This is a genomic window from Streptomyces hyaluromycini (genome assembly GCF_002217755.1).
In the GTDB taxonomy this organism is placed as follows: Bacteria; Actinomycetota; Actinomycetes; order Streptomycetales; family Streptomycetaceae; genus Streptomyces; species Streptomyces hyaluromycini.
The window spans coordinates 168431-222960 of sequence record NZ_BCFL01000029.1; the positions used below are offsets into that span (position 1 = coordinate 168431).

At 71.2% G+C, this 54530-nt stretch carries 57 protein-coding genes, 6 pseudogenes and 1 riboswitch (2 of these 64 running past the window's edge); of the genes and pseudogenes, 35 read left to right on the forward strand and 28 right to left on the reverse strand.

Features of this window, described 5'->3' with window-relative positions; all coding sequences use genetic code 11:
• Positions 1-587: the 3' end of a right-handed parallel beta-helix repeat-containing protein gene (locus tag SSP29_RS39765; RefSeq protein ID WP_150135798.1), read on the forward strand. The gene continues 1852 nt to the left of window position 1, outside the view; only the last 587 of its 2439 coding nucleotides appear in the window; the start codon falls outside the window, past its left edge; it ends in the stop codon at positions 585-587.
• Here the strand turns inward: SSP29_RS39765 and SSP29_RS39770 are convergent, their stop codons facing one another.
• Positions 588-2996, reverse strand: coding sequence for a hypothetical protein (locus SSP29_RS39770; protein ID WP_150135799.1), 2409 nt, complete (start codon positions 2994-2996; stop codon positions 588-590). It abuts the gene before it with no gap.
• Between the two features lie 293 nt (positions 2997-3289).
• On the opposite strand from SSP29_RS39770, the gene SSP29_RS39775 reads away from it, so the two are divergent.
• Together SSP29_RS39775 and SSP29_RS39780 are read left to right on the forward strand one after the other, a co-directional pair.
• Entirely contained in the window at positions 3290-4108 is an 819-nt protein-coding gene (locus tag SSP29_RS39775; RefSeq protein WP_089105806.1) for a DeoR/GlpR family DNA-binding transcription regulator, read from the forward strand.
• Between the two features lie 88 nt (positions 4109-4196).
• Positions 4197-4667, forward strand: a complete 471-nt coding sequence (locus SSP29_RS39780; protein WP_089105807.1) for an SRPBCC family protein — start codon at positions 4197-4199, stop codon at positions 4665-4667.
• Between the two features lie 4 nt (positions 4668-4671).
• Here the strand turns inward: SSP29_RS39780 and SSP29_RS39785 are convergent, their stop codons facing one another.
• Positions 4672-5796 (reverse strand): PLP-dependent cysteine synthase family protein, encoded by a 1125-nt coding sequence (locus SSP29_RS39785; protein ID WP_089105808.1) that lies wholly within the window; start codon positions 5794-5796, stop codon positions 4672-4674.
• Positions 5797-6165: 369 nt separating this feature from the next.
• Between SSP29_RS39785 and SSP29_RS39790 the strand changes: the two genes are divergently transcribed.
• Together SSP29_RS39790 and SSP29_RS39795 are read left to right on the forward strand one after the other, a co-directional pair.
• Complete coding sequence (locus SSP29_RS39790; RefSeq protein ID WP_089105914.1) at positions 6166-6489, forward strand: hypothetical protein; 324 nt, start codon at positions 6166-6168, stop codon at positions 6487-6489.
• Positions 6490-6703: 214 nt separating this feature from the next.
• A complete protein-coding gene (locus SSP29_RS39795; RefSeq protein WP_089105915.1) occupies positions 6704-7300 on the forward strand; it encodes an ATP-binding protein in 597 nt (198 codons plus the stop codon).
• Between the two features lie 49 nt (positions 7301-7349).
• On the opposite strand, the gene SSP29_RS39800 is transcribed toward SSP29_RS39795, so the two are convergent.
• Entirely contained in the window at positions 7350-7640 is a 291-nt protein-coding gene (locus tag SSP29_RS39800; protein ID WP_089105809.1) for an SHOCT domain-containing protein, read from the reverse strand.
• Between the two features lie 160 nt (positions 7641-7800).
• On the opposite strand from SSP29_RS39800, the gene SSP29_RS39805 reads away from it, so the two are divergent.
• The 4 genes from SSP29_RS39805 to SSP29_RS39820 are packed head-to-tail and all read left to right on the forward strand — an operon-like array spanning position 7801 to position 10270.
• Entirely contained in the window at positions 7801-8370 is a 570-nt protein-coding gene (locus SSP29_RS39805) for a TetR/AcrR family transcriptional regulator (protein ID WP_150135801.1), read from the forward strand.
• A 5-nt stretch (positions 8371-8375) separates the two neighbouring features.
• Positions 8376-8765, forward strand: a complete 390-nt coding sequence (locus SSP29_RS39810) for a (R)-mandelonitrile lyase (protein ID WP_089105811.1) — start codon at positions 8376-8378, stop codon at positions 8763-8765.
• A gap of 15 nt (positions 8766-8780) precedes the next feature.
• A complete protein-coding gene (locus SSP29_RS39815) occupies positions 8781-9365 on the forward strand; it encodes a DUF4865 family protein (RefSeq protein ID WP_089105812.1) in 585 nt (194 codons plus the stop codon).
• Positions 9362-10270, forward strand: a complete 909-nt coding sequence (locus SSP29_RS39820) for a phosphotriesterase family protein (RefSeq protein WP_089105916.1) — start codon at positions 9362-9364, stop codon at positions 10268-10270. The genes SSP29_RS39815 and SSP29_RS39820 overlap by 4 nt, the downstream gene beginning before the upstream one ends.
• A 5-nt stretch (positions 10271-10275) precedes the next feature.
• Here SSP29_RS39820 and SSP29_RS39825 read toward each other — a convergent pair whose 3' ends face one another.
• Positions 10276-11748 carry a ketol-acid reductoisomerase gene (locus SSP29_RS39825; RefSeq protein ID WP_089105813.1) on the reverse strand — a complete coding sequence of 491 codons (1473 nt, stop codon included), beginning with the start codon at positions 11746-11748 and terminating at the stop codon, positions 10276-10278.
• Positions 11749-11836: 88 nt separating this feature from the next.
• On the opposite strand from SSP29_RS39825, the gene ilvY reads away from it, so the two are divergent.
• Complete coding sequence (gene ilvY / locus SSP29_RS39830; RefSeq protein ID WP_089105814.1) at positions 11837-12691, forward strand: HTH-type transcriptional activator IlvY; 855 nt, start codon at positions 11837-11839, stop codon at positions 12689-12691.
• Positions 12692-12724: 33 nt separating this feature from the next.
• Here ilvY and SSP29_RS39835 read toward each other — a convergent pair whose 3' ends face one another.
• Entirely contained in the window at positions 12725-13960 is a 1236-nt protein-coding gene (locus SSP29_RS39835) for an ROK family protein (RefSeq protein WP_089105815.1), read from the reverse strand.
• A 110-nt stretch (positions 13961-14070) separates the two neighbouring features.
• The gene (locus tag SSP29_RS39840) at positions 14071-14748 is read right to left on the reverse strand and encodes an alpha-ketoglutarate-dependent dioxygenase AlkB family protein (protein ID WP_089105816.1); all 678 of its coding nucleotides are present in this window, start codon (positions 14746-14748) and stop codon (positions 14071-14073) included.
• A 67-nt stretch (positions 14749-14815) separates the two neighbouring features.
• Here SSP29_RS39840 and SSP29_RS39845 point away from each other — a divergent pair, with 67 nt between their 5' ends.
• Positions 14816-15946: a methyltransferase gene (locus SSP29_RS39845; RefSeq protein ID WP_089105817.1), complete on the forward strand. Its 1131-nt coding sequence runs from the start codon at positions 14816-14818 to the stop codon at positions 15944-15946.
• Here SSP29_RS39845 and SSP29_RS39850 read toward each other — a convergent pair.
• Together SSP29_RS39850 and SSP29_RS39855 are read right to left on the reverse strand one after the other, a co-directional pair.
• Positions 15933-16799, reverse strand: coding sequence for a class II fructose-bisphosphate aldolase (locus SSP29_RS39850; protein WP_089105818.1), 867 nt, complete (start codon positions 16797-16799; stop codon positions 15933-15935). The two genes, SSP29_RS39845 and SSP29_RS39850, sit on opposite strands and share 14 nt — an antisense overlap.
• Positions 16800-16801: 2 nt before the next feature.
• Positions 16802-17695: an SIS domain-containing protein gene (locus SSP29_RS39855; protein WP_089105819.1), complete on the reverse strand. Its 894-nt coding sequence runs from the start codon at positions 17693-17695 to the stop codon at positions 16802-16804.
• Positions 17696-17827: 132 nt separating this feature from the next.
• Here SSP29_RS39855 and SSP29_RS39860 point away from each other — a divergent pair, with 132 nt between their 5' ends.
• Entirely contained in the window at positions 17828-18607 is a 780-nt protein-coding gene (locus tag SSP29_RS39860; protein ID WP_089105820.1) for a DeoR/GlpR family DNA-binding transcription regulator, read from the forward strand.
• A gap of 30 nt (positions 18608-18637) precedes the next feature.
• Here the strand turns inward: SSP29_RS39860 and SSP29_RS39865 are convergent, their stop codons facing one another.
• The 3 genes from SSP29_RS39865 to SSP29_RS39875 form a co-directional block, all read right to left on the reverse strand.
• The gene (locus SSP29_RS39865) at positions 18638-19033 is read right to left on the reverse strand and encodes a luciferase domain-containing protein (protein ID WP_150135808.1); all 396 of its coding nucleotides are present in this window, start codon (positions 19031-19033) and stop codon (positions 18638-18640) included.
• A 204-nt stretch (positions 19034-19237) separates the two neighbouring features.
• Positions 19238-20167: a carbohydrate kinase family protein gene (locus SSP29_RS39870; RefSeq protein WP_089105821.1), complete on the reverse strand. Its 930-nt coding sequence runs from the start codon at positions 20165-20167 to the stop codon at positions 19238-19240.
• Positions 20164-20841 (reverse strand): class II aldolase/adducin family protein, encoded by a 678-nt coding sequence (locus SSP29_RS39875; protein WP_089105822.1) that lies wholly within the window; start codon positions 20839-20841, stop codon positions 20164-20166. Before SSP29_RS39875 ends, SSP29_RS39870 begins: the two co-directional genes overlap by 4 nt.
• A gap of 57 nt (positions 20842-20898) precedes the next feature.
• On the opposite strand from SSP29_RS39875, the gene SSP29_RS39880 reads away from it, so the two are divergent.
• Positions 20899-21648, forward strand: coding sequence for a TetR/AcrR family transcriptional regulator (locus SSP29_RS39880; RefSeq protein WP_089105823.1), 750 nt, complete (start codon positions 20899-20901; stop codon positions 21646-21648).
• Positions 21649-21764: 116 nt separating this feature from the next.
• Here the strand turns inward: SSP29_RS39880 and SSP29_RS57205 are convergent, their stop codons facing one another.
• Both SSP29_RS57205 and SSP29_RS57210 read right to left on the reverse strand, forming a co-directional pair.
• The gene (locus SSP29_RS57205; RefSeq protein WP_245883480.1) at positions 21765-22139 is read right to left on the reverse strand and encodes a phosphoenolpyruvate hydrolase family protein; all 375 of its coding nucleotides are present in this window, start codon (positions 22137-22139) and stop codon (positions 21765-21767) included.
• A 16-nt stretch (positions 22140-22155) separates the two neighbouring features.
• Positions 22156-22929, reverse strand: a complete 774-nt coding sequence (locus SSP29_RS57210; RefSeq protein ID WP_245883481.1) for a hypothetical protein — start codon at positions 22927-22929, stop codon at positions 22156-22158.
• Between the two features lie 87 nt (positions 22930-23016).
• Between SSP29_RS57210 and SSP29_RS60440 the strand changes: the two are divergent.
• The 4 genes and pseudogenes from SSP29_RS60440 to SSP29_RS39900 all read left to right on the forward strand — a co-directional run.
• Positions 23017-23193 (forward strand): annotated as a pseudogene (locus SSP29_RS60440) (IS5/IS1182 family transposase); the annotation flags it as partial.
• 110 nt (positions 23194-23303) lie between these two features.
• Positions 23304-23396: pseudogene (locus SSP29_RS60445) on the forward strand (IS5/IS1182 family transposase); the annotation flags it as partial.
• A 183-nt stretch (positions 23397-23579) separates the two neighbouring features.
• Entirely contained in the window at positions 23580-24185 is a 606-nt protein-coding gene (locus SSP29_RS39895; protein ID WP_089105825.1) for a DUF6232 family protein, read from the forward strand.
• The gene (locus tag SSP29_RS39900) at positions 24182-24547 is read left to right on the forward strand and encodes a hypothetical protein (protein WP_150135812.1); all 366 of its coding nucleotides are present in this window, start codon (positions 24182-24184) and stop codon (positions 24545-24547) included. The genes SSP29_RS39895 and SSP29_RS39900 overlap by 4 nt, the downstream gene beginning before the upstream one ends.
• A 647-nt stretch (positions 24548-25194) precedes the next feature.
• On the opposite strand, the gene SSP29_RS39905 is transcribed toward SSP29_RS39900, so the two are convergent.
• From SSP29_RS39905 to SSP29_RS58835, 3 genes and pseudogenes are all read right to left on the reverse strand, one after another.
• Positions 25195-25611 carry a nuclear transport factor 2 family protein gene (locus SSP29_RS39905; protein ID WP_089105827.1) on the reverse strand — a complete coding sequence of 139 codons (417 nt, stop codon included), beginning with the start codon at positions 25609-25611 and terminating at the stop codon, positions 25195-25197.
• Positions 25612-25693: 82 nt separating this feature from the next.
• Positions 25694-26109: pseudogene (locus SSP29_RS39910) on the reverse strand (Rrf2 family transcriptional regulator).
• A gap of 63 nt (positions 26110-26172) precedes the next feature.
• Complete coding sequence (locus SSP29_RS58835; RefSeq protein WP_167450108.1) at positions 26173-26310, reverse strand: hypothetical protein; 138 nt, start codon at positions 26308-26310, stop codon at positions 26173-26175.
• 61 nt (positions 26311-26371) lie between these two features.
• Here SSP29_RS58835 and SSP29_RS58840 point away from each other — a divergent pair, with 61 nt between their 5' ends.
• The 5 genes from SSP29_RS58840 to SSP29_RS39935 all read left to right on the forward strand — a co-directional run bounded on the left by SSP29_RS58840 (position 26372) and on the right by SSP29_RS39935 (position 29441).
• On the forward strand, positions 26372-26647 hold the full coding sequence (locus SSP29_RS58840; protein ID WP_150135814.1) for an MFS transporter: 276 nt from the start codon (positions 26372-26374) through the stop codon (positions 26645-26647).
• Positions 26648-27216: 569 nt separating this feature from the next.
• The gene (locus SSP29_RS39925) at positions 27217-27444 is read left to right on the forward strand and encodes a DUF1684 domain-containing protein (protein WP_438363834.1); all 228 of its coding nucleotides are present in this window, start codon (positions 27217-27219) and stop codon (positions 27442-27444) included.
• A 217-nt stretch (positions 27445-27661) separates the two neighbouring features.
• Entirely contained in the window at positions 27662-27904 is a 243-nt protein-coding gene (locus SSP29_RS39930; RefSeq protein WP_089105831.1) for a hypothetical protein, read from the forward strand.
• A 177-nt stretch (positions 27905-28081) separates the two neighbouring features.
• A complete protein-coding gene (locus tag SSP29_RS58845) occupies positions 28082-28243 on the forward strand; it encodes a hypothetical protein (RefSeq protein ID WP_167450109.1) in 162 nt (53 codons plus the stop codon).
• A gap of 139 nt (positions 28244-28382) precedes the next feature.
• Positions 28383-29441 carry a glycoside hydrolase family 19 protein gene (locus SSP29_RS39935; RefSeq protein ID WP_089105832.1) on the forward strand — a complete coding sequence of 353 codons (1059 nt, stop codon included), beginning with the start codon at positions 28383-28385 and terminating at the stop codon, positions 29439-29441.
• 181 nt (positions 29442-29622) lie between these two features.
• Here SSP29_RS39935 and SSP29_RS39940 read toward each other — a convergent pair.
• Together SSP29_RS39940 and SSP29_RS39950 are read right to left on the reverse strand one after the other, a co-directional pair.
• Positions 29623-29925 (reverse strand): annotated as a pseudogene (locus SSP29_RS39940) (helix-turn-helix domain-containing protein); the annotation flags it as partial.
• A 507-nt stretch (positions 29926-30432) separates the two neighbouring features.
• On the reverse strand, positions 30433-31386 hold the full coding sequence (locus SSP29_RS39950) for an alkylmercury lyase family protein (RefSeq protein ID WP_089105834.1): 954 nt from the start codon (positions 31384-31386) through the stop codon (positions 30433-30435).
• A 75-nt stretch (positions 31387-31461) separates the two neighbouring features.
• On the opposite strand from SSP29_RS39950, the gene SSP29_RS61390 reads away from it, so the two are divergent.
• The 3 genes from SSP29_RS61390 (at position 31462) to SSP29_RS39965 (ending at position 35133) form a co-directional block, all read left to right on the forward strand.
• Complete coding sequence (locus tag SSP29_RS61390; RefSeq protein WP_089105835.1) at positions 31462-31938, forward strand: MerR family DNA-binding transcriptional regulator; 477 nt, start codon at positions 31462-31464, stop codon at positions 31936-31938.
• Positions 31939-31979: 41 nt separating this feature from the next.
• Positions 31980-32150: riboswitch (M-box (ykoK) riboswitch) on the forward strand.
• Positions 32151-32494: 344 nt separating this feature from the next.
• A complete protein-coding gene (locus tag SSP29_RS39960) occupies positions 32495-33841 on the forward strand; it encodes a magnesium transporter MgtE N-terminal domain-containing protein (protein WP_245883482.1) in 1347 nt (448 codons plus the stop codon).
• Positions 33838-35133: an NRAMP family divalent metal transporter gene (locus SSP29_RS39965; protein WP_150135818.1), complete on the forward strand. Its 1296-nt coding sequence runs from the start codon at positions 33838-33840 to the stop codon at positions 35131-35133. Before SSP29_RS39960 ends, SSP29_RS39965 begins: the two co-directional genes overlap by 4 nt.
• Positions 35134-35603: 470 nt before the next feature.
• Here SSP29_RS39965 and SSP29_RS39970 read toward each other — a convergent pair whose 3' ends face one another.
• The 5 genes and pseudogenes from SSP29_RS39970 to SSP29_RS52650 form a co-directional block, all read right to left on the reverse strand.
• A complete protein-coding gene (locus SSP29_RS39970) occupies positions 35604-37574 on the reverse strand; it encodes a potassium transporter Kup (RefSeq protein WP_089105836.1) in 1971 nt (656 codons plus the stop codon).
• Between the two features lie 157 nt (positions 37575-37731).
• Positions 37732-38253, reverse strand: a complete 522-nt coding sequence (locus SSP29_RS39975) for a hypothetical protein (protein ID WP_245883483.1) — start codon at positions 38251-38253, stop codon at positions 37732-37734.
• A 117-nt stretch (positions 38254-38370) separates the two neighbouring features.
• Positions 38371-38652: pseudogene (locus SSP29_RS57235) on the reverse strand (FHA domain-containing protein); the annotation flags it as partial.
• Positions 38653-38929: 277 nt separating this feature from the next.
• Positions 38930-39259 (reverse strand): annotated as a pseudogene (locus SSP29_RS39985) (hypothetical protein); the annotation flags it as partial.
• Positions 39147-39635, reverse strand: a complete 489-nt coding sequence (locus SSP29_RS52650; RefSeq protein WP_145969007.1) for a GlnX family signal transduction membrane protein — start codon at positions 39633-39635, stop codon at positions 39147-39149. The pseudogene SSP29_RS39985 and the gene SSP29_RS52650, both read right to left, overlap by 113 nt.
• Before the next feature lie 893 nt (positions 39636-40528).
• Between SSP29_RS52650 and SSP29_RS57240 the strand changes: the two genes are divergently transcribed.
• The 4 genes from SSP29_RS57240 (at position 40529) to SSP29_RS40005 (ending at position 44174) form a co-directional block, all read left to right on the forward strand.
• Positions 40529-41170 (forward strand): ABC transporter ATP-binding protein, encoded by a 642-nt coding sequence (locus tag SSP29_RS57240; RefSeq protein WP_438363836.1) that lies wholly within the window; start codon positions 40529-40531, stop codon positions 41168-41170.
• Between the two features lie 29 nt (positions 41171-41199).
• Entirely contained in the window at positions 41200-42033 is an 834-nt protein-coding gene (locus SSP29_RS59300) for an ABC transporter permease (RefSeq protein WP_150135824.1), read from the forward strand.
• Between the two features lie 156 nt (positions 42034-42189).
• Positions 42190-42771 carry a phosphatase PAP2 family protein gene (locus SSP29_RS40000; RefSeq protein ID WP_150135825.1) on the forward strand — a complete coding sequence of 194 codons (582 nt, stop codon included), beginning with the start codon at positions 42190-42192 and terminating at the stop codon, positions 42769-42771.
• Positions 42772-42776: 5 nt separating this feature from the next.
• Positions 42777-44174 carry a wax ester/triacylglycerol synthase domain-containing protein gene (locus SSP29_RS40005; RefSeq protein WP_167450110.1) on the forward strand — a complete coding sequence of 466 codons (1398 nt, stop codon included), beginning with the start codon at positions 42777-42779 and terminating at the stop codon, positions 44172-44174.
• Here SSP29_RS40005 and SSP29_RS40010 read toward each other — a convergent pair.
• Both SSP29_RS40010 and SSP29_RS40015 read right to left on the reverse strand, forming a co-directional pair.
• Positions 44125-45195 (reverse strand): polyprenyl synthetase family protein, encoded by a 1071-nt coding sequence (locus SSP29_RS40010; RefSeq protein ID WP_089105840.1) that lies wholly within the window; start codon positions 45193-45195, stop codon positions 44125-44127. The two genes, SSP29_RS40005 and SSP29_RS40010, sit on opposite strands and share 50 nt — an antisense overlap.
• A gap of 84 nt (positions 45196-45279) precedes the next feature.
• Positions 45280-46356, reverse strand: a complete 1077-nt coding sequence (locus tag SSP29_RS40015; protein ID WP_150135826.1) for a polyprenyl synthetase family protein — start codon at positions 46354-46356, stop codon at positions 45280-45282.
• A gap of 561 nt (positions 46357-46917) precedes the next feature.
• Between SSP29_RS40015 and SSP29_RS40020 the strand changes: the two genes are divergently transcribed.
• Complete coding sequence (locus SSP29_RS40020) at positions 46918-48120, forward strand: MFS transporter (protein ID WP_150135827.1); 1203 nt, start codon at positions 46918-46920, stop codon at positions 48118-48120.
• A 31-nt stretch (positions 48121-48151) separates the two neighbouring features.
• Here the strand turns inward: SSP29_RS40020 and SSP29_RS40025 are convergent, their stop codons facing one another.
• Positions 48152-49897, reverse strand: a complete 1746-nt coding sequence (locus SSP29_RS40025; RefSeq protein ID WP_218036961.1) for an alpha/beta hydrolase — start codon at positions 49895-49897, stop codon at positions 48152-48154.
• 121 nt (positions 49898-50018) lie between these two features.
• Here SSP29_RS40025 and SSP29_RS58850 point away from each other — a divergent pair, with 121 nt between their 5' ends.
• From SSP29_RS58850 to SSP29_RS40040, 3 genes are read left to right on the forward strand one after another with little or no spacing between them, the layout of a single operon-like run.
• Positions 50019-50312, forward strand: a complete 294-nt coding sequence (locus SSP29_RS58850) for an arginine deiminase family protein (protein WP_167450107.1) — start codon at positions 50019-50021, stop codon at positions 50310-50312.
• Between the two features lie 13 nt (positions 50313-50325).
• Entirely contained in the window at positions 50326-51030 is a 705-nt protein-coding gene (locus SSP29_RS40035) for a CPBP family intramembrane glutamic endopeptidase (RefSeq protein WP_150135829.1), read from the forward strand.
• Positions 51031-51066: 36 nt separating this feature from the next.
• Positions 51067-51831: a maleylpyruvate isomerase family mycothiol-dependent enzyme gene (locus SSP29_RS40040; protein WP_089105843.1), complete on the forward strand. Its 765-nt coding sequence runs from the start codon at positions 51067-51069 to the stop codon at positions 51829-51831.
• Between the two features lie 47 nt (positions 51832-51878).
• Here SSP29_RS40040 and SSP29_RS40045 read toward each other — a convergent pair whose 3' ends face one another.
• Positions 51879-52280, reverse strand: a complete 402-nt coding sequence (locus SSP29_RS40045; protein WP_089105844.1) for a MarR family winged helix-turn-helix transcriptional regulator — start codon at positions 52278-52280, stop codon at positions 51879-51881.
• An 86-nt stretch (positions 52281-52366) separates the two neighbouring features.
• Here SSP29_RS40045 and SSP29_RS40050 point away from each other — a divergent pair, with 86 nt between their 5' ends.
• Both SSP29_RS40050 and SSP29_RS40055 read left to right on the forward strand, forming a co-directional pair.
• A complete protein-coding gene (locus tag SSP29_RS40050) occupies positions 52367-53842 on the forward strand; it encodes an MFS transporter (RefSeq protein ID WP_089105845.1) in 1476 nt (491 codons plus the stop codon).
• 73 nt (positions 53843-53915) lie between these two features.
• Positions 53916-54200 carry a DUF6332 family protein gene (locus SSP29_RS40055; protein WP_089105846.1) on the forward strand — a complete coding sequence of 95 codons (285 nt, stop codon included), beginning with the start codon at positions 53916-53918 and terminating at the stop codon, positions 54198-54200.
• On the opposite strand, the gene SSP29_RS40060 is transcribed toward SSP29_RS40055, so the two are convergent.
• On the reverse strand, positions 54161-54530 hold the 3' portion of the coding sequence (locus tag SSP29_RS40060) for a response regulator transcription factor (RefSeq protein ID WP_089105847.1). 296 nt of this gene lie beyond the right edge of the window; only the last 370 of its 666 coding nucleotides appear in the window; the start codon falls outside the window, past its right edge — the gene reads right to left on this strand; it ends in the stop codon at positions 54161-54163. The genes SSP29_RS40055 and SSP29_RS40060 overlap by 40 nt on opposite strands.

Consider the following 54530-nt stretch of genomic DNA (forward strand, 5'->3'; position numbering starts at 1 on the left):
GGGTGCTGGAGAAGGGCCATCTGGTCGAGGTGTCCCGGGTCGACCTGGTCGGCGAGCACATCGGTTCCACGGCGATCCGCACCCAGGAGGCCTTCCAGCGGGCCCACGGCGGGGTGCTGTTCATCGACGAGGCGTACGCGCTGTCGCCGGAGGACGCCGGGCGGGACTTCGGCAAGGAGGCCATCGACACGCTGGTGAAGCTGATGGAGGACCAGCGGGACGCCGTGGTGGTGATCGTCGCGGGCTACACGGAGGAGATGGAGCGCTTCCTTTCGGTCAACCCTGGTGTGGCGTCGCGTTTCTCGCGGACCATCACCTTCAGCGACTACGGCCCGGAGGAGCTGCTGCGGATCGTGGAGCAGCAGGCCGACGAGCACGAGTACCGGCTGGCGCCGGGCGCGTCCGAGGCGCTGCTGACGTACTTCACGGTGCTCCCGAAAGGCCCGGCGTTCGGCAACGGCCGTACCGCCCGCCAGACTTTCGAGGCGATGGTGGAGCGGCACGCGAGCCGGGTCGCCCAGCTCGCCGACCCGACCACCGACGACCTCACCCTGCTGTACGCGCAGGACCTCCCCGAAGTCGCCTGATCATTCGGCCTGTTGCGGCCGCTGTCCGGGCAGCTCCGGGCGCAGCCGGGCCAGCAGCCGCTTCCGTTCCTCGGCGAAGACCGGGTCCGCCTGGTAGTCGGAGTGGCCCAGGATGGGTGCGGGGAGCGGGTGGCCCGGGGTGCGCCCGTAGGCGAGCGGGTCCTTCAGCGGCGTGTGGTCGACCGGCGGGCCGGCGCCGTCGGGGATCCGCACGGGGCCGCCGATGGGGTCGGTGAGGCGGTAGAGGTTGCGCCAGCAGGCGACCTCGCGGTGCAGGGAGCCGAGTTCGGCGGGCCCGAAGTGGGCCGGGAACCAACGGCCGTACAGCCGCTCCAGCGGGGAGCCGTACGTCAGCAGGGCGACCCGTTTGCGGACCGCCGGGGTCAGCTGCCAGGCGGCCGCGGCCGCGAGGACGCTGCCCTGGGAGTGGCCGGAGATGACCAGCCGGCCGCCGGTGCGGCGGGTCCAGGTGTCCATCCGCCAGGTCAGGTCGGGGACCGCGCGCTCGGCGTAGCAGGGCGGGGCGAAGGGGTGGGCGGCGCGCGGCCAGAAGGTGCCGACGTCCCAGAGGATGCCGATGGTGCGGCGCGCGGACGCGTCCTTGTAGGCGCGCCGGCCCCAGGTGACAAAGAGTATGAAGCCGAGCCCGACCAGCCAGGAGCCGAGCCCTTGGGAGGCCTCGGCCGCACCGTGCACCAGGGTGTGGGTCCGGCCGGCCGCCGCGTCCGGGGTCTCGCCGGTGGCCAGCGCGCCCACCAGCGCTCCGGCGCCCAGCACCAGCGTGGCGGCGCACAGCACGGTGACGACCAGCGGCGTCCGGTCGGTTAGGACGGCCATGGCCCGGACCCGGGCGATACGGCGGCTGCGGGCCGTGTCCTCCGGCTCCCCGGGGTGGCCGAGGCCGACGGCGGTGCGTTCCAGGCGGCTGAGCCGCGAGGTGCGCCAGGACAGCCAGGCGACCGCGGCGAGCAGCACGACGAGAACCGGCGGGATCGCCGACGCCTGCCAGGTCAGCAGTACCGGAGGTCCGGCGATGGAGGTGCCGGTGCCGTCCAGCCAGTCGGAGACCCGCTGGGCGACCCCGCCCGAGATCACCCCGCCCAGCGCGCAGGCGAGCAGCGCGACCGCGGGCCCGCCGAGGCCGCGGATCGCGGCGCGCGGATCGGGCAGCCGGCGGTGCAGGTCGTGGGCGACGACCGCGAGGACGATCACCAGCACGCCCTGGGCCAGCTCCAGACCGCCGAAGGTGGTGTCCCCGGCGAGCCGGCCCACGGAGTGCCACCCCGGGCGGGACCAGCCGGCGTACACCGCCACGAGCAGCAGCAGGGCCAGCGCGCCGAGCGGCAGGCGTCGTACGAGACGCCGGTCGAGTGCCTGGTCGAGGCGGTTCTCGCTGCGGCCCCGGCGGCAGACCACCCACACCGCGGCGAGGGCCCCGGCGGTCAGCGCACCGGTCAGCAGCCACCCGATCGTGTCCAGTACGGCGGCTCCGCCCCGCCTGCGGTCGAAGGAGGCCGCCGGTGCGAGGAGCGCGGCGGCGACGGTGAGCAGGCCCGCCGCGGTGTGGGCGGCGCGCAGCCGGGCGACCAGCCGGCGCCCGTACCAGAAGCCGGGGCTGCCGAGGGCGGTGTGGCCGGGCTCGGGGTCGTGGGCCGGCGGCCGGGTGGACTCGTAGGCACTCCAGGTGCGGTGCGAGAGATACCAGAGCAGGCCGGTCAGCGCGGTGGGCATCGGGGCGGCCAGCGCGAGCCGGCGTCCGGGTGCGCTCCACCAGCCGCCTGCGTCGCCTGCGGGTGACAGGAAGCCGAGCCAGGAGTGCCGGCCGGCGCAGGCGGAGACGCCCGCGCACTGCCAGGCGGCGAGGTCCAGGGCGACCTCGCAGGCGGCGGCGACCAGCAGCACCGTGAGGGTGAGTCCGGCGAGCCGCACCAGCAGGCCGTAGAAGCGCACGGTGCGCGGCCGGTCCTGGGCGGCGGGACGCATCCAGTGGGCGAGGTTGACCACCATGAACGGCAGGAGCAGCAGCCACAGCGCGCGGGAGGCGTTGCCGGAGGTGAGGTTGCACCAGACGTACGCCTCGGGCACCGGCCGGTCGCGGTAGTCGCCGGGCCGGGACTCGGCGTCGACGTCCTCGGCACGGCGGAAGACGGCCGCGGTGTCGTCGCCGGTGATCCGGACCGTGCGCGGATCGTCGAGCATCTTCGCCGGCGTGGTGCCGCCTACACCGTGGACCAGAAGCTCCAGGTCGATCTCCGGTGCGGCGGGCCGCTCGGCCGGGTCGGGCTTCGCGGTCGTGGTCCGGTCCGCGGGATCGGACTGCGCGGTCCCGGTCCGGTCGGCGGGCGCGGTCTCCGTCGCCGTCGGCCGCTCGGCGGGGCCGCCGGCGGTGCGTTCCTGCGCGCGTTCCACTCTTCTCGCACTTCCCCCGTGACGCGCCGATGGTCTGTGTCCGTGCGGGTTTCAGGATCGCCGATTCCGGTGTGACGCACACCACTCGGCACCGAATCTCCCCGTTGTGTGTGAAACCCAGTGCAACACGTGGTGACCAAATGACGTGTGTGCACCGACACAGGGAGTGGCGCAACCTGTGTGGTCCCGTGAAAGGATAGGGCGCCCGCGCACCGAAGCCGGATGGAATGTCCTGGTCGGGGCTGGTACGCAGGGCGTGTCGGACGGCTTGAGGCGAGAGGACCGGAGCGTACGTGAGCGAGAACCAGAACCTCCTCGCGGAGCAGCGCCGCGCCCTGATCCTGGACGAGGTCCGGCGCCGGGGCGGCGTGCGGGTCAACGAGCTGACCCGCAAGCTCGGTGTGTCGGACATGACCGTGCGCCGGGACCTGGACGCGCTGGCCCGGCAGGGTGTGCTGGAGAAGGTGCACGGCGGCGCGGTGCCGGTGGTCGAGGCGAGCACGCACGAGCCGGGGTTCGAGGCCAAGTCGGGGCTGGAGCTGACCGCCAAGGAGGACATCGCGCGGGCCGCCGCCGAACTTGTCGTACCGGGTACGGCGATAGCGCTGTCCGGCGGTACGACGACGTACGCGCTGGCCCATCATCTCCTGGAGGTCCCCGACCTGACCGTGGTGACGAACTCGGTGCGGGTCGCGGACGTCTTCCATGCCGCCCAGCGCGTCTCGGGGCAGCGCCAGGGCGCGGCGACAGTGGTGCTGACCGGCGGGGTGCGCACCCCGTCCGACTCCCTCGTGGGCCCGGTGGCCGACCAGGCGATCGCGGCGCTCCACTTCGACCTGCTCTTCCTCGGTGTGCACGGCATATCGGTCGAGGCCGGCCTGTCCACACCCAACCTCGCGGAGGCGGAGACCAACCGCCGCCTGGTGCAGTCGGCCCGGCGGGTCGTGGTGGTCGCCGACCACACCAAGTGGGGCACGGTGGGCCTGAGTTCGTTCGCCAAGCTGGAGCAGGTCGACACGCTGGTCACCGATGCGGGCCTGCCGTCCGCGGCGCGTGCGGAGATCTCGGAGCATCTGCGCCGGCTGGTGGTGGCGGGCGAGACGGAGGCCTGATCGCGACGGCGGTACAGACATCTGACAGGCCGCCAGTTATCGTGGCGAGGCCGGTCAACTGCCTTCTCGGCCAAGGGGGTTCTCGTCCATGCCGCGTCGTCTGCGCCCCGTCGGGCTCGACTTCGTCGAGACCGCACCCGTACGTCTGGTCTTCGCGCAGGAGATGTCCTCGCCACCCGAGCGGGTCTTCCACGCGCTCAACGACGACGTGCCCGGCTGGGCGGAGTGGTTCGCCGCGGTGACCCACGCCGAGTCCGTCGACGACGGTGCCGGGCGCGACATCCGGCTCAAGGGCGGCGGGCGTTTCCGCGAGACGATCATCGCGGCCAAGGAGTCCGAGGTGTACGCCTACCGGGTGGACCTGACCAACGCGCCCGGCGCGCACGCCATCGCCGAGGAGTGGCGGCTCGTGCCGTCCGGCAGCGGCACCCGGGTGCAGTGGACCTTCGCCGTGGACGGCACGGCGCCGTTCCGTCTGGCAGTGAGGGTGGCACGCGCGGGCCTTGGCCGGGCCTTCCGGGGCGCGGTCACCGAACTGGACCGGCGCCTTTCGCGGTAGCGGCTCAGCCGCGCCACACTCCCGTCTCCAGCAGCGCCTCGATCGCCGCCGTGTACGGCGCGATGTCCAGGCCCTGCTCGGCGAGCCAGGTGTCCGAGTAGTACTTGTCGAGGTAGCGGTCGCCCGGGTCGCACAGCAGTGTCACCACGCTCCCCTGCCGCCCCTCGGCCACCATCTCCGAGACGATCTTCAGGGCGCTCCACAGCCCGGTCCCGGTGGAACCCCCCGCCTTCCGGCCGATCGCCCCCTCCAGCGCCCGCACCGCGGCCACGCTGGCCGCGTCCGGCACCTTCATCATGCGGTCGACGGCCCCGGGCACGAAGCTCGGCTCCATCCGCGGCCGCCCGATGCCCTCGATCCGGGACCCGCAGTCGCACGTGACGTCCGGATCGCCGGTGGTCCAGCCCTCGAAGAAACAGGAGTTCTCGGGGTCGGCGACACAGATCCGGGTGTCGCGCTGGGTGTAGTGGACATAGCGCGCGAGCGTCGCGGACGTACCGCCGGTCCCCGCGGTGGCGACGATCCAGGCCGGCTCGGCGTACCGCTCCAACTCCAGCTGGCGGAAGATCGATTCGGCGATGTTGTTGTTGCCGCGCCAGTCCGTGGCCCGTTCGGCGTAGGTGAACTGGTCCATGTAGTGGCCGCCGGTCTCCACCGCGAGGCGCGCGGACTCCTCGTACATTTTCCGGGAGTCGTCCACGAAGTGGCACTGCCCGCCGTGGAATTCGATGAGCCGGCACTTCTCGGCGCTGGTGGTGCGCGGCATGACGGCGATGAACGGCACGCCGATCAGCTTGGCGAAGTACGCCTCGGAGACGGCCGTCGAGCCGCTGGACGCCTCGATCACCGGGCGGCCCGGCCGGATCCAGCCATTGCACAGGCCGTAGAGGAAGAGCGAGCGGGCCAGGCGGTGCTTGAGGCTGCCTGTCGGATGCGTCGACTCGTCCTTGAGGTACAGGTCGATGCCCCAGGCCTCGGGCAGCGGGAAGCGCAGCAGGTGCGTGTCCGCCGAACGGTTCGCGTCCGCCTGGACCTTGCGGACTGCTTCTTTGAGCCAGTCGCGACCGGCGGCGTCGCTGCGGTCGACGTCGAGGGTGGCGCCGGTCCGGATCTGCGGGGTGGTGCTCACGGCGGGACTCCTTACGCTTCGCGCCGACGGCGTCCGAACGCGGCCGACGCACCGATCATAAACACCTTCCGCACGCTTCTCACCTGCATAAACGCATCTTTGGGCGCCTCAAAGGCGTCCCTGGGGAACAGTGGCGGACAGTGGCGTGAACCCTTCGGGGGGCGCATTGCCGCGAGTGCTCCGAGCGCCCCCCGACCGGCGGTCCGTGCGTACTGGTGCTCCGCGCCGAGGGCGGGCAGACTGCCACCGGACGGGACGAACGTCTCGAACGGGGGCGCACACTGGATCACAACACGAGCCGGAGCGCGCCGGCCGGGGCCACAAGCTTCCGGACCGGTGCCCGAGGTACTCGAAAAGGGGCGGGGCGGGATGGCGGAGCCGGAGTTCACGGCGACGGGCGTGCGGATCGACAAGCGGCTGCGTTCGCTCACCCGGGCCGGGCAGGTCCGGATAAGGGACGGCAGGCTGCAGCTGCTGACGAGCTACGGCAGCGAGATCGACAGCGCACCCGTGCAGGCGGTACGGGCCTCGAAGCCGTGGTTCGCATCGGAGGACCGGGCCCTGGCCGACCTCAACGGCCAGCGCTACTCACTCACTCTGGGTGACCACGATCCGGCGCCGGGCGAGCCCGGTCCGCCGGCGGCGCGTCGCTTCATCGAGGCGGTACGGCGGGCCGCCGAGCGGGACCACTGAGCCGCACGGGCCTGCGGGGCGCGACCGCCGGGCCACGGCGAGTTGCGGGACCGTACGCACTGGGCCACGCTTGTCTCACGTCACTCTGGGTTTACCGGCGATAACGCTGCGAACCAGCCCGCCGGCCACGACAGCAGGCGGCCCCGTGAACGGCGGCGCCCTGCTGGATCCGTTCTCCGTGTTCTTCCGGACCTCACGTCGGGGAGTCGCAGCCGTGATCAAACACCCAAGCAGACACTGCTCGGTGGAGCTCCAAGCATTGCCCTCGCGGATAGGCCAGGTCCGCAGAATCGTATCTGCGCAGTTGCGCTACTGGCATCTCGACCCGTTGATCGACCGGGCCGCGCTCGGTGTGACGGAGTTGCTGACCAACGTCCACCGGCACGCCCAGCCCGACAAGAACTGCACCGTGGAGATCGAGCTCCAGCTCGACCGCCTCACGGTGTCCGTCCGTGACCACGATCCGCGCCTGCCGGTGGTCGAGGACGGCACGGAGATCGCGCCCATGGCCACCTGCGGCCGGGGGCTCGCGATGGTGGCCGCGGTCAGCGAGAGCTGGGGAGTGCGGCCGCACGACGACGGCAAGGTCGTGTGGTTCACCCTGCCCGCACCGACGGCCACGCCGAAGGCGGCCCGCCCGCAGCGCCGCACCGCCGAACCGGCACCCCGCCGGATCGCCGAACCGGAACCCGCGGCCGCCGGGGCGCCCACGCCCGCGCATGCGACCGCCGGCGCCCCGACCACCGCACACGCGACCGCGGCTGTCCCCGGTGCCGCACACGCTCCCGCCCGCTCGGCTGTCGCCAGTTGACCGGGCGGTGAGTCTCCTCGCCGAGCCTCTCCCCGGCATTACCGCTTCTTCATACCGCACCGCCCTTGCCGATGCGGCCGAACTGCTCCTCCAGGACGGACAGCCTGCGCCAGTACTCGTCCTCGTCGATCTCGCCGGAGGCGAAGCGGCGGCCGAGGACCGCGAGCGGCGAGTCGCCGGACGGACGACCGGCGTCCATCGGGCGCCAGGGTCCGCCGCGGCCGCGCCATGCGGTGCGGCGCAGGAACGTGACGGCGCCGATCACGACGGCCGCCCAGATCAGCGGGAAGAACAGGATCCACGGGCCGGGCCCGCCGTCCCAGTTCGCCAGGGTCTGCATATCGGTTCAACTCCCCAGGGTCTCGTTGTGATGCATCGAGACTGACCGCCGGAGGGGGTCCGGGTCGTCGTGCGGCCGACGGCAGTGGCCGTACCTCCCGGGGAGTACAGAGCGGTTGGCGCCCTGCTCCCGAAATCACTGGCGTTCTGTAACTACTAGTATGTACAGTCGTCGCATGAGCACGTCGGAGCGGTTGATCGAGTCCACCCGTGAGCTGCTGTGGGAGCGCGGTTACGTCGGCACCAGCCCCAAGGCCATCCTGGAGCGCGCGGGCGCCGGCCAGGGCAGCATGTACCACCACTTCAAGGGCAAGCCGGACCTCGCGCTGGCCGCGATCCGGCGGACCGCCGAGGAACTGCTGGCCGCCGCCGAGGCCGTGCTCACCGGGCCGGGCACACCGTACGAGCGGATCGAGGCGTACCTGCGGCGCGAGCGCGACGTGCTGCGCGGCTGCCCGGTCGGGCGGCTGACGATGGACCCGGACATCATCGCGAGCGACGAACTGCGCGCGCCGGTCGACGAGACGCTCGACCGGATCCAGGAACTGATCGCCGGGATCGTCGAAGAGGGCAAGGAGCTGGGGCAGTTCGGGCCCCGGGTGGACGGCGAGGAGATCGCCGCGACCGTCCTCGCGACCGTACAGGGCGGCTATGTGCTCGCCCGGGCGTCCGGTTCCCCGGCCGCGTTCGACGCCGGCGTACGCGGACTGCTGTCCCTGCTGAGGAGCTGACGTACGTGCACATCACCAGGAAGCGCCCGGACACCCTGCGGGGCCCGGCGGAGAACTTCACCGGCACGGTGTGGCTGGACGAGATCGCCGCGCCCGCGGCGCCGTCCCGGCTGCGCATGTTCAACGTCCATTTCGCGCCCGGCGCCCACACCGCCTGGCACCGGCATCCGCACGGCCAGGTGCTGCACGTCCTTGAGGGTGAGGGGCTGGTGCAGCGCAGGGGTGGCGAGGCGGAGACGATCCGCGCGGGCGACACGGTGTGGATCGAGCCGGGCGAATGGCACTGGCACGGCGCCGCGCCGCGCAGCTTCATGACGCATCTCGCGGTCGTGGAGGCCGCCGAGGACGGTACGACCATCGAGTGGCATGAGCACGTGACCGACTACCCGGCCTGAGAAGGGACGAGCGCCATGCACGCCATGCAGTACGAGTTCACCCTGCCCGCGGACTACGACATGGGCGTCATCCGCTCCCGCGTCGCCCGCGTCGGGCATCTGCTGGACGACTGGGACGGCCTCGGGGTCAAGACCTACCTCATGCGCGAGCGGGGACTTCACGGCTCGCCGGTGAACCAGTACGGGCCGTTCTATCTCTGGCACACCGTGGCCGGCATGAACGGCTTCCTCTGGGGAGGCGCCTTCCAGGGACCGGTCGACGACTTCGGACGGCCGCGGATACGGCAGTGGACGGGCCTGGCCTTCGAGGAGGGCACCGCCGCCGGCTCCCCTGCCGCGTTCGCGGTGCGACGGCGGCAACCGGTGCCGGACGGTGTCGAGTTGGCCGCCTTCATGGCGGACGCAGCGGCCGAAACAGCGCGGCTGGCCGCCGCGGACGGTGCGGTGCTGGCGGCGTCCGCCGTGGACACCGGCGCTTGGGAGCTGGTCCACTTCTCGCTCTGGGAGCACGGCGCGCCCAAGGCCGAGGGCGATGTCTTCCAGGTACTGCACCTGTCGGAGCCGGGGCGCGGGGCGCTGCCGCGCGGGCGGCAGTGGTGAGCGGCATCCGTACGGTCCTCGGTGACATCCACCCCGCGGACCTGGGTGTCTGCGACGCGCACGACCACCTCTTCCTCCGCAGCCCCCGGCTGCCGGGGCAGGAGCTGAACGACGCGAGCGCCGCACGGGCCGAGCTGGAGGCGTTCCGGGCTGCGGGCGGTTCGGCCGTCGTGCAGTGGACGCCGTACGGGATGGGACGGCGGGCCGCCGATCTGCCGCTGCTGTCCCGGGCCGCCGGTGTGCACGTGGTCTGCGCGACGGGACTGCACCAGGCGGCGCACTACGCCCCGGAGTCGCTCGACGGGCTGCGCGAGCGGCTCGCCGAGGTCTTCGTCTCCGAACTGACCGAGGGCATCGGCACATCCGGGGTGCGCGCCGGTCTGGTCAAGGTGGCGGGCGGTTTCCACCACCTCGACGCACACGCCCGCCGGACGATGACCGCGGCGGCCGAGGCCCACCACGCGACGGGCGCGCCGATCGCCGTCCATCTGGAGCTGGGCACCGGCGCGCTCGACGTACTCGACCTGCTCTGCGGTGAGTTGGGCGTCCCCGGCGACCGGGTGATCCTCGGCCACCTCAACCGCTCCCCCGACCTCGTCGTGCAGCGGCAGGCCGCCGCCGCCGGCTGCTGGCTGGCCTTCGACGGACCGTCCCGGGCCAACCACGCCACCGACTGGCGGATGCCGCAGGCCGTACTGGCCCTGGCCGAGGCCGGGTTCGGGGACCGGCTGCTGCTCGGCGGGGACACGGCGGTGGCGGGGGCCCGGTCGGTGGACGGCGGGCCCGGGATGCCGTACCTGCTGCGGCGGGTGCGGCCGCGGCTGGTGGCCGAGCTGGGTGCGGAGCACGTCGAACGTATCCTCACCGGCAACCCGGCCCGGGCCTTCGCCGTCGACTGGCGCTGACCCGCTCAGACCACCGAGATGTCCACCGACGGGCGGAGCTTCGCGGCGGCAGCCAGCGCCTCATGGGCCGGGTGGGTGCCGAAGGCGGTCAACAGGTCCTGATCCGCAGGGAGTTCCGCCGCCGGGTAGGCGATCTGCTCGAAGGCCGCCAGGAAGCGCGGGCCCCAGCGGCGGGTGCCGAGACGGGCCGTGCGGGAGCAGTTGTCGACCATGAACGCCACGTCGCGGGCGTGCATGTAGGGCAGCAGCGAGTCGACCGCCTCGATGACGGACTCGTTGACGATCTCCGACCAGGGGTGGCCGCGCTCGGCGAACTCGTCGACCTGGGCCATCATCGTGGCCACGAACACCCCGGCGGTGAACGGCTCGACGGGCAGCTCCCGTTCGGCCCGCCGGGCCCGCACCCGCTCCCCCGCCGCCCACATCGGCGAACCGCCGATCCGGCTCATCTCCCGCTTCCCGAGCCGCCGTTCGGCCAGGATCACACTGCGCAGCTCGGTGCCGTCGGCGACCTCGTCGTAGATCTCGGCGACGAGCTCGCGGGCCGGCCCGTACGTCGCCGTGTACGCCCGGTCGAAGACCTCCCGTCCGGCCGGGTCGAGGTCCTCGCGGACGGCCCGCAGCCCCGCCCGGGAGATGGTCCGGGCGATGGGCCCGGTCACGTTCTCGCAGGACCGCTCGTACGCCGTCACCTCGTCGTCCCCGGCAAGCCGGTGGTGGCTGTACAGGCTCTCCACGATCCCGTGCACGGCGCCCAGCAGGATGGCGCGTTCGCCGACGATGTCGGATCGGTACTCGCTCTCCAGCGTGGTGCGGAAGGTGTACGGCGCGCCGAGCGCGACCGACCAGCCGAGGGCGAGGTCGGTGGCGCGGCCGTCCGGGTCGGCGTGCACGGCGAAACTGCTGTTGATCCCGGCGCCGTTGATCTCCGCGCCCTGTTCGTAGAGGCGGCGCACGGAGTCGCCCATGCCCTTGGGGCAGACGGCGACCACGCCGTGGCCGGCCGGGAAGTCGCCGCCGGTCTCCCGGAGATGGCCGAGCAGGAAGCCGTGCGAGAGACCGATGACCGCGCCGGGCTTGAGGACGGCGAAGATCTCCTGGTGGTGGGCGGCGAGGGCCGCGTCGGCGATCAGCAGGAGGAGCAGGTCGCTGTCCGCGGCGACGGCGAGCCAGTCGCCGAGGGTGCCGTTCTCCTCGGTGAAGCCGTGCTCGCGGGCGTCGGCGGCCGAGGCGGAGCCGGGACGCAGGCCCACGGTGACGGTGATGTCGGTGCCGGCGAGGGAGTCGCGCAGGTTCCGGGCCTGGGCGCGGCCCTGCGGGCCCCAGCCGAGGACGCCGATCCGGCCGACCCCGGCGAACGCCTGGGGCAGCAGGGGGAAGAGGTGCCGTCCGCCGCGCAGGATGGTCTCCGTGCCGCCGGGCACGTCCATGGTTTCGAGTGCGAAGACACCGGAGGTGTAGGTGGTCGTCGAGGTCATGGTCGAGTTGTAGGCTCCGGGCGGACGTTGCGGCAAGCGCAACTTTCGCAGCGGTCTGTTGCGGATCATGAAAGGGACTGGTCACCGGGTGCGGGACGATCATCGGGGGCTGCGGCTCTTCCTCCATCTCACGCAGTCCCTGAACTTCGGGCGGACCAGCCTGGACTGCCACGTCAGCCCGGCGACGCTGACCCGGACCGTGCAGCGGCTGGAGGCGGAGCTGGGCCACCGGCTGTTCGACCGGGGACCGCGCGGGGTGTCCCTGACGGCGGAGGGCCAGCGCTTCCGCGAATACGCCGTACAGGCCCTGGAGTTGTGGCAGGCCTACCGCGACGAACACCCCTACCCGGCCGAACTCACGGGCAGCCTGACGGTGTTCGCCACCGTGACCGCCTGCCAGGCCCTGCTGCCCGACCTGTTGGCGCCGTTCCGTACGGCGCACCCCCAGGTGCGGCTGGATCTGCGCACCGGGGACGCGGCGGCCGCGCTGGCCCGGCTCGACGAGGGCGAGGCCGACGTGACCGTGGCCGGGATCCCGGCGCGGCTGCCGGAACCGCTGGCCGGCCGGACGGTCACGGTCACCGACCTGGTCCTGGTCACCGCGCGCGACCGCCCGGACCCCGGCCTGGACGGCCCGTTCGTCCTTCCCCAGCGCGGTCTGGTGCGCGAGGCGGCCGACCGCTGGTTGCGGGCACGGGGGCGCCCCGTGGACGTCGCCTGCGAACCGGACGGTCACGAGGCCCTGTTGGCCCTGGTCGCCCTGGGCTGCGGCACGGGGGTGGTCCCCCGGCTGGTGCTGGAACACAGCGGGGTGCGGGACCGGATCTCGGTGCTGCCGGCCGCCCCCGCGCCGGAGCCGTTCCCGATCGGACTGTGCGTGCGCCGGTCCGACCTCAGGCGGCCGCTGGTGGCGGCGCTGTGGAGCCTGACGGCGCAGTGGTAGGCGGGCGTGCTGAGCCGTTGCGGTGGCAGGCCGTTACCGAAGCGCGGCCAGCGGGTCGTCCAGCACCGGCTGCCAGGCCAACTCGGCCGCTCCCACCAGGCTGTTGTGGCTCAGCGTGCACGGCAGGATCGGCACACTGCCGCTCTGGCCCCACAGACTCCGGTCGGCCACCACGGCACGCAGCCGCTCCGGATCGGCGTCCAGGAGGGTGCGGTGCAGGCCGCCGAGGATGATGCGGTCGGGGTTGAGGATGTTGACGAGCCCCGCGAGGCCGAGGCCGAGCCGGTCGATCAGGGCCTCGGTGGCCCTGCGGACGGTCGGGTCGGCGTAGTGGTCGCGGATCAGGTCCTCGGCCTGCCGGAGCAACGACACCTCGGGTCCTGGCTCGCGGCCCGCCTCGATCAGCAGGGCCAGCGGATCGGCCTCCACGTCCAGGCAGCCCCGGCTGCCGCAGTGGCAGGGGCGGCCCTCGGGGTTCACGGCGAGGTGGCCGACCTCCAGGGCGAGGCCCGAACTCCCGGTGTGCAGACGGCCGTCCAGGACCAGCGCGCCGCCGACGCCCCGGTGCCCGGTGGCCACGCACAGCAGGTCCCGCGCGCCCCGGCCCGCGCCGTGCCGGTGCTCGGCCAGCGCGGCCAGGTTCACGTCGTTGCCCGCGAACGCCGGGCCGGTGATCCCGGCCGCCCGCACGCACTCCGCGAAGATCCGGCGTACGGGCGCCCCCACCGGCCAGGCCAGGTGGAGGGGGTTGAGGGCCAGGCCGTCCGGTTCCGCGACGGCGGACGGCACGGCGAGACCGGCGCCGACACAGCGGAGGCCGGTAGTGCGCAGAAGGTCGGCACCGGCCTCGACCACCGAGCCGAGCACCTTCGCCGGGTCGGCGTCGACCGCCTCGCAGCCGGGCGCGGTCGCGACGATCCGGCCGCCCAGACCGACCAGCGCCGCACGGAACCCGTCGGCGTGGACCTGCGCGGCGAGCGCGACGGGGCCGTTCTCGGCGACCTCGAGCCGATGCGAGGGGCGGCCCTGCGACCCGGCGGCCGCGCCCGGGTGGGCATCGACGCTGATCAGGCCGAGCGCCTCCAGTTCGGCGGCGACGGCGCCGGCCGTGGCCCGGGTGACGCCGAGCTCCGAGGTGAGCACCGCGCGGGTGGGGGCGCGGCCGGTGTGCACGAGTTCCAGTGCGGGGCCGAGTGCGCCGCGTCCTCGGTCCAACCGGGGTTTCGAGGTTCCGTTCCCCGTCGGGCCGGGGGCCGCCTTTCCGCTCATGAGAGGGAGTCTGCCATGATCCGTAGGAGGGGCCGTATCGAAAGTGCGGCGCCGTTGGGGCTGGTCGCGCCCGCGCGGCGGTAGCCGCATGTCGATACAGCCCCGCGCCCCTACAGGGGCGCTTCAGTCGGGGCGCGTCCAAAGCCGCTCACTCTCAGCGTGATGTTGAGGCGGCCGGTCAGGCCCAGCTCTGCCGGTCCCGTGCCCGGGTACACCCTCGGCACCCCGTGATAGGCGAGCCGCGACTCGCCCCCGAACACGAACAGGTCACCCGACCGCAGCTCCACGTCCGTGTACGGCCTGGTCCTGCTCTCCGTGTTCCCGAAGCGGAACACGCACGCGTCCCCCAGGCTCAGCGACACCACCGGCGCGGCCGACTTCTCGTCGGCGTCGCGGTGCATGCCCATGCGGGCGTCGGCGTCGTAGAAGTTGATCAGGGCGATGTCGTACGACAATCCTCCGACCGCCTCCGGACCCAGGGCGTCGGTCACCGCGCGGCGGCCCAGTTCGCCGAGCCAGGCCGGGAACGGCTTCACGGGGCCGCCGTCGCCGTCGACGACTGTGCGGGCGTAGGCGTACGGGTACCAGTGCCAGCCCAGGCAGACCTGGCGGGCGGTCATCGTGCCGCCCTCGGGCGTGCGGACCGTGCGCAGGCCCGCCGGGGGCCGGGCCCAGTCGCGGCAGGCGGCGAGCAGCGCACGCTGGCGGTCCGTGTCCAGCCAGTCGGGGACGTGCACGGCGCCCGGTGCGATGCGGGCGCGCGCCCTCGGGAACAGCTCATCCTCCATGCCCCCATCCTGCCCGACCGGGCCTGAGCTGCGGTTCGGCTAGCCTGGACGCACGATGAGCGACCGTATGACGACTGCCTGGGGCGAGTTCGAGCTGTCCCGCTTCCCGGAGGATCCGCGCGACCGGCTGCGTGCCTGGGACGCCTCCGACGCGTACCTGCTGCGGTATCTCGACCGGGAGCGGATCGGGCTGTCCGGCACGGTCGTGGTGCTCGGCGACCGCTGGGGGGCGCTGGTCACGGCGCTGGCCGAGCACCGGCCGGTGCAGATCACCGACTCGTACCTGAGCCAGGAGGCGACCCGCGCGAACCTGGCGCGCGCGGGCGTCGAGCCGGGCGCGGTGCAGTTGCTGACCACCCAGGATCCGCCGCCCGAGCGGGTGGACGTGCTGCTGGTGCGGTTGCCGAAGAGCCTTGCGCTCCTTGAGGACCAGCTGCTGCGGCTGGCGCCCGCCCTGCACGCGGGCACGGTCGTGATCGGCACCGGCATGGTCAAGGAGATCCATACCTCGACGCTCCGGCTGATCGAGCGGATCATCGGGCCGACCCGGACCTCGCTGGCCGAGCAGAAGGCCCGGCTGATCCACTGCACGCCGGATCCGGCGCTTGCGCGCCCGGAGAATCCATGGCCGTACAGCTACGCGCTCCCCGACGGCATCGGCGCGGTCTCCGGGCGTACGGTCGTCAACCACGCGGGGGTCTTCTGCGCCGACCGGCTCGACATCGGTACCCGGTTCTTCCTGGCGCATCTGCCCGAGGGGGGCCGGCGGATCGTGGACCTGGGATGCGGGAACGGGGTCGTGGGTACGGCGGTGGCGCTGGCCGATCCGACGGCCGAGGTGCTGTTCGTGGACGAGTCGTTCCAGGCGGTCGCCTCGGCGGAGGCCACCTACAAGGCCAACGGAGTTCCCGGGCATGCCGAGTTCCGGGTCGGGGACGGGCTGGCCGGGGTCGCGGCCGGGAGCGTGGACGTGGTGCTGAACAACCCGCCGTTCCACTCCCACCAGGCGACCACCGACGCGACGGCGTGGCGGATGTTCACCGGGGCGAAGCAGGCGCTGCGGCCGGGCGGCGAGCTGTGGGTGATCGGCAACCGGCACCTGGGCTACCACGTGACGCTGCGCCGCCTGTTCGGCAACAGTCAACTGGTCGCGAGCGACCCGAAGTTCGTAGTGCTGAAAGCGGTCAGGCGCGGGTAGTCCCGCCGTCCAGCACGCCGATGATCCGGGTCACCTCCCGGGCCATCGCCTCCCGGCCGGCACCAAGGTAGGTACGGGTGTCGACGGCCTCGGGACGGTCCGCGAGGTAACGGCGTACGGACGCGGTCATCGCCATGTTGAGTGCCGTGCCGACGTTGACCTTGGCGATGCCGCCGGACACCGCGGCGACCAGACCCTCGTCGGGCACCCCGGAGGAGCCGTGCAGGACGAGCGGGACCGGCACGGCGGCCGAGAGGCGTCCGAGCAGGTCGTGGTCGAGGGCGGCGGTGCGGGTGGTCATGGCGTGCGCGCTGCCGATCGCCACGGCCAGCGCGTCGACACCGGTGGCGGCGACGAAGTCCCGTGCCTCGGCGGGGTCGGTACGCGCTCCGGGTGCGTGCGCGTCCAGTGCCGGCCGGCCGTCCTTGCCGCCGACCTCACCCAACTCCGCCTCGATCCAGAGGCCTTGGGCGTGTGCCCAGTCGACGGCGGCCGCGGTCGCGGCGAGGTTCTCGGCGTACGGCAGCCGGGACGCGTCGTACATCACCGAGCTGAACCCGGCGGCGGGGGCCTGGCGGAGCAGGTCGTCGCTGAGGACATGGTCGAGGTGCAGCGCGACGGGCACCTGGGCGCGTTCGGCGGCTGCGGTGGCGGCGCAGGCCAGCGGGAGGAGCCGTCCGTGGCGGAACTTGACGGCGTTCTCGCTGACTTGGAGCACGACGGGCGAACCGGCGGCCTCGGCGCCGGCGATGACGGCCTCCACGTGTTCCAGGCCGATCACGTTGAACGCGGCGACGGCGGACCGGACTTCGGCGGCCCGGGTCAGCAGTGCGCCGGTGGCTGCCAGGGGCACGCTCACTCCTCGCCGGACGGGGTGAGGATCACCGAGCGGGTGAGATGGCGCGGCCGGTCCGGGTCGAGGCCCCGGGCGGCGGCGACGGCGACCGCGAGGCGCTGGGCGCGGACGAGTTCGGCGAGCGGGTCGAGGGTGCCCTGGATCCACAATCCCCCAGTGGCGCCGACCTGTTCGGCGAGTCCGGCGGGGGCCCGGCCGAACATCCAGGTGGCCGTGGCGCGGGTGGTGATGCTGATCGGGCCGTGCCGGTACTCCATCGCCGGGTAGGCCTCGGTCCAGGACAGCGAGGCCTCGCGCATCTTGAGTCCGGCCTCGCTCGCGAGTCCGACGGTCCAGCCGCGCCCGAGGAAGGTGAACTGGGCGCACTCGACCAGTCCCGCCGGCAGGGGGGTCGACAGTGCGGTGCGGGCGTCGGCGACCACGGCGTCGGTGTGCAGTCCGAGGTGGGCGCGGAGCAGGGTGAGCGCGCTGGTCGCGAACCGGGTCTGGACGACGGAGCGTTCGTCGGCGAAGTCCAGGACGACGAGCTCGTCGGCGGCCTCCGTGACCGGGGTGCCGGGGTCGGCGGTGATCGCCGCGGTGCGCACACGCCCCTTCAACTCGCCCAGCAGGTCCAGCACTTCGGTGGTGGTGCCGGAGCGGGTGAGGGCCAGTACCCGGTCGTACGACCGTCCGTGCGGGAACTCCGAGGCGGCGAAGGCGTCCGTCTCACCGTGCCCCGCGGACTCGCGCAGTACGGCGGCGGCCTGGGCCATGAAGTAGGAGGTGCCGCAGCCGACGATCGCCACCCGCTCGCCCGGGGCGGGGAGCGCGTGTGCTTGGCGGGTGGCCTCGGTGGCGGCTTGTATCCAGCAGTCGGGCTGGCTGTTCAGCTCTTCGGTGGTATGTGACATACCACTGTCCCTCCCCTGAGTGGCATCATGATTGTTCTTGCAAGATAGAGCCAGTTTTCAATCACAATCAAGCATCCCACCCGAATTCAGGTGCGCTAGGGTCACCGGAAGATCAAGGAACGGAGGCGGCGGATGTCGCGCGACGCACGCTGGAAGGCACTGCTTGAGCTGCTGGTCGAGCGCGGTCGCCTTGAGGTCGAGGAGGCGGCGGCCGAGCTGGCGGTCTCGGCGGCCACCATCCGCCGGGACCTCGACCAGCTCGCCGAGCAGCAGATGCTGGTGCGCACCCGGGGCGGGGCGGTGGTGCACGGGGTGTCGTACGAACTGCCGTTGCGCTACAAGACGGCCCGGCAGGCCTCGGAGAAGCAGCGGATCGCCAAGGCGGTGGCGGACCTGATCGCGCCGGGCGAGGCGGTGGGGCTGACGGGCGGTACGACCACCACGGAGGTGGCCCGCGCTCTGGCGGTGCGGGGCGACCTGGCCGCCGGTGCGCCGGCGCTGACGATCGTCACGAACGCGCTCAACATCGCCAACGAGCTCGCGGTGCGGCCCCAGTTCAAGATCGTGGTGACGGGCGGGGTGGCGCGGCCGCAGTCGTACGAGCTCATCGGCCCGCTCGCGGACGGGGTGCTGAGTCAGATCACCCTTGATGTGACGGTGCTCGGGGTGGTCGGCTTCGACGTCACGCACGGGGCGGCCGCCCATGACGAGGCGGAGGCCGCGGTCAACCGGCTGCTGTGCGAGCGTGCGGCCCGCGTGATCGTCGCCGCCGACTCCAGCAAGCTGGGCGGGCGGGCGTTCGCCCGGATCTGCGCGGCGGAGCTGGTGGACACGCTCGTCACGGACGCGGCGGCGGAGCCGGAGGAGGTGCGCCGGTTCGAGGAGGCGGGGATCCGGGTCGTGACCGTGTGACGCGGTGTGCCCCGGTGACTGGGCTTCCTGTCACATCCCGCTGGTGTCCGCGCTGACGAATCCGGCGCCCCGCTGGTCGTTGCAGCCGAACACGGGCCGGTCGGCCGGGTCGGGCCAGCTCTGGCGGGCCTGGAGGGCGACGCTCACCAGGGTGAGCAGCAGGTCGACGTCGCTCGCGGCGTCGAGGCGTATGGTCACCCACTGCGAGCCCGGGACGATCCGGATCGCCCCCGTGCTCTTGAGGTCCTTGGCGAAGTGCCGGATGGCGTGGGCGGTCAGACGCAGGTCTACATCGCGCTCGGAGTGGAAGTGCGCGATCTCACCCTCCGCCGAACTCACGGCCTGGCCCAGACCGCAGCTCGGTACGGCCTGGGTCAGGTCGGGCCAGGTCGCCAGTTGCGCCAGAGCGCGCGAGGCCAACGTCATGGGGCCATCATGGCCCGCTCACCCTCCGGTAACCAACCAGCGAGCAGTTATTAACCGAGCTGTTGCCGGACTCTGTCCGAACACATACGCCTGGGACGAGTGAATATCCGCAGGATTTCAGTGGTTCAAGGGACGGAAGGTACTTCTCGGGTGTTCGGTACGACCGTGGCGGACATCACGTTCCACACAGGTCCGGCACCTGCCCTACGCACGCCTGACAGCCGTCGCCGCGAACGCGTCGGCGGCGGCGAGGTCGAAGTCCCCGTGATCGCTGCCGAGGCCCTGGGCGACCAGTGCCGCCACGGCGTTGCCGAGGACGGCGGAGTCGTGCGGGGTACGGCCCAGCCCGATGCCGAAGACGAATCCGGCCGAGAAGGCGTCGCCGCAGCCGGTGGTGTCCACGACGTCGATCTCGAAGGCGGGCACCGGCTCGGCACCCTCGGCGGTGACCAGCAGCGCGCCGTCGCCGCCCCGGGTGACCGCGACCAGCCCGGCGCCGGCACCGACCAGCTTCTTCGCGCCGGCCACCAGGTCGTCCTCGCCGGAGAAGCCCAGTACCTGGTCGTCGTTGGGGAGGAGGTGGTCGACGTACGGCAGCGCCGCCGCGATCTGCTCGAAGCTGCCGAGCACTCCGGGCGCGAGCAGGTCCACGGAGGTCGTCACGCCGTGCTCCTTGGCGAAGTGCAGGATGCGCGCGGCGACGTCGACTCCGATCAACTCCGGTCCGCCGAGGTGGAGATGGGTGGCCTCGGCGAGGGCGTCCCAGGGCACGTCGTCGACGCCGTAGGTGATGTTGGCGCCGAGCAGGTGCAGGGAGGGCCGGTCGCCGTTGGGACGGATGGGCAGCACGCTCGCCGAGGTGGCGGTGTCGGTGCGACGGACGAGGAAGCCGGTGTCGATCCCGGCCTTGCCGAGCAGCTGCACCAGCATGTCACCGGTCGCGTCGTCGCCGATGGCCCCGGCGCTGCGCACGGTGGCGCCGAGCTTGGCGAGGCTGAGCGCGGTCCCGCCGGCGGTCCCTGCCGCGGTCATCCTGATGTCCTCGACCAGGGTGGCGCCCTGGCCCTCGGGTATCGCGTCCACCGGCCGGACCAGCACGTCCAGCACATGCACGCCCATCGTGACGACTCTCATGGCTTGCCCTCCTGCAGGGTTTGGGTGGTGCCGTAGTTCCGGGCGATCGCGGCCTCGATCACCGCGAGTTGCTGCCGCTCGTCCAGGACGCGGGGCGTCCCGAGGGCAGCCGCGTGCTGGTAGACACCACAGGCCCATTCGAGCAACAGGGCGTTCTCGACGGCCTTGTCGAGGGTCGGGCCGACGGTCACCGAGCCGTGGTTGGCCAGCAGGGCGGCGCTGCGGCCGTCGAGCGCGGCGAGCACCGACTCGGCGAGTTCCGGGGTGCCGAAGGTGGCGTACGGCGCCACCCGCACGGTGCCGCCGAGGGCGAGCAACTGGTAGTGGATGCACGGCAGTTCGTCGAGGACGCAGGAGAGCGCGGTAGCCATCGGAGCGTGCGTGTGGACGACCGCGCCGGCGCCGTAGCGCCGGTAGACCCCGAGGTGCAGGTCGAGTTCGGAGGTCGGCTGCAGGGTGCCGGCGACGACCTTGCCGTCCAGGTCGACCACCGTCACCTGTCCCGCGGTGAGCTGGGCGAGCACCGCACCGGTGGCGGTGACCGCGACCCGGTCCCCCACCCGCACGCTGACGTTTCCCGCCGTACCGATGAGCAGGCCCGCGGCTCCCAGGCGACGGCAGACGTCCGCCACCGCGGCCCGTTCCTGAACCAGCGCGGAGCTTGAGTCCGTCATGGCCGCGACGCTAACGTAAACCTGAAACAAAGTCACGTTCAGATTCAGGAGCCGCGGGTGACCGAGCCGACCGCCGAGGAGACCGGGGCCGTGCTGCGCCGGACTCCCCAACAGGCCCGCAGCAAAGCCCGGTTGGCGCGGGTACTGAAAGCGGCGGAGCGCGTGCTGATCGCCGAGGGCGTGCCGGCCCTGACCACCACCAGGGTCGCGGCGGAGGCCGGGGTGTCGGTCGGCTCGCTGTACCAGTACCTGCCCGACCGGGACGCGATCATCGACGCGCTGGCGGCGACGTACTTCTCCCAGCTCGAAGCGGTGATGGAGGAGTTCGTGCGCAGCGCGGCGACCGAACGCTGGTCCGACCCGGTCGGTGTGCTGATCGACACCTACGCCGGGCTCTACCGCACCGAACAGGGCTTCCGGGCCCTGTGGTTCGGCAGCGGTCTGACCGACCGGACCCGGGCGGCGGACCGGGAGCACAAGCGCCGGATGGCCGACGGGGTGCGCCGGGTGCTGCTCGCGCTCGGCATCGCCGCCGACACGGAGGGGCTCGGCCGGGCCTGCCATGCCGCCGTCCTCGCCGCCGACGCGCTCGCCCAGGAGGCCTTCCGCCGCGACGCCGAGGGCGACACGGCCCTCCTCGACGAGGCGAAGGTCATGCTGCGCGGCTACCTCACGGCACTGGCCGGGAGGCGGGGGCAGCGGGACGGCGCTGCGATGGGCACCGCTCCGGTCAGCGAGCCCGCTCCCAGACCGGCTGGACGCCCGGAGTCAGCGCGGGGAACAGACCGGCGCTCACTCCCCACTTGATGCTTCCCCAGTCGAAGACCTCGGTCGGCAGTTCGGAGGGCCCGGTGCGGGTCCCAGCCTCGAATCGGCTCACGGTTGCTCGCCTCGTTCTCGTTCTCGTTCTCGTTCCACCAGACTCATCGGAAGCTGATCGACTTGAAGTCCTCGGTCTGCCGGCGGATGCCGGTCTCCGTGGGCAGGCGTTCGATCGAGCTCGCGCCGAAGAAGCCCACGACTCCCTCCGTCCGCGAAAGGACGTACTGCGCGTCCCGGGGTTCCGCGACGGAGCCGCCGTGGCACAGCACGAGGATGTCCGGGGCGACCGAGACCGCGGCATCCCGCATCGCCTGGATGTGCGTGACGCACTCGTCGAGGGTGAGCGCGGTGTCGGCGCCGATGGTGCCCTTGGTGGTCAGGCCCATGTGCGGGACGAGGACGTCGGCCGGCTTGGGCAGGCTCCAGGTCGAAAACAGCAGGCCGTGCTCGGCCGGCTGGGACTTGGCGATCTTCACCACGGGCAGTGCACGGTCATGCGGGTATCCCGGGCGGCCCGTAGTGGCGCAAGTAGTCACGCGCCTGAGGCTCGTCGAGCCCGGACAGGTCATTTCCGTTGAGGGCATGCCAGAGACGGTTCTCGATCCAGAACCGATGGGCGAATTCCTCGAACGAAGGTGCACACCAGAGGATTGCGGCTCTTTGCTCTTCCGGATCGTCGAGATTGGTCTCCGTCTCTTCGCCATCGCGCCGTGCCTCGTACTCGTATTCGTAGTCGAGATAGGAGTGCACCACGAACGCCTCACCCGACGAGCGGAGGTAGAGGTACCAGATGACGCAGTCCTGTTGATCCCGCAGGAATCGCACGAGGAAGGCACCGGGCTCGACCGGACTGGGCAGGGGCTCTGAGATATCGGTCCAGCAGCAGGTCACCGAAACCTCGTCCAGTGAGTAGTGCAGCTTCGAGTCGGCCTGGAAGGCGGCGAAGTCCCGCGGCAGCGTCAAGCCTCTGGCCGACAGGTCCTCTGCCAGGCGATTGAGCACCGTGACCTGCTCGGGAACAGGTTCGCCGGTACCGCCGAGCCATTGAAAAGCACCCGTGAACTGGGTGGAGTCGAGAGGTGGCAGACTCTCGTACGGGTAGTACTCGTAGGTGTAGCGGCAGGGTCGGTATGCACCCAGGTCGGTGGCACACCACGCAGAGTCGAAGCCGACCGGGGACAAGTCAGGCCCTGATCGTTCACCGGGCATCGGCCCCCCTTTGATCACCGTGAGCGGAGTTGTCGGCGTCAGCATCGCACCGCCCACTGACACCCCCTGCAACGGGCGGGCGAAGCCAGGCCGTGTCCGGCCGATCTTGTAGTGGAGTCGGGGGGAGCCGGTGTGCTGGTCAGACGGTTCGGCCCGTGGAAGACCGCGTATGAACGCCATCGGCTCTGGCCGGCCGACGGCACCTGGGAGCGGCGGCTCCAGCGGGTCCAGGGCGCTGCCGACGCGGACGGCGCGATCGACTGGGACATCTCGGCGGACTCCACCGTGATGCGAGCCCACCAGCACGCCGCCAGGGCCCGTAACACCCCACCAGCGGCGCCGAGTTGTCCAAGAGGGGCCGCCGTGGCGGAACACCTGAGCGGGAGGCCCTGGTTGAGGCTGCTCGGCCACTTGGTGGCGGTGGCGCCACAGGCGAGGCCCTGGGGCGCTCCCGCGGCGGGTTCACCACCAAAGTCCACCTGAGCACCGATGGCCGCTGCCGCCCGCCGTCTCTCACTGTCACTCATCGAGTCCCTCGTGCCGGGCCCGATCCCCGATCGTCGCCGTAACCCCGCCGCTGGCCGAACGGTCTGGCCGACCGCCATCAACTTTCCACAACAGCAGCACAGTTGATCCCGCATATCGACTTGCGCAGGAGGCCACTTGGCGTAGTTAATGACCACCGGTCAGTGATCTCAGGGGGACTCGTGGAGAGAACCGAAGCGTCCGGGTTCCCGGACATCCCGCCGCCGCCCGCCACCCCGCCGCAGACGTTCCGCGGGATCGACCTGCGGGTCGGAAAGCGGCTGTTGTGGGTCGGCGGGGCTGCATACCCGCTGGAGAACATCGCCCGGGTGCACACGTACATGCTCATGCCGAAGCGCTGGGAGGCCACGAGGCTCTTCCTGAAACGTCTCGGGATCATCCTGTCGGTGGCGTTCGCACTGACCATCCTCGGCGGCATCACCGGGATCGCCAGCCAGGACACGGCGAGCACGCTCATAGTGTGGGTGTGGCTGGGCTCGACGGCCGCGCTGCTCCTGTGCACGGTGGAGTGGCTGCAGGTGCTGTCGGCGACGCCGCTGTACGTCCTGGCCGTGGAGACGTCCGGCCCGCCCATGGCCGTGGTGACGAGCGCGGACCCGCGCCAACTCGACCAGCTGGTGGGCTCCCTCGTGCACGCGATCGAGCACCCGGAGACGGAGTTCCACGTCACGGTGGACCGTCTCATGGTCAACCCGAAGAACTACTACTTCGGCGACAACGTCAACATGTACGGCGGTACGGGCAACGTGGGAGTGGGACACGCATGAGCGACATGAGCGGCAACAACTTCTACTTCGGCGACAACGTGACGATGCACGGCGGCACCGGGAACACCGGCATCGCCAAGCACCAGACACCGGCCGGGCCGCCCACCGTCGACCCCGCCCTCCAAGCCGCCGTCGAGGAACTTCGCCGACTGGTGGGGACGCTGCGTGAGCAGGTCCCGGCCGCGAGTGCGCAGGCCATCGACGACTCACTGCCGGCCCTCACCACGGACCCGGGCACCGCCCCGCAGGAACGGCACCGCGCGCTGATGGCCGTCGCGGGAATCGCGGCGACGGTCGGCGCGGTGGGCCAGCCGGCGCTGGAGGCGGTGAACCGGATCCTGGGGCTGCTCGGCGGCCAGTAGGCGGCCGACGAACAGCCCCCGCCGGACAGTCCGCGGCCCCTGCGACAGGCCCGGCCGCGCAACGGGCGCAGCCCCGCGCCACTCTGAGTGAGGCCGTCGCCCAGGGCCATGCAAGTGCCCTGCTCACGGTAGTCGGCGGGCCCAGAGCGAGACAGAGACGCCCGTGATCACCAGACGCTCCAGAGATGCCAGCCGCCGCGTGATGTTGTGCTTGCGCTGCAACGCCTGCTGCGACACGCCTCCTTGATGGTCACGGCGGATCGCTGTGTGCTGATCAATCCTCGGAAGGTGACTCCCGCCATCACCTCCAAACGACTCCCGCGCTGAGGATCTGGTCCACTTCTTGTGGTCACGCAAGCAGCGTCACCGTCGATCTTCGTGTGACGGCGGTCAAGGTCGCCCGAGAAGTCGAGCCGGCCGGGTTCTGGGCGTCCGATGAGACTCGCTACCGCCCACTGTCAGCAACGACGGGTGCAGAGCCGTCGTCAGGAAAGAAGGCGTCGGCGTCGCACCCCGTAGGGGAGCCGTCGACGAGACGATGGGTCCGGCGGCGAAGTACGCGGCCGGCAACATCAGGACGATGTACACCCCGTGTCCGGTGTTGCCTGGGGCGGGTTGCGGGAGACGCCCATGAACCCTTTTCGCTCTCAGGCAGTGTCGAACGCCTGGTCGACGCTCAGTGTGTCCTCGTAGAGGTGCATGCGGACGATCTCGCCGTCTTCGACCACCAGGTGCATGGCCGACGGGGTGGTGAACTCCTTGCCGGTGGACGCGACGGTGTGCGTGAAGACCCCCAGCAGCATCACGTCACCGCCGTCGACGATGACCCGCTCCAGCACGACCTTGCTCTTGCCGGGTACGAAGTGCGGCCACATCGTGGTGAAGTACGGCGCGACTTCCTCCCGGTGGGTACGGCGGCCGGTCCAGGACAGTTCGTCGTTGCCGGGGACGTACCAGTCGATGTCCGCCGCGAACAGTTCCTGGATGCCGTCCTGGTCCTGCCCGCCGAGGCGCTCCACGAACTGCTCGGCCACTGCCCGTGAGGTCTGGGCATCTGTTGCCATGGGGTTCTCCGAATCTTTGAGGTAACCATTTTTGTTACATTTACGGGCGCGGAAACGGGCCACCACCGAGACCAGGGGTGGGCTAGGCGGTTCTGAGTACGTCCCGCAGGACGTCCTCCAGTGTGGTTCTCGCCAACTCCCCACGAAGGACGGCCTCGATCTCGCCGTAGACAGAGGTCAGCGCCGGTCCTATGCCGTGGCCCACGACGCACTCGGGGTCAGGCGTCGAGCGGTGCAGAGCGAAAATCGGCCCGGCGCCGATCGCCTCATGGACGTCGAGCAGGGTGATCGAGTCAGGTCCCGGGCGAGCATCCAGCCTGCTCCTGCACCTCGCCGCGAGTCGGCGAGGCCGGCCTTGCGCAGCTCGCCCAGGAGGCGACGGATCACCACCGGATTGGTGTTGACGCTCGTCGCGATCTGCTCGGAGGTGGCTACCTCGTGACCGCGACGCTGATACAGACCTATCCACGTGAGGACATGCGCCTTGACAAACCTGATTCCTCGGAATGCGCGTCTGGACGGCCCGGCACCTCGCACAGATCGACCGCAAGATACGCGGCCCTACAGCAGCGCCAGGCCGAAGGGGAACGAGGCCGGCGCAGCCGACCTCAGCCGCCGGACCGGGTCGTCCAGCTCGGCATCGCAGACCATCGGCTCGCTCGCGGCCGGCCCGCGCTCCTGGCTCAGCGGCATCGACACGACCAGCGGCTACGTCACCGCGGTCCTCGGTCCCCTGCTGATCACCGGCGTCTCGGCCGGATTGACCTGCATACCGGCCGCCTCCCTGGTGATGGGTGGGGTCGAGCAGCAGCACGCCGGATCGGCCTCCGGTCTGCTCCAGAGAGTCCAGCAGCCGGGCGGCGCCGTCGGACTCGCCGTTGCCGTCTCGGTCTACGCCGCCGGGGCCGCCCCCGGCCAGTTCGTCCCCGGCGTCCGCGCCGCATTCCCGACCACCGCAGCATTCACGCTGCCGGCTTCCACCATGGCAGCGCTCATCCTGCGCTCCCGCCGACCGGTCCACGCCAAAACCAGCTGAAGCGCCAAGATCGCCTCCCTGTCCAGGCCGCTGAACCGCACGCGGGGCCGCGGCATACCTCCGATCCGTTCTCGTCGAGGTCCCAGACGGCGCAGACCCGCCAAGCTCCACGCGCCCTTGAGGACACCGCCCTCGCGCTCGCCGCACAGAAGTAGTCCCTCCAAGACCCGAAGGGACCGAAGCGGACACCGCGCAGGCCAAGCGGCCCGCGCCGCACACGCTCACGGACAAACGCCCGCAGTCCCCGGAGCACCGCCGCCGGCCCACTCACCGCCAGCGATGAGAGATCGCCATGCCCCACGCCCCCGATCCGACCACGGCCACGCCGGCTCCCGTCCGGTCCGCCGCCGAGCCGGAACCACTGGCCGCAGACCCCCGCAGGTGGTTCGCCCTTGCCCTCGTCTCCGTCGCGACCTTGATGATCGTCCTCGACTCGTCCATCGTGACCATCGCGCTGCCACACGCACAGACCGATCTGCACATCTCGCCCGACAACCGACAGTGGGTCGTCACCGCCCTGGTACTGCTGGCCGGCTTCGTCGCCCGCGAGGCACGCACCAGCCACGGTCGTGGTCTTCACCGACGCGACCAGCGGCGTCACCACCTACGGCGCCTGCCGCTCGCTCTCGGTCCCCGAGCCCGACCAGGACGGCACCGTCGTGCTGGACTTCAACCGCGCGCTCAACCTGCCCTGCGCGTTCAGCGGCATGCCCGTCTGCCCCGTCGCTCCCGCCGAGAACCGGCTGCCGTTCGCCGTCGAGGCCGGCGAGAAGACCCCCCACAGCCAGCAGCACTGACACCCCGTCACCGGGAGTGGACGGCCTGGAGCCGGGCCCCGGATCCCGGGGGCAACGCGCTGCCGCCGACAGCCGGATCGCCCCCGGGACGACGGCTGGTCCGCGACGGGGAGCACCTCGTTCCGCCGAGCGCGGCCCTCCAGCCGATCGTCGACACGCGGCAGGGCGAAGCTTTGCAAGCCTGATCAATCTGATTCCTCAGAATGATCCGGTTGACATGGCCCTCCACGACACCAGGGTTCCGCGGATGCGAGAGGCCGGCGATGACGGCGTCGAGGTCGCGTTCGAGGTGTTGGGCGAACCGGCGGAGTCTGCGCAGCTCAGCGGTGGCGGTGTCCGCTGCGATCCATTCGGACAGCTGGTCGCCTTGCAGTTGAGTGAGCATGTGGGCGAAGGAGCGCACGTGCACGGTGAGCGCCGCCAGTTCGGGACAGTTGACCAGGACGGCCTTGAGGCGTAGTCGGTCGTTCTCGTTCAGGGTGTCAGGGTGTCAGGGCGCCAGGGCGGGTCAGGATCCAGCGCGTGACGGCCTTGGCCGACGGCGGCCAGGGCCCGACCGGCCGCGGCTTGCCGCGAAGAGCCCTGCCGACGTAGCCGCGGACGTTGCCGTAACCGTGCGGGCAACCCTGTTCCTTTGGTGCCCGGCCCAGCCCAGGGGTTCGGCGGCGGTGCCCCCTCCCTCAACCGCGGCGGGCCGGGCGAAACCGTCGGCCAGGGCATGCGGGTGGTCCCGGACGACCTTTTCCTGGTCGCCGACGACGAGGACGACATCGGAGCGCCACACGGTGGTCTGTCCTGACAAAAGTCCCGACTGACCCTTGACTGGTCTGGACCAATCACGCTTTGCTGCTGGGGTTACCACTCACCCCCTACCACTGGAGTGGCACATGAGCACAACCATGCCCGGCGGGCCTCGCAGATCTGTCTATGGCAGGTGCATGACAGTGCTGCTGGCCGTCCTGGCCTGTCTCCTCGGCACGTTCACCGTCCTCGGCGCCGCGAGCCCTGCGGCGGCGGCGGACTGCGCCTCGGCCTGGAGCTCCACCGCGGTCTACACCGGCGGCATGACCGCCTCCTACAACGGCGACAACTGGCAGGCCAAGTGGTGGACACAGGGCGAGACGCCCGGCGTCGCCGCAGTCTGGGCCGACCAAGGAGCCTGCGGTGGATCCAGCGGAGGAGGCACCGGCGGCAGCTGCAACTACCCCGCCTGGGTGGCCGGACAGTCCTATGCGACCGGCGCCATCGTGCGGTACACCCCCAATGGCCAGTACTACATCGCCACCCACGACAACCCCGGATACGACCCCACCATCAGCACCTGGTACTGGTCCCCCTACACCTGCACCGGAGGCTCCGGTGGAGGAGGCACGGGCGGCGGCACCAGCGGATTCGTGGTCAGCGAAGCCCAGTTCAACCAGATGTTCCCGAACCGGAACTCCTTCTACACCTACAGCGGCCTGGTGACCGCGCTCAGCGCCTACCCCGGCTTCGCCACCACCGGCAGCGCCACGGTGCAGAAGCAGGAGGCCGCGGCGTTCCTGGCCAACGTCGACCACGAGACCGGCGGCCTCGTCTACATCAACGAGGTCGACCAGTCCGGGAACTACTGCGCGAGCGAGCCCTACGGCTGCCCCGCCGGCACCTACGCCTACTACGGACGCGGCCCGATGCAGCTCAGCTGGAACTTCAACTACAAGGCCGCCGGCGACGCCCTCGGCGTCGACCTGCTGGACAACCCCGGCCTGGTTGCCTCCGACTCGGCGATCTCCTGGAAGACCGGCCTGTGGTACTGGAACACCCAGACCGGCCCCGGCACGATGACCGGACACAACGCCATGGTCAACGGCGCGGGCTTCGGCGAGACCATTCGCAGCATCAACGGCAGCATCGAGTGCAACGGCGGCAACACCGCCGAGATGCAGGACCGCGTCAACGACTACCTCTCCTTCACCTCCATCCTCGGCGTCCCCGCAGGCTCCAACCTCACCTGCTGACCACACCCATGGGAACGCCCGACCAACCATCCACCCTTCTCACCAACCGAATAGCCGCCTCCCCAGTGCCGAATCAATGAGGATTTTCAACCTGATTGTGAAGCCAGCGGGTTGGCGTATCAGAACGGCGAAGCTCCTGGCAGACGGGTTGTCAAACACGAACAACCTTCTATGCCGGGAGCTTCGCGAACCGCTTGCGAGGCCGGAGCGCGAGTTCGGGGCCGAGATGGTCGATGATCCGGTCGGCCGCCGACGTGGGGATGCCGAACAGCGGAGCAAGCCGGCGCATCGTCAGGTTCGTGCGCCAGCAGGCCGCGACGAGCAGCAACCGGTCCTTCAGCGGCAGGCTCCATGGGCGCCCGCGCCGTGTCTCGTTCGCGCTCTCGCGGCGCATCACGGTCACCGGCTTGCCGAAACAGCGCGGGCTCTGCCCGGTGAACGGGGCTGTCCGGGACGGCTCGGACGCCGTGATCACACCAGTCACAGCGTGGTCGTCCCAAAGATCGACCGCATGGCACGATGACCACCATGGCAGGTCAGGTCTTGGTGTCACTCATATCGCTGGGAGGCGTTGTCCTCGGCGGCATGCTGTCCTACCTCGTCCAGCACAGGACGATCAGCCGCTTACCGATGGGCGCGATGCGTTCCGAGGGATCGTCTTCGCCCGACATGCCGAAGGCGCCCTGTTTCAGGGTGCGGGAGTCCGCGTGAAGTGCCCGGCCGGCGCGCTGAACGAGCCCGACGCCCGGATCCGGTAAGCCGGTGGGCCAGGGCCCGAACACTCCGATCATCGAGAGCGACGTGATGGGCGGCAGGACCGCCGACGGCGCCGTAGCCACCAAGCCACGGCCCCGGCGGTCAGCAGCGCGGCGACGATCAAGGCGGGCCCCACGCAGCAGACGATGGCCGCGACAGCGACGGATATGGGCTGACCGAAGGTTTCCCTCGGAGTGGTCGGATCGCGGCGCCGGGTCGGGTCATGACGGTGCGGCTATCGGGGCGATGCGGTCAGGAGCGGGCCGAAGATGTCAGCGCCAAGGCGCTCGGCCTCGGCCTGGTCCAGGACGGCGCCGCCGAGGTCGGCCTGCCGGCCGGTCCACTGCTCGGCGGTGGCGCGTGTGGTGAAGAACCGCAGGTAGCCGCAGCACACCGCAGCGGCCGGTCCGTCCCCGGGGCGGGCGCCGTAATAGACCACCGCGGTGGCCGGCTGCCAGACGGTCCTTCCGTCGGTGAACTCCACGCGGACGGAGCCGCCGGTGACCGGGTCCGTGGAGGTGATGACGGCGTCTGTCCCCAGCATGACCGGGATGCCCAGCGCGTCGATCGCGCACATCGACCACACCGTCGGCCCGTCGGCGATCTGCACGACGTGCTCGGTGGGGATGGCGGAGAACGGGTAAGCAGCCTGGATGCGACCGGTGTCGTCCAGCGTGAGGAAGTCCTCGGCGGCCAGCTCGGCGAGCACCCGGACGGCGGGGACGCCGAAGGGTTCGGCCACCGACTCCAGCTCCGCGTCACCGGGCGGGGCGCCAGTTGTGGCGAAGGAGCGCAGGACGGCCTGCTGCACGGCCCGCAGGCCCCGCTCGACCGGCGCGAGACGGCCCCGCCCGGCCCGGCCGGCAGCCCGCTCCGCCCCGATGGTGGCGTTGACGTCGAGGACCTGGCGCAGCTCCTCGACGGAGGGCGCCCCGCCGATCCGGCCGTCCGCCATGCGGTAGAGGCGGCAGGACAGGCCGGCCGCGGTGCCCGGAACGGCGAACGGGTCGCACCCGTCGACCAGCAGCGTCGGCGAGCCGTGCATGTTCCGGCGTTCGGCCTCGGCTTGGACGTCGACCACGTGCTCGGTCAGCTCCACGTCCGTACGGCCGGCCAGTGCGAGCACAAGCCGCTCCTTGAGCACCGGGCCGTTCGGGCAGTCCGGGACCGTCAGCATCTCCACGCGCATCGGCGGCACCTCCAGGTCACGTGGCCCACGCTAGACCTTCCACCGCTCTGGAAGGTCAAGGGCTGCCGTGAAGCCATGCGCATCGGAGCCCTCGCCTCCGCCACCGGCACCACCACCAAGATCCTGCGCTTCTACGAGCAGGCCGGGCTGCTGGGAGAGCCGCCGCGCACCTCGGGCGGATACCGCGACTACCCGGCCCAGGCCCGGGTCGGCTTCATCCGCTCCGCCCAGGCGGCCGGCCTCAGCCTCACGCCTGCGACGGGTACGGCGATCAACGCGGCGCCGGCGCTGATGCGGCGCATGGCCGGCGTCCGGGGAGAAGGCGTCGTTCCCTATCTCGTCGGCGTCGGTCTCCAGGGTGGTGAGGACGTCGAGGTACTGGTCCACGACGGAGTCGGCGATGGCGTGCAGGACGGCGATCGGTCCATGGGCGGGGCGCTCGGGGTCGGCCTCCAGGCGGCTGCGGATGCCGATGAGCGGCTCGGAGGGGGCTTGGCGGGCGACGACGATGAAGTCTCGGCCCGCGAAGGTCATGATCTGGTCATGGATTAGGAGGCCGGGTCGGCGCGGGCGTAGGCTTTGCGCGGTTTGACCAGACACCTCGTTCGGTGAGGCGTCTTCACGGACACAGGCCACTGATCCCACCCGTCGAGAGACGCTCCGGATCAGGACAGGTCTCCCCGGCCCAAGGGGTGACCCCAAGTGGCTTCCCCGTAGGGGATTACGCCGTGGAGTGCCAAAGCTCTGACGAGATGGGGTGTGCCGGGCCGTGTGCTGCCCGGCTTCCCTTGCCGCTTGACCGCGACGCCCTGTGCGCGGCCACGACCGGGAGGAGGCGACATGGACAGTAGTCCGGGCCATAGTCGGCCCCTCTTCGTGTTGTCCGCGCCGTCCTTCCGCGGCCCGAAGCAGCCCGCTCTTCCCTGATCCGCCCGGCTCCTCAGTGGGCGGTTCGCCCTGCTCACCGGCCTTGTCAGGTCGTCTACCGGGGTGTGCCCGGCGTGCCTGCCGCCGCCGGTCCGGGGAGGGAATGCGCTGTCGTGGGCCGCCCGATGCCCCGCCATACCGGGGCAAGAGGGTGTTCACCTTGGCTTCCCACACTCTGCTCATGTCCACCACCGCCCGCCTGCGCGACCGCAGGGTTCACCTGGAACGCCGGGCCACCGCCACCAAGGCGGTCCGCACCTCGCTGGTCTCGCTCGCCGGTCTGATCGGCGGCCCCGTCACCAACCAGGCCGGCGAGGAGGTCGGCCGCGTCGTGGACGTGGTCGCCCGGCTCTACGGCGCGGACGCATACCCGCCGGTCACCGGCCTGATCCTGCGCATCGGACGACGGCGCGCCTTCCTGGCTTCGGACGCCATCGGCAAGGTGCACGCCGGGCACGTACGCCTGTCCACCGCTCGCGTCGACCTGCGCGACTTCGCCCGCCGCCCCGGCGAGGTCCTGCTGGCCAAGGACGTACTCGACCATCAACTGGTCGACGTGGACGGGGTCCAGGTCACCCGGGCCGCCGACCTGTACCTGGCTCCGCTGGTCGACCGCGTGGTGCTGGTCGGCGTGGATGTGAGTCTGCCGACTCTGCTGCGCCGGCTCGGCCCCCGCCGGTGGCAGGCCAGGCCGACCCCGGAACGGGTGCTGGACTGGCAGGCGGTCGCCCCGTTCGCCGAACAGGCCACCGAAGGACCGCCCGAGGTACGGCTGCGGGCCTCCCGGGCCGCGCTGCACCGGCTGCGCCCGGCCGACCTGGCCGACATCCTCGAAGACCTCGGCCGCGCCGAGCGGCAGCAGCTGCTGGGCTGGCTGGAGCCGGAGCAGGCGGCGGACGCACTGGAGGAGATGGAACCGCACGAGCTGGAGAACCTCCTGCGCGAAGCTCAGCCGGAACACGCCGCCCGGCTGGTGGACGAGATGGAGCCGGACGAGGCCACCGACGCCCTGCGCGACCTGACCCCCGAGGAGCGCGAGGCGCTCCTGACCCGTATGCCGTCCGGGGAAGCGGCGGAGCTTCGTCGGCTCCTGAAACACCGGGAGGGCACCGCGGGCGGCGCCATGACCACCCTGCTGATCACCGCCGACCGGGATCAGACCGTCGCCCAGGTACGGGCGCAGCTGGCCGAGCAGGCCGAGCACCGCACCGAGATCGACGCCGTCGCGGTCGTGGACGAGGAGGGGCGTCTGGTCACCGACATCGCGCTGTTCGACCTCGCCGTGGCCGAGGACACCACCCCGTTGGCCGACCTGGTCGCCTGGCGGGCGCAGTTCGGTCCACCCGTCACGGTCCGTCCGGACACCGCTGTGGCCGAGGCCGCCGACGAGTTGGTCGCCGCCCGCGCCTCCTCGCTGCTGGTGGTCGACGACACCGACCGACCGCTCGGCCGGATCCTGGCCGACGACCTGCTCGACGCCCTGCTGCCCGAGCGCGGGCGCCTGCACTTCCGGAGGTTCCTGCAGTGACCCGCGACCTCGACACCGCCACCGCAGCACCGGCGGTCACGACGGGCCCCGTCCGCCGCACCGGCTGGCGCCGCATCACCATGGTCGCGGCGATCGCCGGCCCCGGCCTGGTCGCCGCGAACGCCGGCAACGACGCCGCAGGCATCGCCACCTACGCCTCGGCGGGCTCCCAATTCACCTACGGCACGCTGTTCTTCATGGTGCTGGTCACCATGGCCCTGGTGATGGTCCAGGAGATGGCCGTACGGCTCGGCGCGCACACCGGCAAGGGCCTCGGGGCGCTGATCCGCGAGCAGTTCAGCCTCCGTCTGACCGGACTCGCGGTGTTCTGCCTGCTGCTGGCCAACACCGGCCTGGTCGTGTCGGAGTTCGCCGGCATCGGCGCCGCCTTCGAACTCCTCGGCGTCCCCAAGTGGGCGGTCATCCCGCCGGCCGCGATCCTGCTGTGGTCACTCGTCCTGTTCGGCTCCTACCGATGGGCCGAACGGATCTTCCTGATCATGTCGTTGGCGTTCTTCGCCTACCCGATCGCGATGCTCCTCGGCCACCCCGACTGGGCCGACGTCGGCAAACACCTCGTCGTCCCCCACATCGAGCCGAGCAAGGACTTCATCCTGCTCGCCGTCGCCCTCATCGGCACCACGGTCAGCCCGTACATGCAGTTCTACGCCGCCGCCGGCGTCGTGGACCGCGGAGCCAGGCCCGAGGACTACCGGCTGATCAAACTGGACGCCATGCTCGGCGCGGTCTTCGCCTGCGTCATCAGCCTGACCATCATCATCGCCACCGCCGCCGCGATCGGCGGCACCGGCCCGCTCAACTCCGCCGCCCAGGCCGCCGAAGCCCTCAAACCGGTCGCCGGCCAGAACGCCGAACTCCTCTTCGCCCTCGGCCTGATCGGCGCCTCCGCCCTGGCCGGCGCGGTCGTCCCGCTCTCGGCCAGCTACGCCATAGGAGAGGCGGCCGGCGTCGAACGCTCCGTCTCCCGCAGCTTCCGCGACGCCCCGCTGTTCCTGGGCCTGTTCACCGCCCAGATCGTGCTGGGCGCGACGGTGGCGATGACCCCGGTCGACGTCATCCAGCTCCTCATCGGCACGCAGGTCCTGCAGGGCCTCATCAGCCCGATCGTCCTGGTCTACCTGCTGGTCCTGACCAACCGCCGCTCCGTCCTCGGCCCGGCCGTCAACGGCCCGCGCTACCGCGTCGCCGCCACCGCCGTGGTCGTCGGCGTCGCGAGCATGTCCACCATCCTGCTCGTCCAGACCGTCCTCGGCTGGTTCGGCCTCGCCTGATCACCACCCCGCAAGGGAGTCCCACCATGAAGAAGTACGGCCCCTACCTGGTAGGCATGGCCCTGCTCGTCTGGATCACGACCATCGTCGTACTCATCGCCCTCGGCCCCGAGCCCTCGCCCTGACTCAGGCCCGCCTCGTTTCAGAGATGCCCGGGGCCGGGTGCCGGGCATCGCCCGTGCCGGTCGCGGCGCGTACGGAGCCGACGGTGACGTGCGCGGCGAGGGCGAAGAAGGACGGCGCGAGTCGCGGAGCGTGGTCTGCTCGCGGGCCTCGCGAGTGGGGTCCCTCGGCGGCGATACATCAACGCCTGCTGTTGACGGCCTCGGCCAGGGCCTCACACTCTGTCTCGTCGAACTCCGGCCACTGCTGGAAAGGGGCGCATACGTCGAGGAGCCCGGGCCGTACGGCGTGGTGACTGCCTGGCCGGGAGGGGTCGGTCCGGTCTCGGTGTGGAAGTCGGCGGTCGTCTACACCTCGATGTGCGAGCCCATGATGACCGTCCGGTCGCGGGGCAGGCCGAAGTACTCGGCGGCGTCCGCGGTGATGTAGGACGTGGCGATGAACAGACGCTTGCGCCAGGGCGCCATCGTCGGCGCCTTTCCGCGGCGGAGCTCGATCGTGGACAGGAAGTAGGAAGCCTCGTCGAGTTGCAGCGGTCCCTCGGTCGAGGCCGGGTCCAGCGCCGCCAGGACGCCGGGCACGTCCGGTGTCTCCATGTAGCCGACGTGGGCGGTGACGTGGACGATTCCGTCGTCGGAGTAGCCGAGGCCGTCGACGGTGATCCGCTGGTCCGCCGGGACGCGGGGAACGGGTTCGGTCGTGATGGCCAGGATCACGACGTGGTCGTGCCGTACGTGGTTGTGTTCGAGGTTGGCCCGCATCGCCAGGGGCGCGGTCTGCTTGCCGCGGTTGAGGAAGACGGCCGTGCCGGGCACGCGGAGCGTCGTCGCCTCCTTGGCGCGGAGTTCCTCGATGAACTCCTCCAGCGGGCCCTCGCGCCGCGCCCGTTCGGCGGTGACGACCTCGCGGCCGCGCTGCCAGGTCGTCATGACGGTGAAGACGGTGAGGCCGATCAGGAGCGGCAGCCAGGCGCCGTGGACCAGCTTGGTCAGGTTGGCAGCGACGAACAGCAGGTCCACCGTCAGCAGCAGCGCGGCACCGGTAGCGATGAGCCAGCGCGGTGTGCCCCACTTGGCGCGGGCGACGTAGAAGAACAGCAGGGTGGTGATGGTGATGGTGCCGGTGACCGCCATGCCGAAGGCGAAGGCCAGTGCCGCGGAGCTGCGGAACGCGAAGACGAGGGTGAGGACCGAGACCATCAGCAGCCAGTTGATCCAGGGGACGTAGACCTGGCCCACGGCGGACTCGGAGGTGTGCGCGATCCGCAGCCTCGGCAGATAGCCCAGCTGTGCCGCCTGGGAGGTCACCGAGTACGCGCCGGTGATCACCGCCTGGGAGGCGATCACCGTGGCGGCCGTGGCCAGCAGGACCATCGGCCAGCGTCCCCAGCCCGGCACGAGCAGGAAGAACGGGCTGCTGATGTTGCCGGGGTCGGCGAGGATCAGCGCGCCCTGGCCGAGGTAGCTGAGGACGCACGCCGGGAAGACGAGGAACAGCCAGGCACGCGTGATCGGGCGGCGCCCGAAGTGCCCCATGTCGGCGTAGAGCGCCTCGGCGCCGGTGACCGCGAGCACGACCGCGGCCAGGGCGAAGAAGGCCCTGCCGAAGTGGCCGTACAGGAAGCCCGCCGCATAGGTCGGCGACAGTGCCTTGAGGATCTCCGGGTGGTCGGCGATGCCGACGACACCACAGGCGCCGATGGCCAGGAACCAGGCGATCATGATCGGCCCGAACACCCGGCCCACCGCCGCGGTTCCTCTGCGCTGGACGAGGAACAGCACCACGATGATCACTGCGGTGATCGGCACGACCGCGCCGCCCAGTGACGGCTCGACGACCTTCAGGCCCTCGACCGCGGACAGCACCGAGATCGCCGGGGTGATCATGCTGTCGCCGAAGAAAAGGGACGCGCCGAAGATACCCAGGGCCGCCAGGATGCCGGCGGCCCGCGCGCCGCGCTGCCCGCTCCAGCGACGCAGCAGGGTGATCAGCGCCATGATGCCGCCCTCACCGTCGTTGTCGGCGCGCATCGCGAGCAGCACATAGGTGACCGTGACGATGATCATCACCGACCAGAACACCAGGGACACCACCCCGTACACGTTCTCCGTGCTCACCGGGACGGGGTGCGGGTCGCCCGGGTTGAACACCGTCTGGAGGGTGTAGATCGGGCTGGTCCCGATGTCGCCGAACACCACACCGAGCGCCCCGACCATCAGCGAGAGGCGGACTGCGGCCCGCGGGTCCGGAGCATGCGGCCCTGACAGCCCCGCTGCTGGTCCTTCGTCCGAGCCGGTCGGGTGCCGATGGCTGGTCATGTCGATCCTCCTCGGCGCAGGCCGGCTGCCGGGCATGTCGTGCGGGACGATACAGGTCCGTTGCACACCTCCCGACAGCACACCCCGCACACCGGTACCGGACTCGGCACGATGACTGAGAGGTCCACGCGTCACACCTGTGCCGAGGCGCGGCGCGTCACAATTGGCGGGCCCTGGCCACCGCCTCGCGTACTCCACCGGGCGTCCGTGGCCGCTGCGTTACCAGCAGTTCGACCGCCCGGCCCAACCAATCCGAGTCGGCGAGCCTGTTGGCCTCGCCTTCGTCGACGGTCTGCCTGAGCAGCTCCCCGAACAGCACCAGCTCCGTCGAGTCGTACCAACGGGGGTGGCGGTCGAAGGAGGCCAACCAGTTCTCGTACGGGTGCCGCAGTGTCAGGTGCAGATATCCACGTCCACGCCCCTTCCAGGGGCCCGGCAACCCGCCCAGCAATGCCAGCACACCGTACGAGCCCTTCTGGGGATACCTGGCGCCCAGCGTGAACCCGACCAGCATGACCCTGGGCCAAGGAATCGACTGCCCCTCGGACTCCCCCGAGATTTGATACAGCCCCTCGGGGCGCAACTCCAGCCACGTGCCGCCCGGCCGTAGGTGATCGCCCAGGATCCAGCGGCCATTGACTCGCTCCAACGGCCCCAGAGCCCTGCGTATGCCACTCATCCGCTCATTGTCCTTCATCTGTGAGGGTTCGTCAGGCTGTCGGCGGATCACGACACCCCGCCTCGTGAGGGCTCGGGATCGGACCGAGCACGAGGCGCTTGCACACGCCAGGGCGGCTCAGTTCCGGGGGACGGTGATCGTTGTCCAGAGTCCGACGTGTACCCGGTCGCCGTCCGTCAGCGGCACCGGCTTGTAGGGGGCGATGGGGTCCTCGGTGCCGTTGACCGTCGTGCCGTTGGTCGAGCCCTTGTCGATGAGGGACCAGGTGGAGTCGGGCTGCTGGATGAGGATGGCGTGTTCGTGGGAGACGCCCGGGTCTTCGGGGTCACCGCATAGGTCGATGAAGGGGGTGTGGCCCGTGGACCGGCGGCGGCCGATGGTGACCAGGACGTGGGTGAGGGGAATGCGGCGGTCCAGGTCGACGAGCCGGCGGTAACCTCCTCCTCGGGGGCGCCGGACCGAGTGGTGACGTCGTAGCGGCACTCCTCGCAGAACCGGGCGAGGTCGCCGCGGGGCGCGCCGCAGTCGGGGCAGAGTTCGGCGGCGGAGGGTGCCGCTGCGGAGGTCATGCGGTGACCGCACACCTCGCACCAGTCGTCTGTTCCGGACTGATGGCCGTTCGGGCAGGTCGGCATGTTCGTTCTTTCTCTCTTCGCCCCTCTGCGCACCGAGTGCGCTACTTCTTCTTCACACGTACGGTTTTCGTCGAGCGTGTTTCCAAGGTCATTTCGTCCACGCCGGCCACCTTGGCCTTGAGCCGCACCGTGCCGCTCGCGGCGTCGACGACATCCACCACCTTGGCCAGCAGCCTGGCGGTGTCGTCGTTGCCGGAGGTGCCGGCGAGCTGGACGGCGCGGCCCAGTTTGGCGGTCGCGGAGTCGAACTCGCCCTGCTTACGCGCTTCCAGGCCCTCCTGGATAGCCTGGGCGAGTTCGGCCTGCACGGTGTAGTGGGCGACCTGGGGGTTGATATGGGTGGAGGCCGCCATGTCGTCGGTCCAGAAGGCGGGTGCGCATCAGATCGGTGGTGGACCGGTAGGCGGCCAGCGTGTCGGCGTCGGTCTTCCCCGCGGCGTAGGCGTGCTGCTTGCTGAGGATCAGCGCGTGGGAGGCGCCCTCCTCGTAACTGCCGAAGTCGGCGATGGCCTGGGCGGCGGTGCTCCGGTCGTCGGCGAGGTCTTTGTCGGTGCCGAACATCAGCTGGTTGGCCAGCTGGGCGTCCATGGCGTTGAGCGTGAAGTACAGACCGGTGGCGCTGGTGATCTGGGGTGCGGAGTGGTGCCGGATGTCCGACCAGGCGGAGCGTGTGAACAGTCCGGTCAGGACGAGCGCGATGACGAGCAGCGCCGAAACGCTCAACGCGGCACCGCGCAGCAGTCTCAACCACTGGGGGACGGTCGCGGGGAGACGGCCGCGCCACAGTTGCGGTGGTCCGAGGCGCGGCCGTTGTATCCTGCGCAGCGGTCGGCGTATCCAACTGTCAGGGGAAACACGCGGTTCGCGGTGCCGGCCCCTGGACGGCCGGGGGGAGTCGGCCCCCGTCGGAGCCGACGCCTGGGGCGGTGCCGCGGGGCGCTGTTCCGTGGCGCTGGTGTCCGGCATTGCGTTGAGTCCCCTTCGCGCTGCGGAGCGGCCTGCGCCGCGCCTTCCGCGAGGGCCACTCTTGCGTTTCGAACACGGAGTAGTCCTGTCTTGTCGCGCCCTTGGCGCCTCGTCATCGGAATCTTGACGCGGGGCCGAAGGGGCGCGTGGGACGGAGGATTCGGGTGGCGGAGCTGTCCGCGGAGCGGCGTCAAGCCCGAAAGCGGTGGTGGTGAACTTCGCCTTCAGCGCGTCCGGGACATGGTGCAACTGGGCCTGGAAGGCGTCGGAATCGGGGTGTTCGAAGACCATCCCCAGCGGCGTGACGAGGCGCGTAAGGGTGGATCAGTGGCCCTGGTCTGCAGGTTTCCGGCTTGCCGACCAGGCTCTCCCGGCCTACGTGCGTCACATATGCGTCACGCCGTTCACCGTCACGAGCGGCGGCGTCCCGGCCTCCTCACAAACACGTGATTGCCTGCGCTCACGGCACCGGCGGCGGACCGCCTTCCCCGTACCGCGTCCGTGTATTTCGTCGGGGGACTGGCGCAGTTGAGGCGTTGCCCGTCACCGCTGTCGCTTCGTGTCGTTGGTGCTCACGCGGGGTTGTCATTCGGTGTGGGGCATCGGGACTGCCTTCCAGTAGGTGGTGCGTTCGGGACGCAGGCCGTGGAGCGTCTGCATGGGGGGGTGCAGTGGTGTTGGCCGGTGAGCGGGTGTTGCGGATCCGGGATGTGTGCAAGGGCTACCGGCGCGGCCCGGTCCTGCGGGGGGTGTCGCTGGATCTCCGCGCGGGCCAGCTGGTGGGCATCGTCGGGGAGAACGGGTCCGGCAAGAGCACTCTGCTGCGCATTCTGGCCGGGGATCTCGCCGCGGACAGCGGCGTGGTGGAGCGGGTGGGGGTGCTGGGCAGCTGCCCGCAGGACTCGGTGCTCCACCAGGCCTTCTCCGTCGACCAGCATCTGAGGTTCTTTCAGGCCGCTTACGGCCTGGACAACCTGGACAGAGCTTTCGAACTGCTGGAGCAGTTGCATGTCAGCGGCTACCGGAACGAGCGGGTGCAGGCACTCAGCGGCGGCACGCGCCAGAAGCTCAACCTGGTCCTCGCTCTGATGCACGATCCCCAGGTGCTGCTCCTGGACGAGCCGTATCAGGGCTTCGACTGGGAGACCTATCTGCGGTTCTGGGACTTGGCGGCGGCCTTGCGGGACCGGGGCTGCGCAGTGCTGGTGGTCTCGCACCTCGCCTACGACGCATCCCGCCTGGACACCCTGTACCGCCTCCAGGCCGGAGTGCTGCACGAGACGGAGCAGACGGGACCGGAGGTGGTGCCGGTATGACGCGGTGGTGGCCCTGCTTCCGTACAGCCTTGCGGTTCGCGCTGATCGAGCAGGCCCGTAACAGGCTGGCGCTGCTCATCGTGGTCCTGTTCGTCCCGCTGTGGACCACGCTGGCGTTCACGGTGGTAGCCCGTACGCCCTTGCGGTTCCGGATCCGTGCGGTGGGACGCACGGTGGTCATGGACGGCAATGTCCTGGTGCAGATCAACGGCGCACTGCAGGCCCTGTCACTGGTCATCGCGTTCATGATGTTCGTCGCCACAGCCCGCTCCGCGCTGTTCGACCAGCGACTGGTGCGGGCCGGCTATCCCCGCTCGTGCCTCGCGCTCGCGAAGTGCACCGCGCTCCTTCTGGTCGCGGCCCTGGTCGCCGGCTACACCACTGCGTGGATGCAGCTGTTCTGGCGCCCCGAGCAGCTCCTGGTGCTCGTTGCGGGGATGTGCACCGGTGCTCTGACCTACGGGGGCATCGGCATCGTGCTGGCGGCCGTGCTGCGCAGCGAGCTGGCCGGCATGTTCCTCGCCATCATGATCAGTTCCATCGATCTGGTGCTGCAGAATCCCCTGATCAACCCGGATGCGGACAGTCCCGTGGTGCGCTTCCTGCCTGCTTACGGGGCGGTGCAGACCTCGGTGGCCGCCGGCGGTCTGCAGGTGGTGCCGACCAGTTGCCTGCTGCTGGGGACGGGGTGGGCAGTGGGCATGGCGGCGCTGGGCATGGCTGCCTTCGCCGTCCGCACCCGCACCCGCACCCGCACCCGCACCCGCACCCGCACCCGCACCCGCACCCAGCGTTCGCGCACGGCCCAGGCAACGCCGACTGAAATCGAGCAGACCGTGCGGGTGCCGGGACCGGCCCCTTGAGAGCGTCGTTTCGATGACGAACGGCCGCACGGCGGCAACACCACGTGAGGAGCGGGGCTTTCAGAGGTGACGCAACACAACACTGCGGCTTCGGCAGCTTCACCTGCCGTATCAGCCCCGCCGCCCGGCTCTTCCCACCCAGCCGCGGGCGAGGTGGTGCCTCGCTCCGCGGCACGCTGGGCCTGGCTGCTCAGCGACGGCGGTGAGCCCCGGAACTGGATACTGGTCCTGGCTCCGCTGCTGGGCTGGCACGCCGCCGGATGGGCCGGCATCGGATGGGGCGTGTTCGCGGCCGTGTTCACCGCGGTGCTGCCCACGCTGATCCTGGGGTTCGGTGAGCGCCGGCAGTACTGGGGCGACCGACATGTGCGGCGGCGGCAGGACCGTATCGTGGCCGCCCCCGGGGTGATGGCCTCGGTCGTCACCGGCACCGCGCTGCTGTACGGGCTCAAAGCTCCTTCCGAGGTGACGGCCCTGGTGACGGCGATGCTCGCCGTCCTGCTCACCTTGCTGGTGATCACCTTCTTCTGGAAGGTGTCGGTTCACTCCGCGGTCGCTTCCGGTGCTCTTGCCATCCTCAGCTCGGTCTTCGGCCCCTGGATGCTCCTGCTGACTCCCTTGGTGGTGCTGATCGGCTGGTCCCGTATCCGGCTGCGTTGCCACACCGTCGGCCAGGTCACCGTCGGGGTGCTGATCGGCGCGGCAGTCGGCGCACCTGTCTACACACTCCTGGGGTAATGGACATGAACCGGTTCCCGGATCCGAGCCCCGCCGATCTCGTCATGGTGAAGGCCGAACAGCTCGCGGAGCACCCGGACGCCAACTCGACGGTCGGGGCGGTGCTGCACCTGACCGGCGACGTGCCCGATCTGGCCGCTCTGCGCGAGCACGTGACCGCGCGTCTTGCCGATCTTCCCTGTTTGACGCATGTCCTGACCGGCGACGGGCCGACGGCACAGTGGACGCCTGCCGCCCCGGACATGGCCCGGCACGTTCGCGATCGGCAGGTGGCCAGTGCGCCGGAGGCTCTTGAGGCGACCGTGCGGCTCCTCCTGCAAGAGCCGTGGGCCGAGGGGGCCCCGGCCTGGCGCATGATCCTCCTGCACGGTCACACGCCCGACGGGTTCGCTCTGCTGTATCTCACCCATCATGCCGTCCAGGACGGCGCGAACGTCGTCACGGTCATGGAGGCGCTGTTCGGGCCGCGACTCCTGCCGGAACAGTTCTCAGTGCCCACCCGGGACATCTGCCCAATCCCCAGGCCCCGCCTGTGCCAGGTCCTGCGCAGCACCGTGACCCTGCTGCGCCACGCGCGCCGGCACCGTCTGTGGCAATCCGCCTCGCATCCGCTGTCCAGCCGCCGTCACACGATGTGGACTCAAGTGCCCTCCGCCGGCCTGCGCACCGCGGCCCGCGCCGCCGGAGCCAGCACCAACGACGTCTACCTCACCGCCGTGGCTCACGCGATCACCCAGTGGGCCTACGACGCCTGGCCTCGCGCAGCCGGCGTGTCGATTCCCGTGATGGTGCCCGTCAATCTGCGCACGCCCGATGAAGCAGGGGCGCCCGGCAACCGGCTGTTCCTGGCCCGGATCGACCTGCCCGGCGGCACCATGCCGATGGGCCGGCGGCTGGCGCGTGCGCAAGCGGTCACCACTCCCCTGAAGTCGGCCGGACACAAGACGGTTCTCCGAGCTGCTCTCACTCGCCTTCCCCAGCCGCTGCTCCGGCGCCTCGTGGCCGTCGGCACCGTCCCGGGCCGACTCACCGTCTGCGCCTCCTATCTCGTGGTGCGCCGGCGCCTGCACTACGGCGAGGCGGCAGTGCGCCGCATCGACCCCGTCATCTGCTGCCCGCCTGGCGTCCCCATGGCCATCGCGGCGGTCAGCTACGAGGGCACGACCAGCGCGTGCTTCCGTATCGACCGAGCCCTTCCCGGCGCCGACAGCCTTCCCGCACGCTGGCGCCAGGCCCTCGCGGACCTGGTGGCCACAGCCTCGCCGGTCCCAGGGTGCGGTCCCGCACCCGCGGGGCACACACCCGCGGGGCGCACACCCGACGGGCGCGCCACGCCTGTCGTGCGTGCGCTGCTCACATGGCTCGCTCAACGCCCCACAGCGGCAGATACTCGAAGAAGGTGACCGCCTCCTCACGCCACCGTGACCGCCAGTCCGCGGCCACCGCGGAAGCCTGCTCGGCACAGCGCCGCATGTCCGCCTGCATCCGCACCGTCACACCACGGTTCTCACCGATCTCCCGGACGGCGGCGATGGTTTCGGGCGTGCAGGACGGGTCACCCAGCGCGGCCCGCACCACCGCACGCTCGGAGCCGTCGACGGCGGACAGCAGGGCACTGACGGTGTAGCTCTGTTTCCCGTCGCGGATGTCGGTGCCGGTCGGCTTGCCCATGGTGGCCGCGTCCCCGAACAGGTCCAGGTAGTCATCACGCATCTGCCCGCAGATCCCCACCAGCCGCGCGTACTCGCGCAGGTCCTGCTCGAAGAGGTCCGGTTCCTCGCCCGCGGCCAGAAGTCCGAGTTGCATGGGCGCGAGGATCGAGTAGCGGGCGGACTTGTAGTCGGCCACACAGTGCAGGATCTGCTCGTCGGCGGTGGCGGTGAAATCGCGCTCCAGGTCGATGATCTGGCCCACGAACGTGTCGGCCGCCGCCCGCGTCTGCACCTCGACCATGGCATGCCGCACCGCGACCGGCAGCTTGGCGTCCAGCAGTACCCGCAGGGACAGGGCGAGGGCGAGGTCGCCTGCAAGTACGGTGAGACCGAGGGCGGTCTGCGGGTGGCCGGGGAACCGTTCACGGTAGGCGTAGTAAGTGGAAGGGCCGCCGCGGCGGGTGGGGCTGTCGTCGATGAGATCGTCGTGCACCAGGCCGTGGGTCTGCAGCAGTTCGACGCTCAGTGCCGCGGCGTCCAGTCCTTCGACCGGCTCGCCGGTCACCAGACGAGCTGCCTCGTGCAGGAGAGCGACCCGCATCCGCTTGCCGCCCCGCAAGGACAGTTCCCGCAGCAACTGCAGGCAGTCCGGAGTGAAACGGCTGAACGACGGCGCATCCACCCCGGCGCTCAACGTGTCGAAGTACTCCTCGAAAAGCGTGTTGAACCGGCGCTCGTATCCGGCGACACGATCGAACACCTGCTGGATCATGACGAGTTCCTCCTGCTCGGGTCGGGTGACACAGCTGTAGACGCGCGGCGGTGAGGACTGGTGCCCGAGGCACGCGGTGCGATGTCAGGAGGTGTACTGGGTGGCGGTGACCGCCAGCCCGCGCAGCGCACGGTCCGCGGCCTGCGGGAAGCCGGCCCCGTCCAGGACCCGCAGCACTTGTTCGTAGCGGTCGGCGATCATCCGTTCGGTGTGCTCCCGTGCCCCGGTGTCCTGCAGGATCGTCCGCGCCTCGGCCGCTTCACGCTCCCCCAGGTCGGCCCGGCCCACGAGGTGGCCGAGCCGCTCACGCTGGACCCGGTCGGCGCGCTGCAGACCCAGCGCGAGCAGAACGGTCCGCTTGCCCTCCCGCAGATCGCTCAGACCCGGCGCACACGCGCCGTCCGGGCTGCCGAACACGTCCAGCAGGTCATCCCTCAGTTGGAACGCCTCGCCCAACGGCAGACCCAGCCGCGTGAAGACATCCATCGTGGCCCCACCGGCCCCGGCTACCGCAGCCCCCAGTTGAAGCGGCCGCTCGATGGTCGCGGTGGCGGTCTTGCAGCGGATGATCCGCAAGGCTGCCTCGACATCGTCGGCGCCACAGCCGGTACCCATCACATCCAGATACTGGCCGTACATCACCTCTTCCAGCATCGCGTCGTTCAACCCGTGCACCAGCCGCTGCCGCCCCGGCTCCAACCGGGCGGTGTGCAGCAACTCCTGCGCCCACATCAACGCGAGGTTGCCCACCAGCAGCGCGCCGCCCGCCCCCAGCCGCTCGGCCCGCTCGTCCTCGCCCAGCCGGGCACGCATCACCCGATGGACAGCAGGGCGGCCCCGGCGGCTGACCGAGTCGTCCATGATGTCGTCGTGGATGAGGGCAAAGGCCACGAACAGCTCCAGCGACGCCGCCACACGCAACGCCGACGCCGCCTCCCCGTGTCCGCCTGCGGCATGCCAGCCCACCACACACAGCAGCGCCCGGATCCGCTTCCCGCCTGCCGCCAAGAAGTCCCGCACGGTCTGCACCACCTCCGGCGGATACCCCCGGCCGACCGCCGCACGGGCCTTTTCGGCAAGGAAATCCTCAAGCGCTGCATCGACCCGGCGCTGCACCTCGCGCAAATCCATCGCTTGCGCGTCGACCACACCCGAAGTCACCGGTTCACCACTCCCGACCGGGCAGGTTCAGGCTCGGGCGGGACGGAGGGAGGTGATCGTGGGGGCTGCGTCCGGCATCAGGGCTCTTGCGACAACCCGGGCTGTCGGCCGGCCGCGTCACCCAGTTGGTCTCCATGATCCCTCCAACGACCCAGATCGCTCAAGAACACGCGCCGAGGCATCCTCTGCTTACACACACGGTATGGACGCCGGCGAACGAACTGTCCTGCCGGGAACGTTCGGGAGCTGTTGCCACCTTGTTCCGACATGCACATGTGACTGCGGTCGCGAAACCCGACGAGGACCCGAGTCGACCTGGGCAGGGTCGGTCAGGACGGCCTGGACCGCTGCATCGACGGCTGCAGTCCCAGGCCCTGGCTCGCCCCCCTGCGACACCGCGGGCTTCGTCAACTACCTCGTGCCACCCCTGCCAGCCGCTGAAGCAAGCCGGGGCACGGCACCTCGATTGGGATACGGGCCCAGATGTGCGGCCGGTCCGGCTCACCTCAACCCGGGTCAGCGCCCTTGCCCGAGTCGCCGGCCCTCACCTAGCCTGAGTTTGTGCCGCTGATAAACAAAACCCGGACGTACAACGCCGTGCCCGGCAACGCCCTCACCCGGCTCCGCATCGCGCTGACCGTCTTCTTCGCCATGGACGGCTTCGTCTTCGCCGGATGGGTCGTCCGCATCCCGGCCATCAAGGAACAGACCGGCGCCTCGGCCAGCGCCCTGGGACTCGCCCTGCTCGGCGTCTCGGCCGGAGCAGTGATCACGATGATGTTCACCGGACGGCTGTGCCGCCGCTACGGCGCCCACCCCGTGACCGTCGTCTGCGCCGTCCTGCTCTCCCTCAGCATCGCCCTGCCCCCGCTGACCCACTCGGTCCTGGCCCTCGGCGCCGTACTGCTCGTCTTCGGCAGCGCCTACGGCGGCATCAACGTGGCGTTCAACAGCGCCGCGGTCGACCTGGTACGCGCCCTCCGCCGCCCGGTCATGCCCAGTTTCCACGCCGCTTTCAGCCTGGGCGGCATGATCGGCGCCGGCCTGGGTTCGCTGATCGCCGGAGTGCTGTCCCCCACCCAGCACCTGCTCTGCCTCACCGCGATCGGCCTGCTGGTCACCCTCCTCGCGGGCCGCACTCTCCTTCGCACTCCCCCTCCCGGCACGCCCGAGGACAACGCACCGCAGGCGGCGTCCGCACCCCACCGCCCGGCACCCCGCACCCGTCTGCTCGTCGTCACCTTCGGTCTGATCGCCCTGTGCACGGCCTACGGCGAGGGGGCCATGGCCGACTGGAGCGCCCTGCACCTGGAGCAGGACCTCGGCGCCGCACCCGGCACGGCGGCCATCGGCTACTCCTGCTTCGCCCTCGCCATGACCGTCGGCCGGCTCAGCGGCACCAGACTGCTCGAGGTCCTGGGACAGACACGGACCCTGGTGTTCGGCGGCACGACCGCCGCGATCGGCATGCTGCTCGGCGCACTCGCCCCGGCCCTGTGGGCGGCCCTCCTCGGATTCGCGATCACCGGACTCGGCCTCGCCAACCTCTTCCCCGTCGCCGTCGAGCGCGCGGGCAGGCTGGCCGGCCCCGAAGGAGTCGCCGTCGCCTCCACCTTCGGCTACGGCGGCATGCTCCTGGGGCCGCCCGCCATCGGTTTCATGGCGGACTGGATCTCGCTGCCCACCGCCCTCACCACCGTCGCCGCACTCGCCGCCACCGCCGCGGCCATCGCACTCCTGACCCGGCGCACGGCAGGGCACTGACCGAGGTCTCCGCCCGCTCCGCCGTGCCGCCTCAGTCCAGCAGCCCCGGCTCCCGTACCGACTCCAGTACCCCGGCGAGTCTCGCCGTGTCGGCGGCGGTCCATCCCGGTGGACTCGTGATCTCCGCCCACGCGCTCGTCGGCAGGGTCCCGTACCGGTGGCCGAATCCGTCCGGCACGCTGTCGGCGCCGGCCAGGTCGCACGCCACCTGCCAGAACGTCAGCAGCGGATACCACTGCATCGCCGGTGAGACGTCCCGGGCCCGCGGCCGGTCCAGCCAGTCCGGCTTGCGGAAGGCGAGGTCGGGCGACCACCAGACGACCGGGTCGGAGCCGTTCTGGAGGTAGACCGCGCGGGGCTCGCCCCAGGGCGCGGCCGGGATGCCGTAGTCGGCGGGCACCTGTGCGAAGCGCACGTGCGCCCCGTCGTCGACCACCGGACGCCATTCGGGGCTGCCCGGCTGCCGCTGGGCGGTGACCGTCTTCCACAGCGGGTTGTCGTAGGTCGGCCCGACGAACAGTGCGCCCCCGGTCTCCGCGACGAGCGTGGACAGGGAGCCGTTCAGGGCGGACTCCATGGAGAAGGAGCCGAGGCTCTCCCCGTAGACGAGGAGCCGGGGGCGGGAGCCGGCGGGGAGCGTTCGCCACTTGGCGTAGACGGCGTCGAAGAGGGCACGTCCGGTGTCGGCGGCCTCGTCCTCGGTGAGCGCGGAGACCCAGCTCGGGAGGTAGGAGTACTGCATGGCGACCTGCGCGGTGTCGCCGCCCCACATGTACTCCAGGGGCTTGCTGCCCTGGTCGTTGATCCAGCCGGTGCCGGTGGTGCCCATGACGGCGAGGATGCTGCGGGAGAAGCCGCCGGTGCGTTCGAGTTCGCGTACGGCGAGGGCGGCGCGTTCGTCGAGGCTGTCGGCGGAGCGCAGGCCGACGTAGACCCGTACCGGATCCTCGGCCGGGCGGCCGGTGAAGGCCGCGATGTCGGTGCGGGGTGTGGCCGTGCCGACGAAGTCGCGGCCCTTGGCGCCCAGCGTGTCCCAGGGCGCCGCGGACTCCGGGCTGCCGGACAGGGTGGGCAGGCCGGGCTGGTGGACGCCCTCGGCGGTGCCCTGGTCCGCGAGGGACGCGGCGCTCTCGATCGCGTCCAGTGCCCCGCGCAGCAGGAAGCCCTGGACGACTCCGACGATCACGAACGCGGCGAGGGCGACCCCGGTGGCGTACGCGACGGGGCGTGGCAGGTGGGCGCCGAACGCGCGGGCGGCGAGGCGGGTGCCGAGCCGTACCGTACGGCCGGCCAGCAGCAGCAGCGTCCCGACCACCGCGGCCACCACCGGGACGAGCGCCCACTGCCACCAGACGATGTGCGGGGGCAGGGTGACCGCCCGGCGGACCTGGCCCTCCCAGCGGACGCTCCAGGCGGTGACGGTGACCACCGCGGCGGCGCCGAGCACGCCCAGGGCGGCCCAGAGGGTACGGCGGACCCGCGGGCGGATGCGGGCGCCGGCCCAGCGGAGCAGCAGCCGGGCGACGGTCTCCAGTACCGCACCGACGGCGTAGCCGACGGCCGCCGAGACGCCGGCCGCGAGTCCCTGGAGCCACCAGGCCCGTGGGAGCAGGGACGGGGTGAGGGACAGGCAGTAGCACAGGACCGCCACCCCGGTTCCGCCCCAGCACGGCCGCCGCCGGACCACCCGGTCGGGGCCCGTGTACCGGCGCACCCGCTCCGCCGTCCGCCGGGTCCATTCCTTCGTACGATTCAGAGCCCTGCCCGCACCACTCACTTGGCCACCTCGGGACCACGATCGGCCACCGCACCCGCCGCCGCATCCGGAAGATCCTTCAGCACCGCACTCCGTCCGGGAAAAGGTGCAGAGCCTCGCGGGGTATCCCATCGTGGTGGACATGGCCGAGGCCCGGACGACCGAGAATCCCCGCTCCGCACCGCCCGCGACCAGGCCGAGGCCGCCCACGCGGACCGCGCCGGTGGCCGGGTCGGCGGCCGGTGCCGGGGTGTTCGCCTTCCCCGGGCCGGATCCGGACGCGGTCGTCACCCACGACCGCACCACCCGAGCCGGCACCCTGCCGCGGAAGCCGGGCGTCGAGGTCGTCACCGTCGTCGGCGCCGGACCGGGCCGGGGGCGCGGCGGCGGGCACTGTACGAGCTGCCCGCCGCCGCGCGACCCGGCCGGGTCCTGACACCCTGCCCGGCATGCCGATCCCCCGGCTCCCCACCCGTACCGCCGTGGCGGCGGTGGTGGCCGTCCTGGTGCCGGCGAATCTGCTGGACAACCGCTGGGCCGGGTCCTGGATCCTGCTCACCGCGGTCGTCGCCTCGGCCGTTCTGGTGGGGCTGCTGTTCTGGGCCGGGGGCAGCTGGTCGGAGCTCGGGCTGGGCCGGAACACCCTTGCGGACGGGGTGCGTTGGGCGGCGGCCCTGATCGGGATCGTCGCGGCGGTCTATCTGTGCGCGGCCCTGCTGCCGGTCACCCGCGGGCTGTTCGCGGACCAGCGTACGGACGCGCTGAGCGGCTCGGAGATCGCCTTCAAGGCACTGGTCGCGGTGCCCGTGGGGACGGTGCTGCTGGAGGAGACGGCCTTCCGCGGGGTGCTGTTCGCGCTGCTGTGCCGCCTGCGCTCGGCCACGACGGCGGCCGTCCTCTCCTCCGTGCTCTTCGGCCTCTGGCACATCCTGCCCTCGCTGAACCTCAACAAGGACAAGCCGACGCTGGGTTCGCTCTTCGGGCACTCGGTGGCCGGGGCGGTCCTGGTGGACATCGGCGCCGTGCTGTTCACGGCCGTGGCGGGCTGTCTGCTGTGCTGGCTGCGTGACCGCAGCGGCTCCCTGCTGGCGCCGATGGCCCTGCACTGGGCGGTCAACGCTCTGGGGTACGCCGTGGGGTTCCTGTTGCGCTAGCTCCGGGATCGGCGGCGCATCCGGCAGACTCGCGGCATGAAGACTGCCGATTTCCTCGAGATCCTCGACCGGGAGGGCCGGTTGCTGGCCGCGGCCGCGCTGGAGGCGGGGCTCGACGCCCCGGTGCCCACCTGCCCGGACTGGCAGGTACGCGACCTGCTGCGGCACACCGGTACCGTCCACCGGTGGGCCGCCGGTGTCGTGGCCGACGCCGAAACCTCGCCCCGCGCCTTCCCGGACCCGCCGGACATCGACGACACCGAGCTGGTCACCTGGTACCGGGAGGGCCACCGCCTGCTCGTCGACACCCTGGACGGCGCACCGCAGGACATGACGTGCTGGACCTTCCACCCCGCCCCGGTCTCCTCACCGCTGGCCTTCTGGCTCCGCCGGCAGGCCCATGAGACGACCGTCCACCGGTACGACGCCGAGACCGCACGGGGTGGCCCGGTGTCCCCGGTCGGCACGGGCTTCGCGGTCGACGGCATCGACGAACTGCTGCGCGGCTTCCACGCCCGCGCCCGCAGCCGGGTCCGCAGCGAGCACCCGCGGGTGCTGCGGGTGCGCACGGTGGACGCGGACGGGGTATGGACGGTACGGCTGTCGGCACGACCGCCGGTCACGGAACTCGGCACACCCCATGCCGGCACACCCCATGCCGGCGCACCCGATGGCGCGACGGCCGAACTCTCCGGCCCCGCAGATCAGTTGTACCTGGCCCTGTGGAACCGGGTGCCGGTGCCGACGGTGACCGGCGACCCGGAACTGGCCGAGCTCTGGCTGACGAACTCCGGTATCTGACCGTCTGGTTCAGCAACCGCCCGGCGCTCCGCGGCGACCGGCCGGGCTCAGCGGGCTTCGGCGGCCAGCATCCGGGTGAGCACCGCGCGCTGCACCGGCAGCACCTCGCCGTGCAGCGCGCGCCCCTTGCCGGTGAGCGCCACCCGCACGCCCCGCCGGTCCTCCGGGCACATGGCCCGCTCGACCAGGCCGTCCTTCTCCAGGCGGGCGATCAGCCGGGACAGCGCGCTCTGGCTGAGATGCACCCGCTCGGCGATCTCCTGTACGCGGAAGCTGCAGGCGCCGTCCGCGGCCGGACCGTCGGAGAGCAGGTCGAGGACCTCGAAGTCACTGGCGCACAGGCCGTGGCCGTGCAGGACACGGTCGAGCTCGCACTGGGTGCGGGCGTGCAGGGCCAGGATGCCCCGCCATTGCTCCACGAGCGCCTGCTCGGGCTTCGTCGCCGCCATCCCGGCACCGTAGCAGAGAAAGCGGATTGTTGCACCGTAATTAAATGCGTTTGCATCCGATGCATGTGCATGTAGTGTCTGGGGTCATGACCTCTCCGCTCACCGCCCCCGCTTCCGAGGGACGCTGGACTCCCCGGCTCTGGGGCACGCTGCTGGTGCTCTGCGCCGCCATGTTCCTGGACGCGCTGGATGTGTCGATGGTCGGCGTCGCCCTGCCGTCGATCGGCTCCGACCTGCACCTCTCCACCTCGACGCTGCAATGGATCGTCAGCGGCTACATCCTGGGGTACGGCGGCCTGCTCCTGCTCGGCGGCCGCACCGCCGACCTCCTCGGCCGACGCCAGGTGTTCCTCGTGGCCCTCGGCATCTTCGCGCTCGCCTCGCTCCTCGGCGGCCTGGTCGACTCGGGCCCGCTGCTGATCGCCAGCCGCTTCATCAAGGGACTCAGCGCGGCCTTCACCGCGCCGGCCGGGCTCTCGATCATCACGACCACCTTCCCCGAGGGCCCGCTGCGCAACCGCGCCCTCTCCATCTACACCACCTGCGCGGCCACCGGCTTCTCCATGGGCCTGGTGCTGTCCGGCCTGCTCACCGAGGCGAGCTGGCGCTTCACCATGCTGCTGCCCGCCCCCATCGCCCTGATCGCGCTCCTCGCCGGCCTCAGGCTGCTGCCGCGCAGCTCCCGCGAACGCGACCACAACGGCTACGACATCCCCGGCGCGATCCTCGGCACCGCCTCCATGCTGCTCCTGGTGTTCACCGTCGTGGAGGCCCCGCAGGTCGGCTGGGCGTCGGCCCGCACCCTCCTCTCCTTCCTCGCGGTCGCCGTCCTGCTCACCGTCTTCGTCCAGGTAGAACGCCGCTCCCCCGGCCCGCTCATCCGCCTCGGCGTGCTCCGCTCGGGCAACCAGGTCCGTGCCCAGCTCGGCGCGATCGCCTTCTTCGGCTCGTACGTCGGCTTCCAGTTCCTGACCACCCTGTACATGCAGTCCGTGCTCGGCTGGTCGGCGCTGCACACCGCCCTGGCCTTCCTGCCGGCGGGCGCGCTGGTGGCGGTGTCGTCGACCAGGGTCGGAGCGGTCGTGGACCGCTTCGGCACCCCGCGGCTGATAGCGGCCGGCTTCGCGTTCATGGCTCTCGGATACGCCCTGTTCCTGCGCGTCGACCTGGACCCGGTCTACGCGGCGGTCATCCTGCCGTCGATGCTGCTGATCGGCGCGGCCTGCGCCCTGGTCTTCCCCTCCCTCAACATCCAGGCCACCAACGGCGTCGACGACCACGAGCAGGGCATGGTCTCCGGGCTCCTCAACACCTCGGTGCAGGTGGGCGGTGCGATCTTCCTGGCGATCGTCACGGCCGTGGTCACCGCGGGCGCGCCCGCCCACGCCACTCCGCAGGCGGTGCTCGACAGCTACCGTCCCGGGTTCGTGGTGGTCACGGGTGTGGCCCTCGCCGGGCTGCTGATCACGCTCACGGGGCTGCGGGCCCAACGTCCGCAGGAGACCGTCGTGATCGCCAAGTCCACCTCCCTGGAGGCGGAGCGCGTGTCCGCGCGCGACTGAACGGGGACGCCTCCGAACGTGCGCCCGGCGGGGCCTGTTGCCCCGCCGGGCGCACGGCTGTGAGACTGCCCGGATGACGATGCACGGGGGACGGCGCGGTCAGGCCGAGCGGGACGCGATCACCGTCGAGATCGGATACGCGCTGTGCAGCGCGGTGTTCGCGGCCTTGCTCGGCTTCGGGGCGGTGGCCGGTCCGGCGCTCCTGTTCGACCTGCCCCGCGGCCTGGAGCGTGCGCTGCCCGTCGTGGGCACGGTGCTCGCGGCCGTGCTGTTCCTCGCCCGGGTCGTCAGCGTGCTGGTCCGTTTCCAGCGCTCGGCTCAGCCCAGCCAGCCCGGTCGCACCAGCCCCGACTCGTAGGCCAGGACGACCAGTTGGGCGCGGTCGCGGGCGCCCAGCTTGATCATGGTGCGGCTCACGTGGGTCTTGGCGGTGAGGGGGCTGACGACCAGGCGGCGGGCGATCTCCTCGTTGGACAGGCCGATACCGACCAGGGCCATCACCTCCCTCTCCCGCTCGGTGAGCCGGGCGAGGGCGTCGGCGGCGGCCGGCTCCTTGGAACGGGCCGCGAACTCCGCGATCAGCCGGCGCGTCACCCCCGGCGACAGCAGCGCGTCCCCGGCCACCACCGCCCTGACCGCCCGCACCAGTTCGTCCGGCTCGGTGTCCTTGACCAGGAAACCCGAGGCG

Coding starts and splice junctions, on each gene's coding strand:
- SSP29_RS39780 (WP_089105807.1), top strand. CDS start 4,197: ATGCCGCGTCGTCTGCGCCCCGTCGGGCTCGACTTCGTCGAGACCGCA.
- SSP29_RS39790 (WP_089105914.1), top strand. CDS start 6,166: ATGGCGGAGCCGGAGTTCACGGCGACGGGCGTGCGGATCGACAAGCGG.
- SSP29_RS39800 (WP_089105809.1), bottom strand. CDS start 7,640: ATGCAGACCCTGGCGAACTGGGACGGCGGGCCCGGCCCGTGGATCCTG.
- SSP29_RS39805 (WP_150135801.1), top strand. CDS start 7,801: ATGTACAGTCGTCGCATGAGCACGTCGGAGCGGTTGATCGAGTCCACC.
- SSP29_RS39815 (WP_089105812.1), top strand. CDS start 8,781: ATGCACGCCATGCAGTACGAGTTCACCCTGCCCGCGGACTACGACATG.
- SSP29_RS39825 (WP_089105813.1), bottom strand. CDS start 11,748: ATGACCTCGACGACCACCTACACCTCCGGTGTCTTCGCACTCGAAACC.
- SSP29_RS39835 (WP_089105815.1), bottom strand. CDS start 13,960: ATGAGCGGAAAGGCGGCCCCCGGCCCGACGGGGAACGGAACCTCGAAA.
- SSP29_RS39840 (WP_089105816.1), bottom strand. CDS start 14,748: ATGGAGGATGAGCTGTTCCCGAGGGCGCGCGCCCGCATCGCACCGGGC.
- SSP29_RS39845 (WP_089105817.1), top strand. CDS start 14,816: ATGACGACTGCCTGGGGCGAGTTCGAGCTGTCCCGCTTCCCGGAGGAT.
- SSP29_RS39855 (WP_089105819.1), bottom strand. CDS start 17,695: ATGTCACATACCACCGAAGAGCTGAACAGCCAGCCCGACTGCTGGATA.
- SSP29_RS39860 (WP_089105820.1), top strand. CDS start 17,828: ATGTCGCGCGACGCACGCTGGAAGGCACTGCTTGAGCTGCTGGTCGAG.
- SSP29_RS39865 (WP_150135808.1), bottom strand. CDS start 19,033: ATGACGTTGGCCTCGCGCGCTCTGGCGCAACTGGCGACCTGGCCCGAC.
- SSP29_RS39870 (WP_089105821.1), bottom strand. CDS start 20,167: ATGAGAGTCGTCACGATGGGCGTGCATGTGCTGGACGTGCTGGTCCGG.
- SSP29_RS39875 (WP_089105822.1), bottom strand. CDS start 20,841: ATGACGGACTCAAGCTCCGCGCTGGTTCAGGAACGGGCCGCGGTGGCG.
- SSP29_RS39900 (WP_150135812.1), top strand. CDS start 24,182: ATGAGCGACATGAGCGGCAACAACTTCTACTTCGGCGACAACGTGACG.
- SSP29_RS39905 (WP_089105827.1), bottom strand. CDS start 25,611: ATGGCAACAGATGCCCAGACCTCACGGGCAGTGGCCGAGCAGTTCGTG.
- SSP29_RS39930 (WP_089105831.1), top strand. CDS start 27,662: ATGGCCCTCCACGACACCAGGGTTCCGCGGATGCGAGAGGCCGGCGAT.
- SSP29_RS39935 (WP_089105832.1), top strand. CDS start 28,383: ATGACAGTGCTGCTGGCCGTCCTGGCCTGTCTCCTCGGCACGTTCACC.
- SSP29_RS39950 (WP_089105834.1), bottom strand. CDS start 31,386: ATGCGCGTGGAGATGCTGACGGTCCCGGACTGCCCGAACGGCCCGGTG.
- SSP29_RS61390 (WP_089105835.1), top strand. CDS start 31,462: ATGCGCATCGGAGCCCTCGCCTCCGCCACCGGCACCACCACCAAGATC.
- SSP29_RS39960 (WP_245883482.1), top strand. CDS start 32,495: ATGTCCACCACCGCCCGCCTGCGCGACCGCAGGGTTCACCTGGAACGC.
- SSP29_RS39970 (WP_089105836.1), bottom strand. CDS start 37,574: ATGACCAGCCATCGGCACCCGACCGGCTCGGACGAAGGACCAGCAGCG.
- SSP29_RS39975 (WP_245883483.1), bottom strand. CDS start 38,253: ATGAGTGGCATACGCAGGGCTCTGGGGCCGTTGGAGCGAGTCAATGGC.
- SSP29_RS40005 (WP_167450110.1), top strand. CDS start 42,777: ATGAACCGGTTCCCGGATCCGAGCCCCGCCGATCTCGTCATGGTGAAG.
- SSP29_RS40010 (WP_089105840.1), bottom strand. CDS start 45,195: ATGATCCAGCAGGTGTTCGATCGTGTCGCCGGATACGAGCGCCGGTTC.
- SSP29_RS58850 (WP_167450107.1), top strand. CDS start 50,019: ATGGCCGAGGCCCGGACGACCGAGAATCCCCGCTCCGCACCGCCCGCG.
- SSP29_RS40035 (WP_150135829.1), top strand. CDS start 50,326: ATGCCGATCCCCCGGCTCCCCACCCGTACCGCCGTGGCGGCGGTGGTG.
- SSP29_RS40040 (WP_089105843.1), top strand. CDS start 51,067: ATGAAGACTGCCGATTTCCTCGAGATCCTCGACCGGGAGGGCCGGTTG.
- SSP29_RS40045 (WP_089105844.1), bottom strand. CDS start 52,280: ATGGCGGCGACGAAGCCCGAGCAGGCGCTCGTGGAGCAATGGCGGGGC.
- SSP29_RS40050 (WP_089105845.1), top strand. CDS start 52,367: ATGACCTCTCCGCTCACCGCCCCCGCTTCCGAGGGACGCTGGACTCCC.
- SSP29_RS40055 (WP_089105846.1), top strand. CDS start 53,916: ATGACGATGCACGGGGGACGGCGCGGTCAGGCCGAGCGGGACGCGATC.